Genomic DNA, 56,875 nt, shown 5'->3' with positions numbered 1-56,875 from the left:
CCTGTGCCGACCCCACCAGGCCGCCGGGATGACGGGCCGAATCGAGGTCGTCGACGACTGACGACGCGAGAAAGCCGACCGGTGTGCTCACGCCGGTCGCCAGCAGGATAAATAACCCTCCATAATTCGGGTCTTTGTATGAGGGATTCCACAGATGTTGGAACACGGATCCGAGTTTATATGTTCGATCCGGAAACGTCGACGTGGAGGGGTACAATGTCCACTATCGAAGCGTTCGGGTCGATCGGCGGACCGCGGAGACGACGCGGAGACGTGCCCGTCTCACGAGGAGACGGTCGGTTCCGATCCGGGGTGATGGGATGAGCCACGCCGAGGGCGAAACGGTCGTTAGTAGCCTCAAATCGAGCGGGAAGCGGTACTACGCGTGGCTCGCGTTTATCGGGCTCGGGTTCCTGATCGGCGGGTACGGCGTCCTGGTCACCCTCATCGAGGGGACGAGCGTACTGGGGATCACGGGCCAGGTACCGTGGGGGATCCTCATCTCCACGTACGTGTTCTTCGCGCTGTTGAGCACGGGTATCTGCATCGGGATCACCTCGCTGTCGAGCGTCTTCGGCATGGAGAGATATGAACCGCTCGTCAAGCGTGGTGTCCTGCTGTCGCTGATCACGCTCGCGGCGGGCGGCGCGGTGATCATGGCCGGACTCGGCCAGCCCGTCCGCGCGATCCCGGCGATGGTGCTCTCGCCGAACCCGTCCGCGCCGATGTGGTGGATGATCGTCCTGTACTCGGTGTACGGCGGCGCGCTGGTCGCGGAGTTCGTCCTCATCGACCGCGTCGACGACCCGCCGAGGAGGCTCTCGCGGACGGTGGCGGTCGTGGCGCTGATCGCGCCGATCCTCGCGGGAGCAACGTTGGGCGCGATCTTCGGAACCGCCGAGGCACGCCCCTACTACGGCGGGCTGTTCGCGTCGGTCTTCCTGCTGGTGACCGCGGTGGCGTCGGGCGTCGCCCTGATCACCGCCGTCACCGTCATCGAACGGAAGCTCTCGTCGGCGACCGAAGCGGTCGTGAGCGAGGAGTTGATCACCCGAACGCTCGGGAAGTACCTCGGCGTCGCCACGGCCGCGGTGTTCCTGGTGACGGGGCTCCGACACGCGTACGGGCTGACCGCGACCAACGAGGCGCTCGCGACGGCACACCAACAGATGCTGTTCGGGGGTACCGGGCTGTGGGCCGTCGGCATCGGCATGGGCGTCGGTCTGCTCGTCCCGATGGTGCTCATGGCCGTCCCGAGAACCCGGACCGTCGGCGGCGTCCTCGCGGCGTCGGTGCTGGTACTCGTCGGGATGTTCGTCAGCCGGCTCGAGTTCGTGCTCGGCGGACAGGTCGTCGCGCTGACGAACGACCCCTCGAACCAGTTCCCGATCGCGAGTTACGCCCCCTCCGCGGCGGAACTCGCCATCGTCGTCATGGGGTTCGCCCTGTTCGCCGGACTGTACACCGCCGGCCGAGCCCTGTTCGATCTCGACGAACTCCCCCACCACGAGGAGGACACGATGAGTCACACGACCCACGTACCCGACGGAGGTGAGACCGATGAGTAGCGAATCCGAGTCGCTCGACGCCGAGCTCGAAACGACGACCCTCGACGGCGAGGGGGTCGACCTGAGCATGGTCATCGACCTTCAGCGATGTACCGGCTGTGGGGCCTGTAACATCGGCTGTGCACAGGAGAACAACCTCCAGGAGGGAATGGCGTACTCCAGCCGGATCATCGAGACGAACGGCGAGTTCCCGAACGTCAGCTACGAGTACACGCCGACGCTTTGCAACCAGTGTGATGACGCGCCGTGTGCGGAGGGCTGTCCGACGAGCGCGCTCCACAAGGGGAAGGGCGGCATCACGATGCACGACCACGAGACGTGCATCGGCTGTAAGTCCTGTATGATCAACTGCCCCTACGACGAGATCCACCTCAACGAGGAGGACCCACACCCGACGTGGGAAAGCGAGGAGGCGACCATCGAGAGCGGGACGGCGTCCGCCAGGGCGGTCAAGGACCGCGCCGGCGTCGACGACGACGTCGACGCACCGGCGTACTACAACCCGAACCGCGAGGTCAGCGAGACCGAACACCCGACGCGCTACAAGGGGATCGTCGAGAAGTGTAACTTCTGTGTTCACCGGCTGGAGCGGGACGAGCTCCCGCGATGCGTCGAGGAGTGTCCCTGTGAGGCGCGGATCTTCGGCGACCGCAACGACCCCGACAGCACGGTCAACGAAGTCCTCGCGAAGTACAACCCGGACGTGCTGAAGGCGGACGAGGGAACGGAGCCGAGCGTGAACTACGTGCGCGACTACAACGGCGGCAGCTACGAGCGAGGAACCGGCGAACCCGGACTGGGGGACTGAAACAATGAGCCAACACGATACCACGGACGACGACGACACCGACCTCTGGATCGGGCGCAGAGACGTGATGAAAGCGGGGGCGGTCGGCGCGGTCGCGGCCGGCCTTGGGAGTAGCCTGACCAGCCTCACGCCGCTGGCGCAGGCGGAGGACGGACGGACCGATCTGGTCGAGCACACCGGCGACTGGAGGCCGAGCACCTGCGCGGGCTGTACCTCGTGGTGTGCGGCACAGGTCCTCGTCGACGACGAGACCGACCGCGTGCTCCGGACCCGGGGCCACGAGGACTCGCGGATCCACGGGACGAACGACTGCCCGCGACAGGACCTCGGGATCCAGCAGCTGTACGATCCCGACCGGATCACCCAGCCGATGCGCCGGACCAACCCCGAGAAGGGTCGGGACGTCGACCCCGAGTTCGAGCCGATCTCGTGGGAGGAGGCCATCGGCGAGATCGCCGACCGGATCATGGAGCTCCGTGAGAACGGGGAGCCGGAGACGTTCATGGTGACGCGCGGGCGATACACCTACCTCCGGCCGATCCTCTACAGCTACCTGCCGCAGATCATCGGCTCGCCGAACAACATCTCCCACAGCGCGATCTGTGCGGAAGCCGAGAAGTTCGGCCCGATGTACACCGAGGGTGAGTGGAGCTACCGGCAGTACGACGTCCAGCAGTCGCGCTACGTCCTCGCGTGGGGAGCCGACCCCATCTCGGCGAACCGGCAGGTGTCCCACTACTCCAACGAGTTCGGTGACTTACTCGACCGTGCGACCGTCGCGGTCGTCGAGCCGCGGCTCTCCTCGACGGCGACGAAGTCCGACGAGTGGCTCCCGGTCGAGCCGGGACACGACGGGGCGCTCGCCTCGGCGATGGCGCACGTCATCCTCCGGGACGGCCTCTGGAACCGCGAGTTCGTCGGCGAGTTCGAGGACGGCGAGAACCGGTTCGTGCCGGGCGAGCGGGTCGACCCGGAGACGTTCGAGGAGTCCGAGAACAGCCGGGGCGTGATCGAGTGGTGGAACGAGGAGCTGTACGACAAGGAGCCGGAGTGGGCCGCCGACGAGGCGGGCGTTCCGGCCGAGCAGATCGAACGCGTTGCGACCGGCTTCGCGGAGGCGGGGCCGAACGCGATCTCGTGGCTCGGCGGCGGTCCCTGTATGCAGGTTCGGGGCAGCTACACGGCGATGGCGATCCACGCGCTCAACGGGCTCGTCGGGTCGGTCGGGAACCGCGGCGGGACGCTCTACGCGCCGAGCACCGGCGTCGAGGATCTGCCCGCGCCCGACGAGTACGTCGACGAGGTCGCCGAGGCCGGACTGGACCACGAGAAGATCGACCAGCGCGGTCGACTGGAGTTCCCGGCGCTCAAGGACGGCGAGTCCGGCGGCGGCGTCGTCACCAACAACGCCGCCGACGGGATCCTCGACGAGGACCCCAACGAGATCGAGGTCCTGATCTCGTACTGGAATAACTTCGCGTTCTCGAACCCCGAGAGCCAGCGCTGGGAGGAGGCGCTCGCGGAGATCCCGTTCCACGCGACGATCGAGACCCACGCCAGCGAGACGGCGTGGTTCGCCGACGTCGTCCTCCCGGCGACCCACCACCAGTTCGAACGGTGGGGCCAGCTCCGGTCCACCGGCGCGGGCTACAGGACGATCAACCTCCACACGCCCGTGATGGCCGACGATCCCGACGATCCGGAGGACGTGCTCGAGAACGGCCGGCTGTGGGACGTCAAGACCGACGAGACGGAGATCCCGTACCTGTTGGCCGAAGCGCTCGCCGACAGGGGCTTCGAGAACCTACTGGCGTTCTTCGAGACCGAGTACCCGGATCCCGAATCGGGGCGGAGCCTCCGCGAGGAGATCCCCGGCGACGACTTCGAGAGCCGTGAACTGCGCGCACAGGCGTTCTCGCGGAACGCGCTCAAGCTCCGAACACGGCCGATCTGGGACCCCGACTACCGAGAGAACGAGTTCGACTGGCCCGGCGGCGAGGAGTTCGACGACTGGGTCGAGTTCCGCGAGCGCGGCATCTGGCACACCGACGAGTGGGAGTACAGACACCGCTGGCCCTCGGAGGGTGGCGAGTTCGACACCGACACCGGCGTCTTCGAGTTCGACGGCGAGACCCTGCGGAACGCGCTCGAAGGCCACGCGGAACGCCACGACACGGACGTCGACACGGTCCTCGACGTGTGTAACTATCAGGGTCGCGTCGACGATCCCGACGCGCCCGACGCGTTCGTCCCGCACTACGAGGAGCCGTACGACATGGGTGACGAGGACGACTACCCGTTCAACTTCGTCGATTACAAGGACCGCCTCAACCGTGAGGGCCGGTCCGCGAACACCCCGTGGGCACAGGAGTTCAACGACGTCAATCCCGGCGATGAGCCGGGGAAGGACCTCGCGAAGATCAACCCCCGGGACGCGGACCGACTGGGGATCGAGGACGGCGACGAGATCAGCATCCGGTCGCCGGTCGGCGAGATCGAGTCGACGGCGAAACTCTGGGAGGGCGTCCGCCCCGGAACCGTCGCGAAGACGTGGGGACAGGGCCACTGGGCGTACGGCCGGGTCGCGTCCGACGAGTTCGGCGACGAGGCCCGCGGTGGATCGAACAACGTCGTCATCGGCGCGGAGTACGACCGGCTCAGCGGGAGTTCGGTGTTCTACGGCGACGTACGGGTCGACATCGAGACGCGATGACTGGCCGAACCGCTCCGTTCGGATCCGGCTCCTCGTCGGGTCCACTTCCGGGGCGGTGCCCCCGACCGCGGTACCCGAGAACTGACCGATACTCATGACACTATCACACACGATGTCCGACACGCTCGACGACCGGATCGCCGCGGAGCGGCAGCGAGCGGAGACGTACCGGCTCCTCGCGGCGCTGTTCCAGCCGCCCGACGCCGGGGGGATGGACGGGTTGGAGGCGACGACCGACGCCGACGTCTCGATCGCGGTCGGACGGCTGCGCGAGGCCGTCCCGGATCGGGACTCGCTGAAACTGGACCACGCTGGGCTGTTCGTCGGACCGTTCGACCTGCTGGCCCCGCCCTACGAGTCGGTCTACGTCGACGACGAGACGCGGGTGATGACCGAGGCGACCGAGCGGGTGCGGACGGAGTACCGCGAGGCCGGCGTCGATATCGACCTCGACGAGCCGGCCGACCACGTCGCGGCGGAGTTGGAGTTCACCTACCTGCTCGTCGCCACCGAGGTCGAGGCGCTCGATGCGGGCGCGTTCGAGGCCGCGGAGCGGTGTCTCGAACGACAGTACGAGTTCCTCTCGGCGCACCTCGGCCGGTGGATCTCGGAGCTCGCCGAGAACATGCGCGAACACGCCGACACGGCGTTCTACTCGGCGCTCGCGGACGAGGCCCGGTCGTTCGTTGAAGCGGACGGACGGCGGCTCGCGGAGCGGCTCGAACGGCTCGATTCGACCGACGACGACTTGGTGGCGGTGCTCGAAGGTGGTGAGAACCGATGACCGTTGACGCCGACCGGGTCCGCGAACGGCTCCGTGCGGTCGAGGACCCCGTCCTCGGCAGTGATATCGCCGATCTCGGGCTGATAGACGACGTCCGTATCGAGGACGGGGTCGCGACCGTCGCCGTCGCGTTCAACGCCCCGTACTCGGGCGACGAGAAGGCGATGGGCGACCGTATCCGCGAGGAGGTCGAGGCGCTCGGGCTCGACCCGGAGATCACCGTGAGCCTCTCGTGGGAGGACTCGGACAGCCCGCTTCCGGACGTTCGGAACGTCGTCCCGATCGCCTCGGGGAAGGGCGGGGTCGGGAAGACGACGGTCGCGACGAACCTCGCGACCGCGCTCGCGGAGGCCGGCGCGCGCGTCGGCCTGCTCGACGCCGACGTCTACGGCCCGAACGTCCCCGGGATGATCGGGATCGAGGCCCGACCGGGATTGACCGAGGACGGGAGGATCGTCCCGCCGGAGGCCGACGGGATGAAGCTGATGAGCATGGCGTTCCTCTCGGAGGACGACACGGACCCCGCACTGTTGCGCGGCCCGATGATCGACAAGCTGCTCTCGGAGCTCATCGAGGAGACGGAGTGGGGCGAACTCGACTACCTCCTCGTCGACCTGCCGCCGGGGACCGGCGACGAGCAGCTCACGCTTCTCCAGAACGTGCCAGTGACGGGCGCGGTGGTCGTGACGACGCCGGAGGACATCGCCTTGGAGGACGTTCGCAAGGGGATCCGGATGTTCCTCGACCGCGGGACGCCGGTGCTCGGGATCGTCGAGAACATGAGTTCGTTCCGGTGTCCGAGCTGTGGCGACGAACACGAGTTGTACGGAAGCGGCGGTGGCGCGGCGATCGCCGAGGAGTACGACGTGCCGCTGCTCGCCGAGGTCCCGATGGACCCGGACATCCGGTCGGGCGGCGACGCCGACGAGCCGGTGACGGCGCTCCGGGCGACGGACGCCGCCGATCGCTTCTTCGATCTCCGGGATGCGGTCGTCGACAGGATCGGTGCCGTCAACCGCGCCGAGAAGGGACGACTCGACCCGGACGATCCGGACTCGCCGCTCGTTCCCCCGGCCGATCCGGCTCACGGCGAGGGAATGCCCGATGGCGGACGGAACGCGCCCGGGAGCGGATCCGATGGAGCCGGCGGCGGCGGAGGCGGCGGAACCGGCGGAGGCGGCGCGGGCGGCCACTGACCCCGCGACCGGTCGTCACCCGCTCCAGTCGATCACCTCTATCTCCGTTCCGGTGACGGAGTCCGGGAGGTCGCCGATGCGCTCGGTCGCCTCGTCGACGAGGTCGTCGGCGACGCGGTACCGATCGGCGGCCGACCCGTCGGTTCCGGCATCGGAATCGAATCCGCCGTCCGCCGCGTTCCGGATCCGCTTCCACGCGCCGGGCTCCGTGTTACAGAGGAGATAGTAGGTGTGAGCATCGGCGATCGCAATGAGAGCGTCCGCAACCGTCGTGATCCGGTCGGACTCCCGATCCGGACCTTCCGTCGCGTCCGTTGATCCGCCGTCCGGGCGGTCCTCGTCGGTGACGAAGGGAACGAGGTCCGCGTTCGCGCTCGTGAACGCCGTAGCTAGCGCCATCTCCGCCTCGTCCGCGTCGAACTCGCCGCGGTCGAGACGCTCGACGATCCGCGTGGTCCCGTCGACGAGCACGGCCCCGAAGACGAGGCGTGACTCGCGGATCAACGACGTGACTGCGTCCGGGACGTGTTCGGTCGAGTCGTCAGTCATCACGTCATCCGGATCTCGGCGACGGGGTAATGGTGTTTCGCCGTCCCACGACTCGTGATCTCCGTGTCCGGCCGACGATGTGAGCCCACTCACGATGACGGGACCCGGTGGCCGGGACGTGCTACCCGGTCACCGTCCCGTTGGCCGCGCGGTCGTCGTCGGGTTCGACGATGACCGTCTCCTGTCCGGGTTCGACCGGGATCCGTTCGATCACCTCGCCATCCGCGTCGGTGACGAGCACGTAGTAGATCGCGTCCGCCGGCTCGCCGTCATCGCCCGCCGTCTCGTCGTCGCCCTCGTCTATCGGGTCCAGATCGTCCTCGGTGACCGTGCCGCGGATGAACGACCGGACCGCCTCGTCGTCACGGATCTCGACCGCGTTGCCCGTGTCGGCGTTGACGAACACGTTGCGCGTCACGTCCGTGTAGTCGGTCGGCGTGACCTTGAGATGCCACCAGAGGCCCCCGTCGATCGTGACCGGGACGGGCTCGGTGATCACGAAGTTCTGTCCCCAGTTGGTCCGCGAGTCCGCGGACCGGGCGATCCCCATCGCCCGCTCCGGCCCGGTCAGCGTGTCGTCGCCGGTGCCGAAGTAGGTGTACGCGCCCGTCTCCGCGTCGGCGAACCACACCTCGTCGAGCCCGCGGGTGTCCTCCCCGTACGGTTCCATCGCCGTCACGTACGACATCCGCTCGCCCTCGAGGTCGATGACGAACGGCTGGGCGTTGTCGGCGTCGGACGGGAGCCGCGCCGTCTCGACTTGCCCCTCGTGTGCGCCGACCACCGGCAGCTGGTTGATGATCCCGTTCCGGTAGCCGAGCGACCCCGTCTCGGCACGGGTGAGCGTCATGGGGTAGAGCCGCTGGCCGTCCAACACGTCGTGGTTGGCCGCCTCCTCCGGAGTGAGGTGTTCGATCGTCCCGTCGGGCGAGACGAGCGCCCCGCCGTCCCACGTCGGCGTCGTGTGCGGCAACGGCGTCAGGTGCCACTCGTGGCCCGTCTTCGGGTAGTACATGTACGGCCGCCCGTCGTGGCTGAACTCGACCGCGTCGTCGTCGTACTTCGAGAAGTAGTCGGTCGCTTTGAGGTTCCAGTCCGCGGAGCGGTGGAACAGCATCCCCTCACCGTAGGTGAAATCCTCCTCGTAGGTCCGGATCTGACGGTCGTCCATCCGCGTCATGTCCGTGACGAGCACGCCGCGCTGGTTCTCGATCAGCTGGTTGCGGAACCCGTCCGGCTGTATCGCGTACGACCACGCGAGCGAGCCGTCCTCGGTCCGCGCGATGTCGCTGGTCCCGAGCCGGTGTTGCCGGTACGAGACCGACCCCCGCGTGGTGACGTCGGCGACCTGTCGCGGGACGACCCGCGGGTTCTCGGGGTTCGCCTGCGGGAAGTCGTCGAGCTCCGTGGCGTCCGCCATCGTCGACTGGGCCATGGTCCGCTGTTCGAGCGCGCCGGCCGGCACGCCGACGAGGAACGCGAGGAGGGTGAGCACGGCCAGCGCACCGACGAACAGCCGGAGCTTCCGCCCGGTCGAGCCGTCCAGTTCGAGCAGGACGTCGACGGCGCTGTCGGCGTCGCTCAACCCCTCGATCCGGCTTCGACCGCGGTCGCGCGACCCGTCACCGCGCCCACCGAGCAGGCTCGGCGGCAGGAGCCAGAGCACGACCACGACGATCGCCATCCCCCCGCCGAACACCGCCGCACCGGGCGAGTAGAGGACGCTATACACGAGACCGTGCCAGAGCGGTCGGGTGAGGTACCCGACCACGAACACGACGCCGAGGACCGATCCACGTGTAAGAAAGTGTGTCACGAGCGACCCGCCGGGGTCGCCGTATCGTTCGTCGTCGTCGCTTCCGGAGGGCTTCCCGTTCGCCATTGTCGGCGGTTGCCTCCCGGCCCTAATAAGCCCGCGGTACCCGGCGACTCCGAGCGCCTACGCCCCGTCGCCGCCGAACAGCCACTGGAAGCCGCCGGCGATCCCGGCCGCGGTCAGCCCGTTTCGAGCGAGGCCGGGCGCGGCGTCCCACGTGACCGGCTCGCCGGTCAGGATGCCCCCGACGAGAAGAGCGGCGGCAGTCGCAACGAACGCGAGCGCGGGCACCCCGACGAACGCCGGGAGTCCGCGGTCGACGTTCGGCTCCGGCTCGTCGACATCGGGAACTGCGTCGGGGTCGGCCGTGAGCGGGAGCGATGGCATGCGTGGAGGGTGAGCGGAGGGGAAGGCGGTTCAGTGGAGACGGGGCAACCGGGAGCAATTCCGGAGGCGACCGGGAGCGATTCCGAAGGCGACCGGGAGCGATTCCGAAGGCGACCGGGAGCGATTCCGAAGGCGACCGGGAGCGATTCCGGAGGCGACCGGAAACGCTCTCGGGCACGGGGCGACACGGCGGTCGGCGAGCGCCGACCGGTCACTCGACGTAGTCGATGTCTTCCATCTCGGCTGGGGTCGCGTCGGCGTCGTCGCCCTGCCGACCGTAGATCTGCGGGGACTCGACGCCGGTGACGACGATCATCGTGCGCATCTCGCCGTCGAGCTCCTCGTCGACGGAGGTCCCCCAGATGATCCGCGCATCGGGGTCGATCCGGTCGTAGATCTCCTCGACGACGCCCTCCGCCTCCTCGATGCTCATGTCCTGTCCGCCGGTGACGTTGACCAACGCGGAATTCGCGCCGGAGATGTCGACGTCGAGCAACGGCGAGCGGAGCGCGCTCTTCACCGAGTCCTGCGCCTTCGACTCCGAGTCGGACTCGCCGAGCCCGATCATCGCGACGCCACCCTTCTCCATCACGGTGCGGACGTCGGCGAAGTCAAGGTTGACGAGGCCGGGCTTGGTGATCAGCTCCGTGATCCCCTTCACCGAGCGCATCAACACCTCGTCGGACACCTTGAACGCCTGCCGAACGGGCAGTTTGCCGACTGCGTCGAGCAGCCGGTCGTTGGGGACGACGATGACGGTATCGCTCACGTCACGGAGTCGTTCCAGGCCGGCCTCGGCGTTCGTCCGGCGCACCTCGCCTTCCGCGGTGAACGGAGTGGTGACGATGGCGATGGTGAGCGCGCCCGACTCGCGAGCGGCCTTCGCGACGACCGGCGCGGAGCCGGTCCCCGTCCCGCCCCCGAGCCCTGCGGTGACGAACACCATGTCGGAGCCGTCAATGGCGTCCTGGATCTCCTCTTGGGACTCGATAGCCGCCTCCTCGCCGACCTGCGGGAGCGAGCCCGCGCCGCGGCCCTGGGTCTTCTGTTGGCCCATCAGGATCTTCGTGTCCGCCTCGATGTTGACGAGGTGCTGGACGTCCGTGTTGGCAGCGACGAGCTTCGCGCCCTTGATCCCCTCCTCGGTCATCCGGTTGACCGTGTTGCCGCCCGCGCCGCCACAGCCGACGACGGTGATGTTCGTCTGGAGGTCCTGCAGAACGTCCTGTAGCTCGTCGTCGGTCATCGTTCCGGTCTGTGGGGGCGCGCCCGCGTGCCCGTCCCCGGCGGGGTCGCCGGGCTCCCCGGTCCCGTCGTCCGGGGCGTCCTCGGCCTCGTCGATGGCGTCCTCAACGATAGAGTCCATTATATGGTCCAGTTGCGACCCGGACGTATTTATTTTTGCCCGATCGTCTGACGCGAGTCGGACGCGTCTCTGCGGTCGGGCACGGATCGGGCGGTGAGCCCGTCGATTCGCGGCGCGGGCGTCTCAGGCCGGATCGATCGGGAACCGCTCTTCGGTCTCGCGTGAGACCTCCGCCGGACGGACCGTCTCCCCGTTGATCTCGACCGCCTCCCCGTCCGCGAGTGTGCCGAACGCCGGCCCCTCGGGGACGCCCCGGATAGCCGCCCGCTCCGGGTCGAACGCGGTCTCCCGGGCGACCACCGCGTCCGGGTCGTCGCCGGGAGTCCGCTCGATCGTCACCTCGTCGTAGGCGGTCTCGAGCACGCTAGCGAGGTCGGCAACGAGGTCGTCGTACCCCGGAGCGGTGGCGGCGGCCGCGAACGCGACCCGACCGACCGCACGAGTGCCGGCCTGCTCGGTCTCGAACGCGACCGCGTTCGCCTCGACCACGGCCCGAGCCGCGTCGCCGACGGCGTCGTCTGCGTTGTCGTCGCCGTCCGCGTCGACTGCGTTGTCGTCGCCGTCCGCGTCGACTGCGTTGTCGTCGCCGTCCGCGTCCGCGCCGTTTATCCCCTGTGCCCGCGCGAGGAGTTCGGCCGGGAGATCCCGGACGACGACGGCGTCGCGAGGGCCGTCGTCACCGGATCCCCCCTCGAAACCGTCGGGCACGATGGTCCCGAATCGGAGCCCCTCGGCGACGGGTGCGACGCGCTCCTCGAGCGTCTCGACCAGCGCGAGCGGCCGGTCGCCGACGACCCGGATCCACGTCTCGCTTACGACCCGGTGGCCGAGCGCCTCGACCGTCTCGGCGAGCGCGGGGCGGTCGCCGTCGATGACGGCGTAGGCCGCGTTGCTCCGCTCGAAGGCCGCCGCGATCACGTCCCGGTTCGCCTCGGCCGCGCCCATCTCGCCGAGCCCCCAGTCCGCCGCGACGTGCCCGACCGTCCACTCGGAGTCGCGAACGATCCGGGTGAACCGCGGAGCGTAATGGCCGCCACCGAAGCCGACGACGTGGCGCGGGCGGCCGTCCCCGCCGACGAGGTTCGGCCCGGTTCCCCGCAGGTCGAGCACGGCCCGCGCGACCGCGCCCGCGGCCGCCGGGTCCGACCACTGCGGCTCGTCGGAGCCGACCTCGACGAACAGCGAGGGAACCGCCGTGTCGGTCGGCCCGTGGTGGGTGCACTCGATCCCCACGTCGTACCCGTCGGGCGCGTGGGTCGCCAGCGCGTCAACGACGCGACTCACCGGGCCGGGCGCGGCCCGCGAGAGGGTTCGCGGCTCTCCGCCGTACTCCGCCGGCCCGAAGTTACCGGTGACGTGGGCGGTCAGCAGCCGACCCGTCTCCCCGGAGTGCCGGGAGACGAAGACGAGGAACTCGGCGGTACCTCCGTTCTCGCTCTCCCCGAACGCGGCCGCCGGGTTCGACAGGTCGATGTGGAGGTCGTCGAACTCCCGCAGTTCGAACCCGTCGGTGCGGTAGTAGGTGCCGCCACCGTCGGCGTCCGAGCGGGTCGCGTCCTCGTGGCGCGTCCAGTCGCCGATCGCGAGGAGTCGCTCGCCGATGTGTTCTGAGGCGCTGTCGGCCCGACTGACGACGATGCCTATCACGCCTCCCGTTCCGAAGCGGGCGACCGAATACCCGTCGATTCGCGGCCGGATCGTGAGTGCGGGTTTATGAACAGGTGAGCGGGCGGAGATCGGTGTGGTCGGCGTGGCGTTCGCGTATAAGCCGTTGTCAGCGCGGTGACCGGCTCCTCCGACGCTCTTATCGGTCTGTTACACGCGTTGATCACACAAAATCAAGGAGGAAGCCCACGAGTTCAGTCGTTGGGAACTGACCCGGACTACGGTAAGCCGTTCTGCGCGTTCACTAGGTTCTCATCACCGTTTTCGACCGCTGCCCACCACGTTTTCAGTACAGCGATCGTGACGAGCTCAGGTGGTTGCTCGACCCCGATACAGGATCGGGTGTGTGCGTCGAGATCCCCCGGCGGGTGGAAATGCCGTACCGGCTTGCTGGTGGGTTCATTCGCCGCCTCGCGCCCGAACCTAAATTCCAGTCCGTCCTCCCGGTAGTGGTATTTGTAGTCTCCGTTCACCCACCACTGAACGTCGAAATACCCACCTCGCTTGTGGATTCCGGGGGCGACAGTGACCCGTGCTGCCCTGAGGTCCTCCCCTTCCCGGTGTTTGAAGGGCTGACCCTTCCGATACCGGAATCGGACTTTGATGACTCCCTTGTCGAGTTGGTGGCGCATCTGCTCCACGCTCTCATCGATCGCTTTGGAATCGATTCGAGAGCCGTTTCCCATCCCCATCACTGGAGTGATGACTGATTGCCAGCGGGAGGTGTTGTCCGACTACCGGTTCGTCCTTCCCCCGGTTCAGTCAGGGAGAGCGTCTGTTCTTTTGCTTCTTTGAGGCGGTATGCCGCTCTAAGGTGGCTGAGCTCTCGTTCAGCTGTCCGCCAGTGAGAGACGTCGTCGAGTTCGGCCTGAGTGAGTTTCGCATCCGAAATCAGGAGTTCCTCAGGATCGGTTGTGTCATATGTGGCTCTGTACTCCGCGAGTTCCTGTTTCACTCGCTGGATCTGATCGACAAGCGTTTCGCTCCCGGCGAGTTTCCGGATCTGTTTGAGGAGATGCCACTCCGGGTCTCGATCGTACAGCGTCCCGGAGTCCGTCTGATGACTTCTCACGATACCCTCTTCGGCAAGCTTGTCGAGCGTGGCTCTGGCTTTCGTTTCTGAGACGAGAGCCACGTCCGCGAGGTCGCCCGCCGACTTCGGAGTCGTCGTTTCGTTGCTCACCGTACGGATTCGCTCGTCCGCAGTGGTCTCGCTTTTCCACTCTGCGGCCGCGAAGTCATCGACGTCCTCGTAGGTATCCCCATCAACAGCGAACGGGTCAATATCAGCTACCGTGACCGGCTCGTCCGGTAGCTCTTCGTCCGTAGGAAACTCGGTGGGGCCGTCAGGAGATGACGACTCGTCGGGCATACACCACGCTACAGCTTGGGCACACATATATGTTCCTGCCCCATATATATGAGATAGTTGCTCACGTCGTTGCGGGCGCGGTGCGCTCGAACACGTCCGTTCTCGATCCCGGCCACGATCACGGGATCAACAGGTAGATGAACCCAACGTAGGCGACGACGAGGATCGCCCCGTCAGCGCGCGAGAGCCGCCTTCCGCGGTACATCAGGCCGACTAGGAGGAGGGTGAAGGCGATCAACGCGGGGAACTCGAACGCGCGGACCGAGGCGCTCACGTTGATGGGGGCGATGAGCGCTAGGATTCCGATCACGGCGAGCACGTTGTAGATGTTCGAGCCGACGACGTTGCCGACGCTGAAGCTCGCCTCGTCGCGGACGGCGGCCACGACGCTCGCGGCGAGTTCGGGCAACGACGTGCCGATGGCGAGCACGGTGAGCCCGATGAAGAGGTCGGTGAAGCCGGCGGCCGCGAGCAGCTCCCGCCCGCCCTCGATCAGCCACCGCGACCCGAGGACGAGGGCGACGATCCCCCCGATCACGGCGGCCACGTCCCGCGGCTCCGCGTCCGGCATCTCCTCGCGTTCCCCCGCGGAGATGCCGGCCTGCGTCCGCCGGATCCGGCGGAGCACGACGAACGTGAACCCCACGAGCGTGACGAGAAGGACGACCCCCTCGACCGGGCCGATCCGGCCGTCCCAGCCGAGCGCGACGAGCAGCACCGCCGCGAGCACCATGAACGGGACGTGGCGCTCTAACACGGTCTCGGACACCTCAAGCGGGCGGATCAGCGCGGCGACCCCCAACACCAACCCGACGTTGGCGATGTTGGAGCCGACGATCGCGCCGAGCCCGATGTCGGTCGAGACGGTGACCGCGCCGAGGACGGCGACGAACAGTTCCGGGGCGGTCGTCGCGAACGCGACGACGGTGACCCCGACGGTCGATGCCTTGAGCCCGACCGCGAGCGCGAGGTCCCGGGCACCCGAGACCAACAGCTCCGCGCCGGCGTACAGCAGGGCGACGCCGACGGCGAGAAGGACGATCTCGGTGAGGGGCGACCCGAGCGGCACGCTCGCCGATTTACGCCGTCGTGGCAAAAACGCCGCGGTGTCGATGCGTTGTCGGTCCGCTCGTGTCGGTCCGTTACGCCCCGCTGGCGCGGAACTCGCCGTGTTTCATGCCGATGAAGAACACGACCGCCGCGAAGGCGATCATCGAGGGAACGACCATCATCAGCGTCGTTTCGAGCGCCATCATGCCGCCGCCAACGAGCCCGCCGGTGCCGAGGGCGATGAGCAGGACCACCAGACCGGCCGCGAGTGGAAGGTTGAACTCCATATCTCCGATCGGACTCGGCAAAAAGTAAGCGTTCCGTCCGCGGCCCGTTCCGATCGACCGAGCCCCGTGTCCGCTCAGGCGTGAACGATGTCGTCATCCGCGTCACCGCTCCCCTCGTCCGGCAGCCGAAGCTCTCCCTCCAGCGAGACGACGGCGTCGCCGCCGATCTCGACGGGATCGGACTCCTCGCCGACCCGGATTCGGACGTGTCCCGGCCTGTCGAGGAAGTGACCCTGCTCGAACCGGAGTTCGTCGGGGAACTCGCCGTCGAACGCCTCGACGGCTCGGAGGTATCCCCCGACCGCGCCGCTCGCGGTCCCCGTCACCGGGTCCTCGTCGATCCCGACCGCGGGCGCGAACGCCCGGCCGTGAAGCGTCGACTCCGCTTCGAGCGTGTCGAACGTGAACGCGTACACGCCCGCAACGTCGAACTCCTCGGAGAGCGCCTCGACCGCGTCCGCGTCCGGCTCCGCACCGCCGAGGTGTTCGAGGAAGTTCACGGGAACGACGAGGAACGGGAGCCCGGTCGACGCGACAGCCACCGGGAGGTCCGCGCCCACGTCGCGCAGCGCGGCCGGGTCGATCCCGAGCGCGTCGCCGAGGCGCTCGGCGTCGAGGGCATCGGGGTCGACGACCTCGACCGTCGGCGGCTGCTGGCGCATCCACACGTCCCCCTCATCGGTCACCGTTACCGTCAGGTCGCCGACGTTCGTCCGGAGGATGTACTCGCCGGCGTCGACGGTCCCGTCCGCGAACAGGGTCGCGTACGCCGCGATCGTCGCGTGGCCGCAGAGGTCGACCTCCGTGGTCGGCGTGAAATAACGGATCCGGTGGTCGGCGTCCCCGTCGCCCGCGGGCGTCACGAACGCGGTCTCGGACGCGCCCAGTTCGGCCGCGATCCGTCCGGTTCGGTCGTCGCTCAACCCCGTCGCGTCGGGCACCACGCCGGCGACGTTGCCGGCGAGCGGATCGTCGGTGAACGCGTCGACGAGCAGCGTGCGTCGGGTCTCCATGCCGGCGTCTCGGCGGCCGCCCGCAAAAGGCTCCCGGGACGACGTGCGGGGGACGCCGACGGCACCGTTCTGGCCGTCCGCGCCGACGGCTCCGGCCGGTGCGCTCGGAACTCGGATCGTGAACCGATGTCAACGCTTTTCCTCCCCAGCGTAGATATGGACGTATGGGCCTCTTCGATCGGTTGCGCGGGAGCGATACGCCGCGCGTGGCGTTTCTCGGGATCGACGGGTTGCCGTTCGATCTCGTCGCCGACGACCCGGAGACCTTTCCGACGCTGTCGGCGATCGCCGAGGAGGGCGGTGCCGGCGCGATCGACAGCATCGTTCCCCCGGATTCGAGCGCCTGTTGGCCGGCGCTGACGAGCGGCGTCAACCCGGGAGAGACCGGAGTATACGGCTTTCAGGACCGCGAGATCGGGAGCTACGACACGTACGTCCCGATGGGTCGAGACGTCCAAGCTACCCGGGTGTGGGACCGGGTGACCGCGGCCGGCAAGAACGCGACTGTGCTCAACGTCCCGGTGACGTTTCCGCCGCAGCGGAACCTCCAGCGGATGGTGTCCGGCTACCTCTCCCCGGGCGTCGACGAGGCGGCACACCCCGAGGAGCTTCGGACCTACCTCGCGGAGAGCGACTACACGCTGTCGCTCAACGCGAATCTGGGACACAAGGCGGACAAAACCGAGTTCATCGAACACGCACGCGAGACGCTCGACGGGCGGGCGGCGCTGTTCGAGCGGTACGTCGAACGCGACGACTGGGACCTGTTCGTGGGCGCGTTCACGAGCCCGGACCGCGTCAACCACTTCCTGTGGGGCGATCACCTCGACGGCGGGCCGTACGCGGAGGAGTTCCTGGAGTTCTACGCCGCGCTGGACGCGCACATCGGGTCGATCCGGGAGGCGCTCCCCGACGACGTTCGACTCGTCGTCGGCTCGACACACGGGTTCACGCGGCTCGAACACGACGTGTACTGTAACGAGTGGCTCGACCGGGAGGGCTGGCTCTCGTACCGGAGCGAGGACCACGACTCGCTGTCGGACATCGCCGGCGACGCCCGCGCGTACTCGCTCGTTCCCGGTCGGTTCTACGTCAACCTCGAGGGGCGCGAGCCGGACGGAGCCGTCCCCGAGTCCGAGTACGAGGCGGTCCGGTCCGAGTTGACGGCGGCGTTGGAGTCGCTCGAAGGCCCGGAGGGCCGACCGGTAGTCGACCGCGTCGTGGAGCGCGAGACCGCCTTCCGGGGGGACCACGACGAGATCGCCCCCGACCTCGTCGCGGTTCCGAACGACGGCTTCGATCTGAAAGCCGGGTTCCGGCCGCGCGAGCGCGTCTTCGATCCGGACGGGCCGCGAACCGGCATGCACACCTTCGAGAACGCCGGCCTGTTCATCGACCATCCGGCCGCGACGGTCGAGGACGCGGACCTCCTCGACGTCGCCCCCACGCTGTTGACGCTGCTCGACGTGGAGTACAGCCGGACCGACTGTGACGGCGCGAGCCTGATTTGAATCATCGACCGCGCGCACGGGCGTTCCCGGGAGCCTTCAAGTGCCCGCACGCCTACCGGTCGGTATGGAACGGACGCCGGAAGGGACGCCCGTCGGCGTCGACGATCCGTACGCGGTCGCGGGCGTCTGTGACCACCTGACCGACGACGGGCGGTGCCGGTTCGCGCTGGACCGCGCCGGCGACGACCCGGAGTTCACGGCCGCGCGCCGCGCCGACGGCTACGCCTGCCACGTCGGCGCGGACGGGAACTGGCGCGCGTGTCCCCACTACCGCTCGACGACCGACGGTCGCGAGTGTGCCCGCTGCGGACTCGAGGAGGTTCGACTGGCCGGCGAGGACGCGCGACCGCTCGTGGAGGAACACCACCTCTCGTACGGGAACGCCGGGAGCGACACGGAGACGACGAGTCGCGGCAGTACGACGACCGGCGACGCCGAGGACGACACGATCCCCGACGCGGGGCCACACGAGATCACGGTGTCGCTGTGCCGGTGGTGTCACACGAAGGTACACCGCTCGTTCGCGCGGATCGACGACGACGCGAGCCCCGACCCCGAGGCGATCGCGACACGGGAGGGTCGGCGGACGAAGGAGCAGGCGGAATCGGCGTTCGAGACGGCGAGAGAGCGGTACGACGGGGGGTAAGGCCCGAACACGGGTCGAAACGTCGGACGAGAGACTGATGGTATCGGGATCGTGTTTATAAACTATCTGATCGGCAGCGACGATAATTTATAAAAGATTGATGCGGTGGCGCGCGAGAAACGCGCGAGGGAGTCGGCCGGCCGAAGCGAAGCGGAGGCCGGCCGACGAGGCTGGGGAGGCATGAGGTGCGGGTGCTGTTGCGGTCGGGTGGGGCTCAAAGGGGCAGCCGTGAGGCGGGCGCAGGTGATGTAAGGACCGCAGCGAGGGAGCTTGCGACCGAGTGAGGACCGCAGCGAACGTGCGCCCGCCTCACGGCTGGGGCTTTGGAGGTGTTCACCGTCGATCCACGGTCAGTCACTTATAAACAAACGGCTGGGGCTTTGGAGGTGTTCACCGTCGATCCACGGTCAGTCACTTATAAACAAACGGCTGGGGCTTTGGAGCTATCCGTCGTCGAGACGCAGTCACCGACTTATAAACAAACGACTAAATCCCAACCGGTCACCGCGAGAGCGCCCGAATCGATATATAAGCGGCCGTTCAGGTACGAGACGGAATCTGCGATCACAGCGCCGGCCAGTATCACGGTTGATAACCCAGATCGAGTTATTATATACTCAGGCGGGAGAGCACCGACTAATGGATCGAGACGGCGAGGCCGGCACGGTCGAACGAGAGCGGGAACGGTCCGCCGTGACCGACGAACTGGACGGAGACCCGGACGACGACGGGTCGCCGCGAACCGGGACGTTCCGGGAGGTCGCGGCGCGACTCGCCGACGGCGACGTGGGCGCTCGGTTTCCGGAGTCGGACGCCGACATCGGGGGAGCCGGGTCGATCGACGACGAGACGGCCGCGATCGCGGACGACCTGAACGCCTTCCTCGATGACGTTACCGATACCCTCTCCGCGGCCGAAGGGTTCGGCGACGAGGTCGCCGGCGCGTCGGAACACGTCCGGTCGAACGTGGACCAAGCGAAGGGGTACAGCGACGAGGTGTACGCCGGCGTCGACGCGATCGAGTCGGCCGCGACCGGCCAACGCGACGACATCGCGGACGCGACGCGGGAGCTACAGACCGTCTCGGCGGCCACCGAGGAGGTGGCGGCGTCCGCGGAGGAGGTCGCGACCACCGCCGGCAACGTCGCCGAACGGGCCGACGAGGGCAACGAGGCCGCAACGGCTGCGATCGAGGAACTCCGGGTCGTCGACGAGCGCACGCAGCGGGCGCTCGACCGGGTCGAGTCGCTGGAGGCGGAGGTGGCGGCGATCGAGGAGATCACCGACCTGATCCGCGACATCGCCGACGAGACGAACATCCTCGCGCTCAACGCCTCGATCGAGGCGGCCCGCGCCGGGGAGGCCGGTGCGGGCTTCGAGGTCGTCGCCGAGGAGGTGAAGAGCCTCGCGGAGGAGGCTCGTGAGGCCACCGCGGAGATCGAAGGATCCATCGGCTCGGTGCGCGAGGAGACGGACGCGACGGTCGACGAGATCGCCGACATGCGCGACCGCGTCGACGAGGGGATCGGTACCGCGGAGACCGCGCTCGAAGCGTTCACCGATCTCGCCGCCGACATCGAGGAGACGACGGACGGCATCGAGGAGATCAGCGACGCGACCGACGACCAGGCGGCCGCGATCGAGGAGACGGTCGACATGGTCGAGTCGGTGGGCGCGCTCGCGGAGGAGACGGCCGACGACGCCGCAGACGTGACGACGATCGCGCATACCCAGAAGACGTCGCTCGCGGAGGTCGCGGCGGGCGCGTCGACGCTCGGCGATCGGACGGGGACGCTCGACGACCGGCTCTCCGCGTACGACATCTCGGGTAGCGAGGTCGACGCGGACACCACCGTCGTCGAGTTCTGGCACGCGCTGAGCGGCCGTAAGGCGCGGCTGCTCGACGAGTTCGTCGACGAGTTCGAGGCGACAACGGATGGGGTCTCGATCCGGCCGTCCGCGAAGGGAAGCTATCGCGGCACGTTCGACGCCACGCTCGCCGCGGCGGAGCGCGGCGACCCGCCGGCGATCGCCCACCTCTACGAGATCGGGACGAAACGCGCGCTCGACAGCGGGGCGTTCGTTCCGGTCGAAGACCTCCTCACTCCCGACAACTTCGCCGGTTCTGACGACCTCCTCGACCCCGGAACCCTCCTCGACCCCGACGACCTTCTCGACCCCGTCGCGAACTACTACCGGACCGACGGTCGCCTCCACTCGGTCCCCTTTAACGCCTCGACCCCGGTCCTCTACTACGACCGGGCGGCGTTCGAGCGTGCGGGGCTGAACCCGGACGACCCCCCGACCACGTTCGCCGAGGTTCGTCACTGCGCCGAGCGGCTGGTCGAGGGAGGCGTGACCGAGTTCGGGATCACGTTCGCGACCTACTCGTGGTTCGTCGAGCAGTGGTTCGCCGAGGCGGGCCAGCCGCTCGTCGACGCAGAGAACGGACGCGCCGGCACGCCGACCGAGGCCTACTTCGACGGCGACGCCGGCCAGCGGATCTACGAGTGGATCGCCGGGCTGGACGCCGAGGGGCTGTACCACGACCCTGGGATCGAGGCCCGCGGGCAGGCTCGCGACGCGTTCCACGAGGGGCGCGCGGGAATGCTGATCGGGTCGACGTCGGCGATGGTCGACGTCCACGAGGGCGCGTCGTTCCCCGTCGGGACGGGCTACCTGCCGGTCGCCGACGAGCGACACGGCGTCGTCGTGGGCGGCGGCTCGCTGTGGGTCGCCAACGGCGTCTCGACCGCGGAACAGCGGGCGGCGGCAGCGTTTCTGAGCTGGCTCGCGGCACCTGAACGACAGGCCCGCTGGCACCGCGAGACGGGATACTTCCCGGTACACGAGGGTGCGGTCGACCGGCTTTCACGGAACGGGTGGTTCGACGAGAACCCCGGCTACCGGACGGCGATCGATCAGCTCACCGACGCGGAGGAGTCGGTCTCCACGACCGGAGCCCGGATCGGTCCGTTCGACACGATCCGGACGCTGGTCGCCGAGGCGTCGGTCGACGCCCGCGAGTACGGGGTCGACGACGCGTTAGAGCAGCTCACCGAGAGCGCCGAACTCCAGTTGCGGCAGTACGCCGACCGAGTGGGCGACGGCGACGCGGATCGATAGCAACGACGTGAACGCGACTCACCCGTCTGGCTTCGGCCGAACGAGGTTCGCCAGCGCGACGAGCGCGCCGAGGAACCAGCCGAGCGGAACGGATATCCCGACCCACATCAGGACGTAGCCGAGACCGGGGAGCCCCCACTGCTCGCCGAAGGTTTCGAGGTCGAACGCCCCCCGGAGGAGGTCGTTGATGCCGCCGACGTAGAGGAACGTGTCGAGGATCCAGCGCGCGAGGTCGTAGCTCGGCGGGAGGATCAGCTGTTCGAGCGTCGGCGTCACGAGCGCGGCGACGACCGGGGGCAGAAAGAGCGCGGTCATCGCGAACGGGTAGGCTAACAGCACGCTGACGAACCGGCCGCCGACCTTCGAGAACCCCGCGGCGAGGGCGGCGGCGACGATCGCGACGACACTCGCGGCACCGACCGCGATCACGTCCTCGGTCGCCAACTGGAGGTAGGTGACGGCGGTGAGCGACCCCCAGACGACGGTGGCGACGATAACTGCGCCAGCGATCCCGAAGCGGGTGACGGCGGAGTCGAGCTTCGCGGCGTAAAACCGGGTGGCGAAGCCGACGAGCAACAGCGGATACGCGATCGCGACCAGCGGGGCCCCGAGGACCGCCCAGAGGTAGTAGCCGATCGTCTGGGGCGTGGTCTCGGGCTGCCACTTGCCCAGCACCCGGCCCGGATCGAGCTGGCGGGGGAAGACGAGCTCCATCCAGGTCTCGTGGAGCCGGACGACGTCCAGTAAGAGCGCCTCCAACAGACCGATTTGTCCTCGACGTTCCATTTGGCACAGATCGCAGGCGGGGTGACGTGAACTTTGTGCCTTCCGACCGGCGGCTCGAACGCTCCCCGACCGGCGGCTCGAACGCTCCCCGACCGGCGACTCCAGCGTCGCCGTTCCGGCCGGTCGCTCCCGACCGAAACCGTCGTGAGGCCGCGCCCGGAACCCGAGGTATGACGAAGTGGTTCCACAGCGGGCGACGGCGCGACTGCTGTGCGCTGCTGTACGACGCCGGCGAACTGCGGGCTCAGTCGCTGAAAAGCCGGTTGGAGACGCATTACGACCAGCGGATCGATCCCCAGTCGTTCTACGCGACCCTCTCCGCGCTGGTGGAGGCCGGCTACCTGACCCGCAAAACGAAGGGTATCGCCGACGCGTACACCCTCACCGAGGCCGGTGAGAACGCTCTTCTGGAACACTACGAGTGGCTGTCGGCACGCGTCGACGACGGCCGTGAACGAAAAATAAAGGATTAACAACACAGCCGAGATAGGTTATTACATGACAGTCGTCAGCGTCTCGATGCCGGAAGCGCTACTGGATCGGATCGACGAGTTCTCGGAAGAACACGGCTACACGGGCCGCAGCGAGGTCGTTCGCGAGGCGTCACGCAACCTGCTCGGCGAGTTCGAGGACGCGAAGTTGGAGGACCGGCGGCTGATGGCCGTCGTCACGGTACTGTTCGACTACGAGACGACCAGCGTCGAGGAGCGGATGATCCGCCTGCGACACGAACACGAGGGGCTCGTCGCCTCGAACTTCCACAGCCACGTCGGCGGCCAGTACTGTATGGAGCTGTTCGTCCTCGAAGGGAGCCTGGAGGACATCTCGTCGTTCGTCGGGAAGGTCCGCGCGACGAAGGACACGCTCACCGTCGACTACAGCGTGACGCCCGTCGACGAGTTCGGCTCCGGGCCGCTGGGGGCCGCGAACGCCCACGAACACGGCGGGCACGGGTCCCACGACGCCGACACGGAGACCGCCGACGCCGACACGGAGACCGCCGACGCCGACACGAACGATTAACCCGTATCACCGCCGACCGCGCGACGAGTCGGCGATCACCCAGCAGAACGCGACGGAGAACCCGACCGCGTACCCCGCGAGATGGGCGAACACGTTGCTGCCGACCGGCACCACCACCAGCGAGCCGATCACGCCGGCGACGACGACGCTCGCGCCGGTGACGTACAACAGCTCTCGCGGCGCGGCGAGATCGAGTCCCGCGAGCCGGGGGCGACCGACCCGGGAGTACAGCAGGCCCCCGGCGGCGACGGCGACGACCGCGAACGGGAGACTTACCCACGGCGATGGCGGGAAGTACCCCGCACCGCTCGGGGAGAGGAAGACGACCGCGAGCGACCCGAAGACTACGACAAGCGACCAGCGCGCGTCGATGCCGGACGTGGTAGCCGTCGTCGACGACGCCGTCTCCGTCGACGACCCGGTCTCCGCCGCGAGCGCCGCGAACCAGACGACGACGAGATAGCCGAGGAACGCACCGTTCACGTCGGAGAATCCCGCCGCCGGTGCGTCGATCGTACCGCCGAAGGCTAGCAGGGTCGCCCACGCTGAGACGAGCGGAACCAGTAGCAGATACGCGACCGCCGCGAACGCCAGCCGCCGCCGCCAGCCGGCGACCACCGAGAGCGGGTACGCGACCGCGACCAATAGCCAGTAGTTCACGACGTTGTCGAGGAGGTGCGTCGCGTCGGTGTGGACGAAACTGGAGGCGAACGCCGTCCACAGCGTCCATCGGCTCTCGAACGGTCCCTCCGCGGCCAACGAGAGCGCCCACGCGTCGGTTCCGGGGAGGACCGCGACGACGACGAGCAGTGTCGGGAGCGGAAGTGCCACGAGCGCGAGTTCCCCCGGCGGACGCGACCGAACCGCCCGCGAGAGCGCACCGAACAGGCCGCGCACCGACGGCGGGGCGGGCTCGCCGGAGACGGAGTCCCGGTCAGCATCGTCGACGGTTCGCTCGTCGTCCGCGGAGCCGCGCATGGGTCGTGTTGGACCCGCCGATCCAAAGGCGTTCTCCGTGCCGGGGAGGCTGGCAAGCCGAGAAGAACGGACTACAGCTGGGAGGCCGCGACCGTCCCGAGCGCCGCCGAGAAGTCGTCGTCGGTGATCGCGACCTCGTCGGCGTGGTCGTTGGCGGACTCGCCGTGTTCGTCGGTGACCCGCTCGATCGCGGTCATCGCAGCCTCGCGGCAGACCGCGGCGATCTCCGCGCCGGAGTACCCCTCCGTCTCGTCGGCGAGACGGTCGAGATCGACGTCGTCAGCGACCGGTTTATCCCGCGTGTGGACCTCGAACACCTTCCGTCGCGCGTCGCGGTCGGGTTCCGGAACCTCGATGTGAGTCTCGAGTCGGCCCGGCCGCAGTAGGGCCGGATCGAGCGCCGCTCGCCGGTTCGTCGCCGAGAGCACCACCAGGTTCGGGTTGTCGCTCGCGCGGTCCAGCTCCGTGAGGAGCTGGGAGACGACCCGTTCGCCGACGCCGGAGTCGCCGCCGCCCGCGGCGTCGCGATCGGTCGCGACCGCGTCTATCTCGTCGAAGAAGACGATCACCGGGGCCGCCTGTCGCGCCCGGTCGAAGAGGTCACGCACCGCCTTCTCCGACTCGCCGACGTACCGGTCGAGCAGTTCGGGACCGGCCACCTGAATGAAGTTGACGCCGCTCTCGCCGGCGATGGCGCGCGCGAGCAGCGTCTTCCCGGTTCCGGGCGGCCCGTGAAGCAGGACGCCGGTCGGCGGGTCCGCGTTGGCGGCGTCGAACAGCGGGCCGTACGTCAGCGGCCACGTCACCGCCCGCTCCAGTTTCTCCTTCGCCTCCGGTAACCCCCCCACGTCCGAGAAGTCAGTCGTCGGCTGCTCGGCGACGTACTCGCGCATCGCGCTGGGCTCGACGGCGGCGTGGGCCGCCTCGAAGTCCGCCTTGGCGACCGTCACCGTCGCGAGCGCCGCCGCGTCGTCCTCGCGGGCCCGCCGGAGCGCAGTCATCGCCGCCTCCTGTGTGAGTCCCTCGATGTCCGCGCCGACGAACCCGTGGGTCCGGCTCGCGATCCGGTCGAGGTCGACGTCGTCCGCGAGCGGCATCCGCCGGGTGTGGACGTCGAGGATCTGGCGGCGACCGACCTCGCCGGGGACGCCGATCTCGATCTCGCGGTCGAAGCGGCCGCCGCGACGCAGCGCGGGGTCGAGGCTGTCGACGCGGTTCGTCGCGCCGATGACGATCACGTCGCCGCGGGCGTCGAGCCCGTCCATCAGCGAGAGCAACTGCCCGACGACGCGGTTCTCCACGTCGCCGCCGTCGTCGCGTTTCCCCGCGATCGAGTCGATCTCGTCGAAGAAGACGATCGCCGGCGACTCCTCGCTCGCGCGCTCGAACACGTCCCGCAGGCGCTCCTCGCTTTCGCCCTTGTACTTCGACATGATCTCCGGGCCGTCGACGGTGATGAACGTCGCGTCGACCTCGTTGGCGACGGCGCGCGCGATGAGCGTCTTCCCCGTCCCCGGCGGCCCGTACAACAGCACGCCCTTCGGCGGGTCGACGCCGAGCCTCGTGAACACCTCCGGCTCGGAGAGGGGCAACTCGATCGTCTCGCGAACCAGCTCCAGCTCCTCGTCGAGTCCGCCGATGTCCTCGTACGTCGCACCCGCGGTGCGCTCCGCCGGCTCTCCGTCGCCGGCGGCAACCCCGTCGGTTCCGTGTGTGCCGGATCGACTAGTCCGGCCAGCGCCGGCCGCTCCCGTATTCGATCCCGCTCCCGACTCCCGGGCGTCGCGCGTCGGCGTCGGCCGGGAGCCGCCGCTCCGGCTGCTGTCGGTCGAACCGTCGCTTCGGGAGTCGGACCCCTCGTCGACGCCCTCGTAGACGACCTCGACGGTCGTCGACGACGACACGCGAACCGTGCCGGAGGGCTCGGTTCGGTCGACGACGAACCGGAGCCCGCCCAGCCGCTCGACGTGGACCGCCTCGCCGGGCGTGACGGGTCTATCGCGGAGGTCGCGGGCGAGCGCGCGTTCGACGACCTCCCGACTCACGTCGACGTCGGCGAGCGCGGCCGGCGCGGCGAGGACGATCCGGCGGGCGTCGGCGACCTCGATCGGGCTGACCGCGACGGTGTCGCCGACCTTCACGCCGGCGTTCGCGCGGGTGTCGGCGTCGATGAGGACGGTGCCGTCGCGCGCGTCCGCGCCGCCGGGCCACACCTTCGCGACGGCGGCGCGTTCGCCCTCGATCCGGACGGTGTCGCCGCTGAGGAGGCCGAGTCGCTTGCGAGCGGTTTCGGGGAGCCTGGCGATACCGCGGCCGGCATCGCGTTTCTCGGCGGCACGCACCGTGAGCGTGACGCCTACGGTATCGTTCATACGCCTCTTCCGGCCCGCCCATCCTTTATCCTTGCCCGTCCGACCGGAACCCCCTTACCCCGTGGGGCCACGAATGACGCCATGCAACCGACAGGCGATCTCCGCGGCGACGCCGTCCACGTCGGCGGCGACGCCCGTCAGCGCTTCTTCGACTCACGCGGGTACGGCCGCCCCCTCGAAGGGAACTCGATCGCTCTCTCACGGGTCGAGGCCGCCCACCTCCTGTTCCGTGGCGACCTCTCGGGCGTGGCGCTTTCCGACGCCGAATCCGACGACCCGACCCCCGTCGGCTTCGAACGGTTCTTCGTCGACAGCGCCGCCGCAGTCGACCGGTTCGCGGTACGGTATCTCGTGTACTCGGACCTACGCGACCGCGGCTTCTACCTCTCGCCGGCCCGCGACCCGTGGCCCGGCGGGGACGCCGACGTATCGGACGCCGTCGATCTGGTCGCCTACGAGCGCGGGTCGACGCCGGACACCGGGAACGTCCACTACGCGATCCGGGTGGTCGGCGAGCGGGAGCCGGTGCCGGCCAGCGGGCTGGCCGGTCGGACCCTCGCGGTCGTCGACGAGGAGAGCGACATCACGTACTTCGGCGTCGAGCACCCCGAAATAGAGGGGGGTACCGACTACGAGCCGCCGGAAACGCTGCGGGGCGTGCTCCTCTCCGACCGGGTCGTCGTCTGGGGTGCGCCCCCCGCGCTGTACGAACACGGCTTCTACGGCCAACCGCTGACCGGGCGCGCGGCCGCCGTCGAGAACGCCCTCCAGCTGTCCCTGCTCGAAGCCGCGTCGCTGGCGGCGGACGGGGTGCTCCACCTCGACGAGGTCGTCGCGGCGGGAGACGGAGCGGCCGGGGTCGGCGGCGGCGCGAGCAACGGCGCGGGCGGCGCGAACAACGGCTCGGGCGGCGCGAACAACGTGGACGACGGCGAGGACGACACGAGCGAGAACGACCTCGCCGCGGTCGTCGCTCGCGGCCGGACCGTCGAGGGCGACCGGTTCGACCGGCGGCTGGCGACCTACCGGGACCTGCGCGGGCGCGACGCGGTTCCCAAGACGGGGTTCAAGTTCGGCGCGGACTTCCGGACGTACCTCGACGTGGAGACCGTGGCGGACCTCCCACACTCCGAGCACCTCGTCCGGGTCGTGGAGCCCGACCACGCGTTCGCGCCGCGGGAGCTCTCGCTCGACGTCAGGCTCGCCGGCGGCGTTCGCAAGGAGCTACTGTTCGCGCTGACGGGGGGCGGCGGTAGCGAAGCGGACGATGACGGGTCGGACGGCAACGCCGCCGACATCGAGTGGCTCTCGGTGGGGCGGTTGACGCCGTGACGATCACTTTCTGGATGCTCGTCGCGTTCGCGACGATCACCTGCCTGTTCATGGCGTGGTCGCTCGGGGCGAACAGCAACTCCCCACCGTTCGCGCCAGCCATAGGGGCCAACGTCATCTCGACGATGCGCGCGGCGTTCCTCGTCGGGATCCTCGCGGCGGCGGGCGCGTTAACGCAGGGCGGAGCGATCTCCGAGACGGTCGGCGCGGACCTGATAAACGGCGTCCAGATCACGCCGCTGGCGGCGACGACCGGGCTGCTCGTGGCGGCGTCGTTCATGGCGTTCGGCGTGTACAGCGGCTACCCGGTGCCCGCGGCGTTCGCGACGACCGGCGCGATGGTCGGCGTGGGGCTCTCGCTCGGCGGCGACCCGGCGTTCGACACCTACCGCCGGATCGGGACGTTCTGGCTGCTGGTTCCACCCGTCTCCGGTGGGGTCGCGTACCTCACCGCGACGCTGCTCCGACGCGACGATGTCCCCGACACGGTCGGGGTCCCGCTGCTCGCTGGCGTGGTCTCCGGGATCCTCGCGAACGTCCGGCTCGGCGTGATCCCGCATCCGACCCGGGCACAGGGGTCGATCGCCGAGTGGGTCTCACGAGCGGCCGGACGGCTCGTCGACCTGCCGGCCGCGGGCGGCGTCGATCCCGTGGTCGTCCTCGTGACGCTGGCGTTCGCGGCCGGCGGGTTCCGGGTGATCCGACGGCGAACCCAGCGCTCCGTCGAGGACGGGATCCGGACGTTCCTGCTCGTGCTCGGGAGCGTCGTGGCGTTCTCCAGCGGCGGCAGCCAGGTCGGGCTCGCGACCGGTCCTCTGGAGAACCTCTACGGAACCGAGCTCGGACTGCCCGCGATCGCGCTTCTGGGCGTCGGCGCGTCCGGGATCCTCGCGGGCGCGTGGATGGGTGCGCCGCGACTCCTCCAGGCGACCTCGCGGGAGTACGCCGAACTGGGACTGCGGCGGTCGATCGCGGCGCTCGTCCCCGGATTCGTCATCGCGCAGGCGGCGATCACCCTCGGGATCCCCATCTCGTTTAACAACATCATCATCTCCGGCGTCATCGGCGGGGGTCTCGCGGCGGGCTCGGCCGGCGTCTCCCGGCGGAAGATCGTCGTGACCGTCGGGTTCTGGCTGATCACGCTCGCGACCTCGATCGCGATCGGGTTCGGCCTCTACCGGGCGTTCTCGACTGCTCTGGGGATGTCGTGAGGTGGCTCCGGAACGGATGGGGCCACAGAGAGCGTCGACTCACCAGGCCGACTCGAGGATCGTCAGGAACGCGGGCGTCGACACCGTGAGGTCCGCGGGTGGATGCGGCGTTCCGCACCACGGTTCGTCCTTCCGATGCTCGGGCGGAACCGCCAGCGACGGCGTTGGCGGATCGTTCGAGCGCAGGAAGTCCTCGGCGGCCGTCCGTGCGACCGTCTCTAGCATCGATTCGGAAACGCCCTCGACGTTTCGAAGCCGTTCGGGGAGTCCGAGCGTCTCACGCAGCGAGGCGACCGCGGAGACGACCCCCTCGGCAGGCCCGCGTTCGTCGGTATCGACCGTCATCGCGTCCGCGAGCAGTTCCCGACGCCCGTCGGCGTCGTCGAACAACCGTTCGAGCGCGGGAGGTGTGACGACGGCGTGGGCGACCCCGAGTTGGACGCCCGCGTGAACTCGCAGCGAGTGACCCAGCGCGTGGAGGAGCGAGAACGTGGTCCCGGTCGGTCGCGTCGTCCCGTATTGGACGAGTGAAACCCCCCGAAGCATCGTCTCGAGGTCCCAGTGCTCCGGATCCTCGCTGAGGGTCGGGAGACCGTCGATGAGCAGCCGCAGCCCGCGGCTCGCCGTCGCGTCGGTGACTGGCGTCCGGTGGCTCGAATAGAGGGTTTCGACGCCCTTGTTGAACCCGTTCATCGCCGAGCCCGCGAGGATCTCCCGTGGAGTCGTTCCGACCAGTTCCGGATCGTAGAGTGCGAGGACGGGCATGAGCCGTGGGTCGCCGACGCCGCCACCGACGAGTTCCGTTCCCGAAGTAGTCCGCCGGGCGCTTACTCCCCCGAGCATCGAGAGGCTCCCTCCCGCGAGCGTCGTCGGAACCGCCACGCTCGGCAACGGCGCTTCGGGGACCGGGAGCGTTCCGGTCCGCTCGAACGACGTCCGAAGCTCCGCCGGTGACGACTCGCTGGCTGCGACGGCAGCCGTCACCCGGGTTACGTCGAGACTGCTCGCTCCGCCGAGACCGACGAGGACGTCAGCATCACGTTCCTCCGCGCGTTCGGCCGCCGAAAGGACCGTCTCCAGACGCTTTTCCGGTGTGGTTCGATCGACGACGCCGACGAGGCGGTCCGAGAGCCCCTCCCGCACCGGATCCAGTACGGCCGGACGGCTGCCGACCGTTTTGCCGGTGATCACGAGGGCTCGCTCGTAACCGTGGTTCGCGAGTTCCCTCCCGAGTTCCTCGACCGACCCGTGTCGGATCGTCGGTGCGCGATACTCGAACCGCGAGAGGGAGTGTTGCTCCATACGGATCCAAACACTCAGTGGTACATATGTGTGGTGACCTCCGACGAACGGAACGGTAGCGACCCCGGTCGACTCTCCGTACCGTCGTGGTTGCCATCAGTCGTCGTGGCGGACCACGGTGACCGTCACGTCCGCGCCCCCGACGACCGCGGTCGCGACGGTGCCGAGGAGTCGCCGGGCGATCGATCCCGCATCACCGCCGTGACCGCCCATCACGACGTGGTCGACGTCGTGGTCGTCGACGTACTCCAGGATCGCGTCGGCGGGATCGCCCGTCTCGATGGCCGTGTCAACGGTCCGACCCTCAGCCGCCGCCCGGTCTCGCGCTTGCTCCACCAGTCGCTCAGTGCGCTCGCGGGCGGCCGCGACCCGCTCATCGTCCGGCTCTAAGACGCCGCCCTCGATCATGCCGGCGTCGAGCGGCGTGACGACGTTCAACACCGTCACCCGACGGTCGAACGTCGCGAGCGCGTGCGTCAGGGCCTCGTTCGCCAGCGGCGAGCCGTCAAGCGGGACCAACACGTGGTCGGGAGCGGTCATACGCGAGGATGGGCACGGCCGCAGTATAAATCTCGGCGCACTCCAAGGGATGGCCGGGGACCGCAACCGACGGCGGGACGGAGTCAGCCGCCCGGAGCGACGAACCGGCCGTCATCACTCCCGGGACGGAGGGACTTCGTCGTCGCGGCCGTGCTCCTCGATGTTCTCCCAGACGACCGTCATCAACTCGCCCGTCTTCTCGACGAGGTCCGCGACCGCCGGGTCCGCGTCCGCGGGCGCACAGCCGAGATCTCGGATCGCCTTCGTCGCCGACACGTGATGGACGTGAACGCGGTCGTCGCCCGCCCGCTCGTAGACGACCGTCGTACAGGGAAGCATGCCGGCAAGCGTCGGGTCGATATCGATAGCGTCGTACGCGATCTCGGGGTGACAAACCACGATCAGCGCGGTTCGCTCGACGTCGTCGTGGCCGAGCATACCCTCGATCATCTCGTCGAGCCGCGTGACGCGGACCGTCTCGAAGTCCGCGAGCTCGTGTTCGATCTGGACGAAGGGAACTGCGTCGTCGAAGGGCATGTCGACCGTCGTGTGGAGCGCCTCGTCCGCGGTCGGCGCGAGGGAGTCGCCTGCGGTGTCGCTCATGGGTCAGGTCCCGGGGCGTCGAATAAATAGCTTCCCCGGCCACCAACGGCTGCCGGTATCTCGGACGTGACACCGCGTCTCTCGACCGGCCGGAACGGTTTATATGGTCGGACGACTCTCTCACGACGTGATCGAGCTTCCACGGACGATATACGACGATATCGTCCGCCACGCCTCCGAGGGCGGCAAGGAGGAGGTCTGCGGCGTGCTGGCGGGGGACCGCGGAACCGACGGGGATCCGAGCGTCGTCACCCGCCGATACGAGGCGGAGAACGTCGCCGAAACCCCCCGAACACGGTATCTGATCACCCCGGAGGAGCAACTCGAACTGATCGAACGGATCGAGGCGGACGGACTCGACGTGGTTGGGTTCTACCACTCCCACCCGACCGGCCCGGCTCGACCGAGCGAGACCGACGCCGCGCAGGCGGCGTGGCCCGACCACTCGTACGTGATCTGCGCGCTGGACGGCCACCCGTTCGTCGGTTCGTGGCGCTGGCGGGGCGACGGATCAGGGTTCGAACAGGAGACGGTCGCCCTCCGCAGCGGCCAGTAATCGGTAGGGCGTTCCTCGACCCGGGGACGAGGCGTCCGGGGATGAGGCGTCCCGGACTGGTATCCACTCCCGAACAAGCGAACGGTTTTTGCGTCGACCGACGGGAGGGAACGTATGGACGAGGACACCTCCGAGGGAGTCGCCCGAGAGGACCGCGGGTCGGCCGATGTCGACGGGCGGTCCCGCGACGACGGGCGGTCCCGCGACGACGGGATCCCCCGCACCGACGGCGGGACGGAGCGGGCCGACGAACCGACCGACGACGTCGCCTTGGACCCGTGGGGGTCGGCGTCGGTCGGCGACTACGCGGATCTGTTCGAGGAGTTCGGCATCGAGGCGTTCGACGACGTCGCCGACGACGTGCCGCACCCCCACTATCTGATGCGCCGCGGCGTCATCTTCGGGCACCGCGAGTACGACGCGGTCGCCGAGGCGATGGCGAACGACGAGCCGTTCGCGGCCCTCTCGGGCTTTATGCCCACCGGCGACCCCCACATCGGCCACAAGCTCGTCTTCGACGAGCTGATCTGGCATCAACGGCAGGGCGGCGACGTCTTCGGCCTCATCGCCGATCTGGAGGCCCACTCCGCGCGCGGGATGTCGTGGCCGGAGATCGACGAGCACGCCCGGAGCTACCTGCTTTCGCTGCTCGCGCTCGGCTTCGACGCCGAGGACGGCGAACTGTACCGCCAATCCGACAACCGCGAGGTCCAGGACCTCGGGTTCGAACTCGGGTCGAAGGCGAACTTCTCGGAGTTCGAGGCGATCTACGGCTTCGACGGCGAGACGAACGTTTCGCATATGCAGAGCGTGGTCACCCAGACGGCGGACATCCTCTACCCGCAACTCGTCGACGAGCCGAAGCCCACGGTGATCCCCGTGGGACCGGATCAGGACCCACACGTCCGGCTGACCCGCGACCTGGCGACCCGGGTGCGCTACTTCAAAGTGACCGAGGCGTTCGCGAGCTTCGAGCTCGACGACGACGAACGACAACTGGTGCGGGCCGCCTACGACGCGCTGGCGGGTGAACCGACCGACGCTAACACGGACGTCCGCTGTACGGACGCCGCCGAGTGGCTCGCGGAGTACGACGCACCGTCCGGCCTCGGGGACGCGAAAGCGACCGCCCTCGACAAGCTCGAAGCCGGCGGCAAGGAGCCGCTTCGTCCCCGCGTGCGCTTCTTCGACCGCAACGCCACCGACGAGGCGTTCGAGGCGCTCATCGAGGCGATCGACGGCGAAAAGCGCGTGTTCGAGGGCCACGTCGACGCGTTCGACCTCTCTCGGGAGGCGGCCGAGTCGGTGGCGCGCGGGGTCGAGATCGACCACGACGGGTACGGATTCCGGCAGCCCTCCTCGATCTACCACCGCTTCATGACCGGACTCACCGGCGGGAAGATGTCCTCGTCGATCCCGGCGAGCCACATCTCGCTGCTCGATGACCCCGAGGACGGTTACGACAAGGTCCGGTCGGCGACCACGGGCGGCCGGGACACGGCGGAAAAGCAGCGCGAACTCGGCGGCGAGGCCGACGACTGTCCCGTCTACGAGCTGTACGCCTACCTGCTCGCGGCCGACGACGACGAGCTGACGAAGGAGGTGTACTCCGAGTGCGTGAACGGCGAACGCCTCTGTGGCGGCTGTAAGGAGCAGGCCGCCGAGCTAATGAGGGAGTTCCTCGAGGACCACCAGGAGAAGCGCGAAGAAGCCGAGGAACTCCTCGACGACCTCGACATCGATCTGGACTCCGACCGGCGCGGAACGGGCGGCGAGCACTGACCCCGACCGCGAACGGGACCGGTTGCTCGTCGATGCGCTCCCACTGTCGTCGGCGCGCCCCGGTGAGCGCCGCGACGCGGCGCTCACCGCCGGCGCGAGGGAGCCCGGAACGGCGCTTGTAAGCGCCGTTCCGGCGAGGCTGGGGAGGCGTGAGGTGCGGTGCGGTTGCGGGGCGGGGTGGGACTCAAAGGGGCAGCCGCGAGGTGGTCGCAGGCGATGTAAGCACCGCAACGAGGGAGCGATAGCGACCGAGTGAGGAGCGTGGTTCGAAAGAGCGAAGCTCTTTCGTCATCACGAAAATCTCCGATTTTCGAACGACAGCGAGCGTGCGACCACCTCGCGGCTGGGGCTTTGGAGGCGTTCGCCGTCGATCCGCCAGCAACAACTTATAAGCGAGCGGCTGGGGCGTTGGAGGTGTTTCCCGCCGATCCGTAGTCAACCATTTATAAGTGAACGGCTGGGGCGTTGGAGGTGTCTACCGTCGATCACGTATAAACAAACGCCTGCGGCTTCGGAGATGGCCCCCACCGATCCGTGATGGAGTATCTATCCTCCGAACAGCCGGTCGAGGAGGACGCGCTGGATGAACCCGGACTGCTGTGTATCCGGCGGCTGTACCATCACGGCTGTACAGTCGACGCTGTCGACGAGGCGGTCGCCCGGCCGGCCGAACACCGCGCCGCGCAGCCCGCGACGCTCCGTGGTCGTGACGAGGAGGTCGGCGGACTCGGCGAACCGCGAGAGCCCCTCGATCCGGTCGTCGGTCTCCAGGATCCGCGAGTCCGTCGTGACCGTGAGTACCCGGCGGAGCTCGTCGTGGTACTCCTGGACGACCTGCCGACGCTCGTCGGAGACGCCCTCGGGCACGGTCTGGAGCAGCGACAGCGTCGCGCCGGTCTCCTCGGCGATGGCGTCGGCGACGAGCAGCTTCACCGGATCGTAGGTCCCGCTGTTCGTCGCGACCGCGATCTCGTCGGCCCCGTCGAAGCCGCGGTCCTCGACGAGCAACACGCCACACGGCGCGTTCTTCAACACGTGCTCGTTGAGCCCCTCGCCGTACAGCTCGTGGAGCTCCTCGACACGCCGTTCGAGCACGACGAAGTCCTCCTCCTCGAAGGAGGCGTACTCGACGATTGCGGGACCGACCTCCTCGGTCCGTATCTCTCGGAAGTCGACGCTCGACAGACCGCGAGCGGTCTCCGCGTCGTCCGGAACCTGCGCGACGCCGCCGTCGGGACGGGAGTCGTCGACGGGGAGCGTGCTCGCGTTCAGCGCCCACTCGGGCGCGTCGACGCGCGTCGACGTGGTGTCGCCGGCGGTGAACGCCCGGTGTGGCACCTCCGTGAACGTGCCGACGGTCACGTCACCCTGACGCAGGGCGGAGAGATCCATGCCGATACGGAGCATGTCGACGCTGGTCTCGTCGGCCGTCTCGTCGGTGACCGCGACCAGCGTGTCGTAGCGCTGCTGTTCCCCGAACAGTTCCTTGGTGCGCTCGATGGCGGCCTCGCTGACGTTCTGGCGGACACCCGTCCGAGCCGCGCCCTCGCGATCCGTCCGCGGCCGGACGTAGAGATAGAAGTACACGACGGAGACCGCGGTGATGAGCGCCGCGCCCGCGAACGGGACGAGCCCGACCTGCGTGAGCACGAGGAGGCCGCTCGCCATCCCGAAGATCTGCATCCACGGGTACAGCGGCGAGGTGAAAACGGGGTCGTAGTCGTCGACCGCGCCCTCGCGGAACCCGATCAACGCGAGGTTCACGAGGATGAAGACGAGGATCTGGAACGCGCTCCCGAACTTCGCCACCTGATCGATCGGGAGGAAGACGACCATCAGAACGATGATCCCGCCGGACAGCGAGATGGAGAGAACGGGGGTGTTGAACCGGTCGCTGACCGTCTCGAAGGCGGGCGGCGCGAGCCCGTCACGGGCCATCGCGAACGGGAACCGGGACGCCGACAGCAACCCGGCGTTCGCGGTCGACGCGAGCGCCAACAGTGCGGCCGCGACGACGGCACCCGTCCCGATCGGCCCGAGCACCTGTGCGGCGGCGAGTCCCATTATCGGCCCCTCACCGTCGGGCTGGAGTTCTCCCGCCTCGATGGCGGCCGGGATATCGACGATCCCGATCGCGACGTAGACGACCGCGACGTACAGGGCGGTGGTGAGCACGAGCGATCCGATCATCGCTCGCGGAATCGTCTTGCCGGGGTCCTTCACCTCCTCGGCGACCGCCGCGATCTTGATCACGCCCGCATACGAGATGAACACGAGCGCGGTCGCGGCGAGCAGCCCCCCGCTCCCGAAGTTAAACGCTCCCGCGGTCTGTTCGGGAGCGATATTGGGGACGCCGCCGACGATGAAGTAGCCGAGCACGACGACCATCACGCCGACGATCACGAACTGGAGGCTCCCGGCGCTCTTCGTACTCACGACGTTTATAACGGTGAAGAACACCGCCAGCGTCACGGCAAAGGGGATGATGTACTCGGCGATCCCCGGTGCGACGAACACGAGATACGGGACGCCGCCGACGAGCGCCAACGCGCCCTTGAACGAGAGCATGAACCAGTTACCGACGCCGGCGATGGTGCCTAAAAGGGGCCCCATCCCGCGCTCGACGTAGACGTACGAGCCGCCGTCCTCCGGCATCGCCGTCGCCATCTCGGAAGCGCTGAACGCCGCGGGGAGGATCAGTACGCCGGCCAGAAGGAAAGCCAAAACGACCGCCGGTCCGTCGACGGTGACGAACGCCACGCCGGGAAGAATGAACACGCCCGATCCGACCATCGCACCGATGGCGATCGCCATCGTCGAGAACAGCCCTAGATCACGTTTGAGTCCTGTTGGCACGTAGGGTCACGTCGAAACTTTCGACGAACGTCCATACCGGATATGGAGGCCTCAAAGATGTGCCTTACTAGTTAGACACGAGCCAGTGCTGCTCCCCCGAGACGATCGATCGGTCAGTCGTGGGGGTGGACCCGTTTTATCGCGGTTTCGACGTCGTCCTCGTCGCCGAGGATCGTCACCCGGTCGCCGGCCTCTAGAACGGTGTCGCCGTGGGGAACGAACGTCTCGTCGTCACGGCCGATGACGGCGATCAACACGCCCTGAGGGATCCGGGAGCCCATCTGCTGGACGGTCTTCCCCGCGAACGTCTCCGCGGTGATCGTCACCTCCTGTGCGTCGTGACCGTCGCCGAGCTGGTTCATCCAGTGGGTGAGCGTCGGCCGCTCGATCTCGTTGTCGATCGACCACGCCATCGCCGAGGAGACGTCGATGGCGCGCACGTCGAGCGCGTCGAACGCGGGAACGTTGTCGGGGTCGTTCACCCGACCGATCACCGTCTCGACGTCGAACTTGTTGCGTGCGAGCTGACAGACGAGCAGGTTCGTGTCGTCGTTCGCGGTCGCCGCGACGACCATCTTCGCGTTCTCGGCCCCGTGGTCCTCCAAAATACCGGTGTCGGTCCCGTCGCCGACGCTCGCGCGGAGCCCGTCGGACTGGAGCGACTCGACCGCTCCCGGATCCCGATCGAGGATCACGACGTTCTCGCCCCGTTTCTCCAGTCGTGTGGCGAGGGTCCGGCCGACCCGGCCCCCGCCGATGATGATGGTTTTCATCGGTTGGACGTCGAAGAACTCCGCTATCTGCCGTGCGAGCCCCGCCTGAAGGATCACCGTGACGAAGATGACGAGGAACACCGCCCCGACCAGCGTCTGCGCCTCTGCGGTCGCTCCGGTCTGTTGGAGGTCGATGGCGAACAGCGTCGCGACCGACGCCGGAATGATCCCTCGTGGTCCCACGAAGCTCAGAAAGTACCGCTCGTTCCGAGTGAACACGGACTCGCGCGCCGAGAGAAACATCACGAGCGGCCGGATCACGAGCGTCACGGCGATGACGACGCCGATCCCGCCGACCCCGAGGCTCACCAGCGCGCCGAAGTCGATGAGCGCCGCCAGCGAAATGAACACGAACGAGAGCGCCACGAGGGTGAGGTCGCGTCCGAACTTCACGACCTCTTCGCGGTGCGGAAGGTCGACGTTCCCCAACGCGACCCCCGCGGCCGCCGCCGCGGCGACCCCCGTCTCCGGCGCGATCGACTCCGCGAGCCCGTACGAGACGAACGCGCCGCCGAGCGTCACGAGCCGCACCGTGCGTTCCGCGTCGGCCCCCGGTGCGTCCAGCCGGACGAGCACGACGTACACGACGGTTGCGACGACCATGCCGACGCCGATACCGGCCACGAGCCGCGAGAGGAACCCGGTCAGCACGGTTCCCGTATCGCCCACCCCGACGACGAGCGTCTCGAACACGACGATCGCGAGGATCGCCGCGGTGACATCGTTGATTATCCCCTCGGCTTCCAGCGTCGAGGCGACGTGTTCGCGCACGTCGATGACCTGAAGGATCGGCGTTATCACGGTCGGACCGGTCGCGATCAACAGCGCCCCGATCAGGAACGCGAGTCCCCAGTCGTCGGTGAGGAAGAACTGTACGGCGAGCGCCGTTCCGAAGAACATGATCGCCGCGCCAATCGTCACCACTCGGAGGATGGATTTCGGCGCGTCGACCAGCCGCTCGCGCCTGAGATCGAAGCCGCCGTCGAAGACGATGATCGCCACTGAGAGCCCGACGACCGTCCCGAGCCCGTCCCCGAACGTGTCGAGGCTGATGAACCCGAGCCCTTCGGGACCGAGCAACACCCCGACGAGGATCAAAAAGAGGACGCTTGGAACCCTGAGTCGTGAGGAGACGACTTGGAGCGCAATCCCGATCCCGAGAATGGCTGCGATGATCGGTAGTGTCTCACTCACTATATTCAGTCCCACACGACGAACGCTTATAAACGATCGTCAATACCCGTTAGGCTCGCCCGTGAGTCCCCCGCCGATCGGCCGTCAGGCGAGGGAACTAAGCCCGTGTCCGTTCCACGTCCAGCCATGTCGCTGCTGGGACGCTACCTCGACTGGTTCCGCGAACAGGACTCGCCCGTACAGATCGGCTCGACGGTCGTGCTGTTCGCGATCCTGTTCGTGTTCGGCGTGTACACGGCAGGTATCGGCCCGGGACTGTTGATCCTTATCGTGATGATCGACCACTGGTATCGCGGGTAGCCGCTCCAGTCTCTTACTCGTCGCCGTCGACACCCCGCTCCGCGATCCGCCGAGCCGCCTCGCTTAAATCGCCGGTGTACGGCGTTGTTTCGTCGTCTGCGGCGTTCTCGCTCGTTTCGGATACGCTCCCGACTCCGCCCTCTGCCCCGCTTTTGACGGCTCGTTTGCCCTCCTCGACGCTCCCCTCGACCGCCTCGGGGCCCGCGTCCGGCGGATACTCGCGTTCGGCCGGCGGCACGAACGCCGTCTCGACCTCCCGAACCGTCTCGCGGACGGCCGGCTCGTCGAGCCGGTCCGCGTACGCCTCACGGATCAGGTCCGGCACCGCATACGTGTAGTGGCCCCGCCCGGCATGCCGGATGAGGCCCGACTTCCGGATGGGTCGGTGGCGGCTGTAGGCGTGTTCGTCGTCGCCGTCTCCGCCGGCGTCGATATGGGCTGCGACCGGGTCGCTGACGCCCTCGCGACGGTAGTGTCGGAGCATTCCACGTGAGAGGTCGGAGAGCGCCTCGATCCGCCCGCGAAGCTCCTCGATGACCGCCTCGCGAGTCCCCAGTTCGACCGCGTCGTCGAACCGGAGCGCTCCCTCGGCGACATCCGCGCGCGTCACGGGGTCGACGTCGGAGGGTTCGACGTCGGCGGGTTCGACGTCGGCGGGTTCGACGTCGGAGGCTTCGACATCGGAGGGTCCGGCGTTCCGCGAGTCGACCTCCCCGTCGTCGCCGGATCTCCCGGCCGCGTCGCCGTCGTCCGTAGCCTCGTCGCTCGATACGTCGGTTCCGTCACCGCTCTCTCCGCCTCCGTCACCCCCATCGCCGGGGTCATCGGTTTCGGCGGGGTCCGGGGACTCGCCCTCGGTTTTCGCGACCGCAACGTCGTAGTCGTCGATCCCGGCCTGTTCGCGGCGGTTCGCCGACGCGACCGACCGTCCGCCCCCACCGCGATAGGGAGCCTCGGCCTTGCCGAGCATCGCCTGTGCGAACTGGTCGGCCATGTCGCTCAGGTCCCGGGCGTCCTCCAACTCGCGTTCGAGCTGGCGGATCCGCTGGTCCTTCTTTTCCAGCTCCTGTCGGAGGTCGGCGAGCTCCGACTCGTGACGCTCTTGCTCGTCGGAGATCGACTGAAGCTCTCCGACGAGGTCGCTGGAGACCGACTTGAGCTCCGGGCGCTCGAAGTCGTCGAGCCCCGGCGTCGCGCCCGCGTCGAAGGTCCGTTTGCGATGGAACTGGATCCGACGGATCGACTCGTCCCAGTCGGTCATTAAAAAGGCCTCGCCGTCGCCTAGGTCTTCGACCGCGCTCGCGTACTTCGAGCCGAGGATGCGCCCGACGACCTTCGTGTCGTTGTCCCACGTGAGCCGGTGCCAGCAGAGCCAGTCACACTGCGTGATGAAGTCCTTTTTGACGTCGGCCGGGCGCTGGCTGATCCCGACGATCCCGAGGCCGTGTTTCCGCCCGCGTTTGCCGACCTTTATCAGCATCTTACCCGTCTCGTTCATCCCGCCGCCCTCGGGGATGTACTCGTGACACTCCTCGATGACGAGCAGGAACGGCTTTTTCAACCGTTTCTCCTTCGCGAACAGCTGTTTGACGACTTCGAGCAGGAGCTCGTTGGCCGTCTCCTCCTCCAGATAGCCGGAGACGTCGAGAATGATCGGCACGTTCTGTTCCAAGGCGAGCGTCGCGATCTTCTCGGCGTGCTCGGGCGAGACGACGATGTCGCACTCGTCGTCCGCGCCAGCGTGGAGGATCTCGTACTCCTCTTTTAAACCATAATATTCGCCGTCTACGTCGACGATGAGAAGTCCAAACGCGGAATCGAGCAGCTTCTCGGCAACGACAGAGGCAGTGTTACTTTTTCCGGACCCGGACTTACCCGTTATAAATCCTCGACCGGTGAGAAGTTCTACTACCGGGAGCGAAACGTCGTCTTCGTACTCCTGATCGACCCCGACGGATATCTGTTGTTCTTCGTCAGTCATTTTGTTTCGTATTTGGCGGTTCGACCGTGTTATGACACGAACGACACAGGGTCACGAGGTTTTCCAACGAGTTCGCGTTTTCGGGAGATTCGAACGTCCGTATCGGCGTTTCGTGATGGACATCAAGTCCGAGGTCCGTTCGTTTTCGGTGTTCCGATTGGGATATCCCACACCGTTGGCATTCGAGGTCATCCCGCTGAAGCGCTTTTCGTCTCTGTCGCGCCCAATTATCACCGTAATACTCATCCACACCACCTTTCCAGCGGTGGTGTAGCGCTCCGGACTGTGACCCAACTGACCGCGTCTCTATCCCGTGGCGGTTCAACCAGTTGTGAACGGTAGAGGGGGCACATCCGAGTTGTTCCCCTATCGCATACGTGCTCATACCGTCCGTGAGATACATCGATTCGAGTTTCGATCGGTTTTGAAGTTCGGTCGGTGTCTCCGGGTTATACGACCGGGTTGCGATGTCATGACGGTGTATCCACTCCTCCACCGCCTGCCGACTACAGTCGAGTCGTTCACCGACTTCCCTCGTCGTGAGATCCTCTTCAGTATATAATGACCGGAGTAGCTCCGCTTCCCGCCACGGTGTTTCCCCGCTCATCGTCGACGGCTCACTCGTTCGTGAATACGCATGCCGTACACACAGAGATGATCTCATACTATACTATATATACTTCACGAGCAGAGCAACCCGGCTCCGCCGTCGCGTCGCCGCCGATCCCTTCGCTGACGTCCGCGACGTGGATCGTCTCCTGCTCGTTCATACCCGTGACAGGTAGCGCCCGCGTGATAAACCATCGGCTCGACGAGGGGACGAACGCTCGACCGGTCGTCTCAACGAGAGCGGCTTATAAAAGTCGTTGCCGACAGGAATCTACCTAACAGTCGCTGTCGACGGGAGTCAGTTCGACCCCGAGCGTTCGGTCTCGGTTTCCCGGTCAGTAGTCGGGTCGGCGTCTGCTGCCCGAGCCTCCTCGTCTGACGCCTCCTCTGCGTCTTTTCGAGCCCGGTCCGCGGCGAGTTCACGGTCGATGTCGTCCTCGACGTAGTTCATGGCCTCGACGGTGACGACGTTGCCGCCGCCGGGGTCGACGACCATCACCTCCTCGCCCTCCTCGATGGTTCCCTCGATGGAGCGCGCCGAGTAATACGGGTTGAAGCCGCCGTCTTGGAGTTTTACCTGTCCGCCGCTCGTAGTCACGCGCTCCGTGACCGTCCCCATCTGTCCTTTCAGGCTGTCGCTGTCGCTGGTCTGTTGTTGGCCCTTACCGCCGTACAGATCGAACTCGTTGTAGCCGTAGAAGGCGGCCGCGCCGAAGACGAGCGTGAACACGGCCATCAGCAGGGTGAGGAGCGTCCCCGCCACGCCGAGCGTCGCCAACACCACCCCGGCGAGGCCGGCCCCGATGAGCGCGATCCCGACGACGATGAAGTTCGCACCCGGCGCGATCGCCTCGGCCATCGAGATCAGAATCCCCGCCGTCAACAACAGCAAGGGGAGGGTCTCGGGACCGAACAGGTCGGCCTGTAGGAGCACGTCCATGGACGTACCTACGGACGGGAGGTGAATAAGTTGTGGCACGACGGTCGACGGGGGCGACGGCCGGATCGGGACCGGACGCGGACCTGTTAAAACCCGAACAACAGCACGCCGACCGTGAGCGCGACGCCGACGACGACGAACGCGGCGTGTTCGAGCTCGATGGACCCGGGCTCGATGGGCTCCGTCTCGGGCGTCGCGGTGTCCTCCGTCACTCCGTCGGGACCGACATCGTCGACGTCGAAGCGCCACTCGCTTTCGCCGTCGTCGGCCTCGGCGGTGGGCACGTCGCCCGGATCCTCGCCTGTGCCCTCCGGTGTGTCGTCCGCGTCGTCACCCGCACGGGAATCCCGGACCTCGTTCGCCCGGCTTCGGACATCGTCGTCGCTGTCGCGGCTCATACGACACGGTACGAACGTTCTTAATAAAGGGCTGGTGGGTGGAGACCGAAGTCGAGCGGACTACCGCCGCCGACCGGGAGTGACGACGTCGCCGTCGTAGACGATGCCGCGCTCGCCGTCGATAGTGAGCGTCGTCCCGTCGGCGACATCGTCGGGCAGTGCCGCACCCGACACCATCGGGACTCCCAGCTCGCGGGCGACGACCGCGGGGTAGCCGGTCATGTCGGGACGGGCGTCGATGATCCCGCCGATCCGGTCCACGTCGCCGTCGAACTCGTCGTCGAACCCCTCGGCGAGCGCGAGGATCGCGCCGTCCGGGACGCCCGAGAGGTCGCCGTCAGCGGCCCGGTGGACCGGCCCCGCGACCCGCCCGGCGGCGACGGCCTTGCCGGTGACGACCGTCTCCGCCGCGACGTGGACCTTCAGGGTGTTCGTCGTGTTCGTTCCTTCCAGCTCGGTCAGCATGCCGGAGAGGACCACGAGGGTGTCGCCGGAGGCGGCCGCGCCGGTGTCGATGGCGGCGTCGACCGCGTTGTCGAGGACCGATTCCATGTCGTCGGCGTACTCGGTCGTGACCGGCTGGACCCCCCACGAGAGGGCGAGCTGGCGGCGAACGCGGTCGTTCGGGGTGGTCGCGACGACCGGCACGCCCGGACGGAACATCGCGGTCTTGCGCGCGGTGAAGCCGGACTCGGAGACCGCGACGACCGTCGACGCACCGATATCACGGGCGAGGTATCGCGCCGACCGCGCGAGCGCCTCGGTCCGGGACCCCTCGGCGGCGGCCGGGACGCGCTGTTCGCGGGTCTCGGCGTACTCCTCGCTGTTCTCGACCTCGCGGACGATCCGGTCCATCGTCTCGACGACGCGCGTCGGATGGTCGCCGATGGCCGTCTCGCCGGAGAGCATGACAGCGTCGGTTCCGTCGAGGACCGCGTTGGCGACGTCGGAGGCCTCCGCGCGGGTCGGTCGCCGCGAGTGGACCATCGAGTCGAGCATCTCCGTCGCCGTGATCACCGGGACGCCCGCGTTGACGCAGGTCCGGATGATCCGCTTTTGGATCATCGGCACGTCCTCCAGCGGGCACTCGACGCCGAGGTCGCCGCGAGCGACCATCACGCCGTCCGCGGCGTCGACGATCCCCTCCAGGTTGTCGACTGCTCCCACGCGCTCGATCTTCGCGATCACGGGGATGTCGTCGCCGCCGTACTCCTCCAGCAGGTCGGCGATCCGGTAGACGTCGTCGCCGTCGCGGACGAACGAGGCGGCGACGAAGTCGGCGTCGGCGCGGGCCGCCAGCCGGAGTTCGTCCTCGTCTTTGGGCGTGACGAGGTCGACGTCGATGTCGACGCCGGGGAGGTTGACCCCCTTTCGGGAGCCGAGTTTTCCACCGGAGACGACCGTCGCGACGACCGCGTCGCCGTCGATTCGCTCGACTCGACACTCGATCCGGCCGTCGTCGAGGAGGACGAGGTCGCCGGGGCTCGCGGCCGCAATGGAGTGTGTCAGCCCGACACGCTCGGGGGTTGCCTCGTCGCCCGGGAGGAACGTCACCTCGGTGTCGGTCACGAGCGAGATCGGGTCGTCGATCTCGGCGGTCCGGACCTCGGGGCCTTTCAGGTCGACCATCACCGCGAGGGGGTCCTCGACCGCGTCGTCGACGTCGCGGACGCGCTCGATGACCGTCTCGCGGTGGGCGGTCGTGCCGTGGCTGGCGTTCAATCGCGCGACCGACATTCCGGCGGTCGCGAGATCGCGGATCGTGTCCCGGTCGTCCGACGCGGGACCGAGGGTACAGACGATCTTTGCGTTGCGCATACTCCCGATTCAGCGGAGGCCCGGAAAAAGCCATACGGTCGAGTTGGACACGATCGAAAACGATGAATTGGTGATACGTGTGGCGTACGGGCCGAACTGAGGCCGACTCCGGGACGAGCACGCTCGTCGGAACGTGACGTGTCACTCCCGGCCAACAGATGTCAATCGGAACGAAATACCTAAAACGCTACTACTACTACACCGATGTCACAATGGACACCTCCGCCGCGAGCCGATCCGGGGACACGCTCGCGTTCGCCGCGCTCGACAGCCAGGTCAGACTCGCCATCCTCGATTCGCTGTACGAGCGAACCGTCGAACCGGGGCCGCTCGCGAGCAACGTGGCATACTCGACGATCAAATCCGACGTGGGCGTCGAGGACAGCGGCCGGTTCAGCTATCACCTGCATCGGCTGGTCGATCGGTTCGTCAGGAAGACCGACGACGGTTACCGTCTCTCCGAGCCCGGGCGCGAGGTGGTCCGACTGCGGAGACGGGGCGTTCTCAGGGAGGACGTGAGCGTCGAGGCCCAACGGATCGATACCGAATGCTACCGGTGCGGGGCGGGCGTCGAAGTGTCCTACGAGCGCGGGTACCTGACCACCCGCTGCCCGGACTGTTCGGGGTTGATCGACCACGAACTGGTTCCGAAGGGAACGCTCACCGCGCTCGCGTATCCGCCATCGGGCATCGACGGAGTCGGGATCGAGACGGCGTTCGAGCGGGCCCACGTTCTGGTCGACCAACACGTTCGGGCGATGGCGGCCGGGGTCTGCCCGGACTGTGGTCGGGACGTGACGATGACGCTCGAGTCGGCGGATCGACCCGAGCGGGCGGGCGACGAGCCGGGGGGGTCCGACCGGTTCACACACGACGGGTTGGTGAAACTCTCGTGTGACCACTGTGGGCAGCGTCGGATCACACACCCCCTTCACGCGACCGCGGATCGGGACCCCGTGGCCGGCTACTTCGCGGACCGCGGCCTCGCCCCGGGCTGGGACCGGTTCGCGGCAGTAATGGCGTGGGAGACGACGATACGTCCGGACTGTGTCGTTTTCGAGTCGCCGGACGGCGGCCGCTGGACCGTCGACGACGACCTCGCCGTGATCCGCGAGTGACCGACGACGACGTTTACCCCGCCGAGAGCACAGGGAAGGGTATGAGTGGACGCGATGCCGCGGCGTTTTACACCCGATACGCCCGCCTCTACGACCGGCTCGCGACCGACGCGCCGTTCGTCACCGGGCTCCGCGAGCGCGTCGTTGAGGCGCTCGATCCCGACCGCGGCGACGTCGTCGTCGAGATGGGATGCGGGACCGGCGCGAACCTCCCGTACCTCCGGGAGCGCGTCGGGCGTGGCGGGACCGTGATCGGTCTCGACGTCTCGGGCGGCGTCCTCGGGCGCGCACGGGAGCGCATCGAGCGAGCCGGCTGGGGGAACGTCCACGTCGCTCGCGCGGACGCGACCCGACCCCCGCTCCGTGCGCCGACCGACGCTCTCGACGGCAGCGGCCGCAACGTAAGCGACATCGACGGCCGCAACGTAAGCGACATCGACGGCCGCAACGTAAGCGACGTTGACGCGGTTCTCGCGACGTTCCTCACCGGAATGCTCGCGGATCCCGAAGGGGCCGTCGACGAGTGGTGCCGGCTCGTTGCGGACGGGGACCCGTCGGACCGAGGGGAGGCTGCTGCCGTGAGTGGTGGCCGATCGGGAGGCGGCCGGATCTGCGTCGCCGGCCTCGCACGAAGCACGGAGCCGATCGGCCGTCTCCTGAATCCTGCGTTCGCGGCCGCCGTACGGCTCGCGGCGCCTCCCGGCGGGGGCGACGGACTGCCCCGTGCGAGACGCGAACGGTCCGGAGCGGAATCGGCGGTTGCGCGGCTCGACCAGCGGGCAGTCGCCGCACACGGTCGGGTACACGAGCGGTGTCGGGACGCGAGCACGACGCGACTGCTCGGCGGATTCGCTCGGATCACGGCGGGATCCGTCGACGGGAGCTGACTCCACCGCCTGACGGCGGGACCCTTATGAATCGCCCCCTCCACCACCGAACGTATGCGTCGTCGCTCCCTGCTCGCGGCCGTGGCCGCCACGCTTCCGCCGGTCGTGACGGCCGGGTGTAGCGACGACCCGGGCGGGGAGTTCGCCGATCCGCCGGCGCGGGTCGCCGAGAGCGAACTCGTTCGGGAGCACGTCGGATCCGACGAGGAGACGGTAGCCGTCGAAGGGACGATCGAGCGCACGCGGGACGTGGAGATCTCCTACCTCGAGGTCAGAGTCGAGTTCCACGGCGACGAGGAGACGCTTCTAGACAGCACGGTCGAACAGGTCGAAGGGGTCGACGAGGGCGACAGTTGGCCGTTTCGGGTGACGTTCCCGCACGTCGGGGAGCCCGCGGCCGACGTCGTCGCCCACGACGCGGAGGTCGTTCAAAACCTCTGACATGAGCCGAGACCACGGTCGTCGCCCGAGATCGGTCACATCCCGATCGACGACACCCCTCCGGGGAGGGGGAGAGTGACGGGAGCACCGGACGACCGGCACCCCGGTGGCGATGTCGGTGACGACGCGCTTTCGGACCCGTCCGGCACCGAGCCGTCGGTCGAGACCCGCGAGGACACGACGGACACGTCGGTCCAGTCCTCGAAGGTCGCGGAGGAGACGATGGCCCAGCAGGGAACCATCACGTTCGTCGGCGAGATCCTCAAGAAGGCGTTCGGCTTCCTCGTCGTCGCGATGATAACCCGGCTCGTCAGCCCCGGCGTGTACGGGCTGTTCGTGCTCGCGACCGCCGTGTTACACCTCACACAGGTGTTCGCCAGCGCGGGGCTCCACAGAGCCATCGACTACTTCGTTCCGCAGTATCTCGACCGGGGAGAGCCGGGAAAAGCCCGGGGTGTTACCCTCCAAGTGTTCGCGCTCCTGTTGTGTACGTCGGTGGCGACGAGCGTCGCGATGTACCTCAGTGCCGACGTGTTCGCGTCCGTGTTCGACGAGCCGGGGCTCGCGACCGCGCTCCGCATGCTCGCCGTCGCGCTCCCGCTTCTCGCCGTGTTCAACGGACTCATGGCGTCGTACGGAGGAATAAAGCAACTCCGATACCGCGTGTACGTCCGCGATCTCGTTCGGCCCACCGTCCGGCTCGTCGCGACCCTCGCGCTGCTGCTCGCCGGGTTCGGACTGCTCGGCGTCGTCGGCGGGTACGTGGTCGGGCTCGCGGTCGCCATCAGCCTTGGCATCGTCCTCCTCGTCCGCCAGGACGCTCTCAGGGGAGGAACCGTCTCGTTCACTCCGACTCGGGACGTGCTCCGATACGGCGTCCCGCTCGCGCTCGCCGGCGTCATCTACGTCGTGATGGGGCAGGTCGACTACTTCGTCGTCGGCTACTTCCGCACCTCGGAGGACGTCGGGATCTACCGGATCGGTTACATGCTGGCGGCGAACCTGCTCGTCTTCTTCTCGTCGCTCGCGCCGGTGTTCAAGCCGCTGATCGCGGAGGCGCGAACCGACCGGGCGACGGTCTCCGAGCGGTACCGGACGGCGACGCGGTGGGCGCTCGGGCTGTCGCTCCCCTTCGCGGCGATACTCGCATTGGGTGCGGAGACGTATCTCGCCTTGGTGTTCACCCCGCAGTACACCGTCGCCAGCGGGGTCGTGCTCGCCTTAGTCGCCGGCTACCTCGTGAGCGTCACCGCCGGCGGTCCCGACGGGGCACTGTTACAGGGACTCGGCTACTCCCGACTCGTGTTCGTGAACACGGGGCTGTTACTCGTCGCGAACGTCGCGTTCAGCGTCACGCTCGTTCCCCGGTACGGGATCCTCGGCGCGGGGGTCGGCACCGCGCTCGCGTTGACGCTGTCGGGGATCGCCGCGCTGGCGGAGGTGTACTACTTCAAGGGTATCCATCCGTTCACGACCGAGCTTGGAGCCGTCGTCCTCGCGTGGCTCCCGGCGGTCGCGGCCGGATGGGTCGTGGTCGCGGTCGTCCCGGAGCCGATCGTCGTCGCTCTCGCGTTGCCCGTCGTCGTTCTCGTGACGTACGCCCTCGCCGGACGCGCGTTGGGTGTGTTGACGCCGCGTGACGTCGAGATCGCAGAGACCGTCCTGCCGAACCGCGTCGCGAGCCGCGTCCGTAGCCACGTCGAGACGGGCGCGAGCGACGACTGAGCAGGTAGACGACCGAGTTCGGTGCGTTGGAGAGGGGACGACCGAGTCGCTGGCTCAAATCGAGAGCGCGACCGCGGCCGACAACGCAAGGACGCCCGTCGAGAGGAGGAGGGCGTTCGCTCTTGGGTTCTTCGCGGGCGTCAGATCGAGCGTGAAGTGCGCCCCTGAGAGGGGGTGAAACGGTCGTATCCCCATCGGGGTTATGACGTCGCCGAGGAGATGTGACCAGAGCGTGACGGTCGCCACGCTCCCGATGAAGAGGGGCGTCCACGCGGGCGGGGACGCCATCACGATGCCAGCGAGGAGCGCCGTGAGGCCGCCCGCGAGGACGCCCATACCCACGGTGAACGCGAGCGTGTGAGTGGGGCCCCGATGCGGGATCGGTAAGGACTGATCGACGTCGGGGAGCGTCGCGAACGCGGCCGCGAGAACGCCAGCCGCGAGGGCCAGTTCGAACTGGCCAGCACCGAGGGCGAACGCCGCGAACGGCGCGTACGCGAGCAGCCCGAGTCCGACGTGTCCCCGCCAGTACATGTTCGATATGGGTTCATAAGGAATAAAAAGTCATCGTCGAGGCTGAGCACGTCACGCGGCCGCCCCGGACGCGGTCGATCAGTCGTCGGCGGGGGCCGGCGCGCCGCCGGTCGACAGCTGGACATCGCCGGCGTCGACCTCCAACTCGTCGAGCGCGGTCTGTGCCGCGCGCTTCCCGGAGACGAGCATCGCGCCGAACGTCGGTCCCATCCGGGGGAGACCGTAGGCGGTCGCGACCGCCATCCCGGAGGCGATCAGCCCGTCGTGGACGACGCCCGTGTGCTCGACGACGGCGTCCTCGCTCTCGCCGACCCACATCGAGTCGTGGCCGGGCGAGTCGTGGCCGGGCGCGCCGTACTCATTCTCGCCGGTCTGGTCCATCCCCGTGTTGTGCTCGTTCGCGTGCTCGATCCCGGGCGCCGAGAGGACGCCGCGCTCGTCGAGCTTGTTGATCGCGACCGCGTCGTGGCCGGTCGCGTCGATCACCAACTCGGACTCCACCGCGATCGGATCGACGCAGGTGATCTCACGCGGGAGCGCGTGGACCGGCGTCCAGTTCATCACGATCCCGCCGACGCGATGGTCCTCGCGGACGACCAGATCGGTGAACTCGGTCATGTTCTGGACGCGCGCGCCGGCGTCACAGGCGGCCTTTATTAGTCCGGAGCATGCTTCGGGGCCGGCAGCGGTGTAGAGACCGTCCACGTCATCGACCGGCTCGTAGTCGACATCGAGGTCGTCGAGGATCTCCTGTGCGGGATCCCGGACCGTCACGGTGTTCATTAAGAATCCGCCGAGCCAGAACCCGCCGCCGAGGTAGTTGTTCTTCTCGACTATCATCACCTTCACGCCGCGCTCGGCGAGTTCCTTGGCCGCCATCAGCCCGGACGGGCCGCCGCCGAGGATGATGACCTCCGACTCGGTGAAATCGAGGAACCCGTCGGTCCACTCGTTGCCGATCGCTCTCGTTACGTCCGTTTCGCTCACGTCGCTGAAGCCGTCAAATCCGTCCATACAACCTAGTAGTATTATCGAGTAGTCAAAGGTGTTGCGGTCGATGCGCGACCGTGCTTGTGAGGCGGGGAATCGGCTGTGAACACCGTTCATGTGTTTGCCTCCGCCCGAGAGGGCACCACGCGGGTCGTTGCTTCTGTGGTGCCTCCGACTCGCAGCCTTTTTATCCACGCTGGCGGTAGTGGAGTTCACTATGGCTGAGGACAAGGCACGAAGCACCGGTAGCGCGGGCCGATTCGGCGCACGCTATGGCCGCGTCGCCCGGAAGCGGGTCAAGGACATCGAAGCGGAGATGCAAAACGCGACCGTCGACGGCGACGACGTCAAGCGCGTCGGAACCGGCATCTGGGTGAACGAGGAGACCGGCGAGACGTTCACCGGTGGGGCGTACCGACCCGAAACCCCCGGCGGACGGACCGTCCGCCGGTCCATCCGCGCCGCGCTCGCCGACGAGGAATAATGAGTTACAAGTGCTCCCGCTGTAAGCGCGACGTCTCCCTCGACGAGTACGGCGGCGTGCGCTGTCCCTACTGTGGCCACCGCGTCCTCCTGAAGGAGCGCGGCGGCGGGATCCAGGAAGTCAACGTCGAGTAGTCCCTCGACGGACCCCCATACACACCCGTGACCGGCCGCACCGCCGCCAACGATGACGACCCGTCGTCGATGTCGGCCGATGGCCGCGACCACGAGACCGTTCTCGCGTTCAGCTACCGCACGGAGCGGCGCGCCCGTCTCGTCGCCGCCGCGCTCTTTCCCGAAGTGGGCGAACTCGACGAGTCGCGCTCGGCAGCGACCGTCTCCCGCGAGGACGACACGGTCCGCGTCCGAGTCGTCGCCGACGACCTCGCCGCGCTCCGGGCGGGGATCACCAGTTGGTCACGGCTGGTCGCGGTCGCCGAGCGTGTGACTGCGGACCGGACCGCCGATAGCCGCTAACGGAGCGTGCGGCCGCTGTCGGCCCGGAGCGGCCGATATCGACGCCGATCTGGGCTCGGCGGAGAAATCGGGGGTTTTTCCCTCCGGGCCGCGTCGGTTCACCCATGCAAGGGAACATGCCGCCCGAGGCACAGGAGAAGATAGAGGAACTTCAGGAGCTTCAGGAGACCGCACAGCAGGTCGCCGAGCAGAGAGAGCAGGCGCAGACCGCGCTCAACGAGTCAAAGACGGCCCTCGACGCGCTGGAGGACGTCGACGAGGACGCCGGCATGTACCGAGAGATCGGCGAGATCCTCGTCGAGACCGACTACGAATCCGCCTACGACGATCTCGAGAACAAGGTCGACTCCCTCGAAGTCCGTGCCGAGCAGCTCGAGAAACAGGAGGAGCGCGTTCAAGAGCAGTTCGACGAGCTTCAAGAGGAGCTCCAGCAGATGCTACAGGGCGGCGCGGGCGGCGGCCCGATGGGCCCCGGCGGTCCGGGCGCGGGCGGCGCGTAAGCGATCATGGGCGAGGAGCCTGACGACGCCGACCCGAGCGACGAGGAGGTCGTTCGGGCCGCCGCGGACGCCGCGGAGGGAGTCGTGTTCAAGCACTACGATCAGTCGTCGGTGACCGACCTCGATGTCACGGTCACCTTCGAGGAGGGCGTCCTCGACGTGGACGTCTACCTGAACGCCCCGGACGACCCCGATCCGGAGGTCGTCGCCGAGGCGGCCACCGAGGCCGCGGGCGACGCGGTCGACGAGCTGTTCGGGGAGTAGGCGACACGACCCGCCGATCGCCCCGCTGGGGCGGCGCTCTCGAACGACCAGCGACGGCGATCGCGGGGTTCACGAGCGACCAGCGACGGCGGCGTAAAACGGGGAGTTCAGGCAGACTCACAGATGGCGACGAAGTTCTCGAACACTTCCTCGCCGCGCTCGGTGTGGGCGACCTCCGGATGCCACTGGACGCCGTAGAGGGCCTCCTCGACGTTCGACATCGCCTCGATGCCACAGACGTCGGAGGTGGCGGTGTGGGAGAACCCCGCAGGCAGCTCCTTCACTTCGTCGGCGTGGGAGGCCCACACCCGGGTTTCGGGTGCGAGCGACCCGACGAGGGGGTCCTCGTCGTCGACGATCTCGACGTCGACGTCGGCGTAGCCGCCGTACTCTCCGCCGCCGACGCGACCGCCGCACTCGTCCGCGATCACCTGCATCCCGAGACAGATCCCGAACACCGGGACGTCGAGGTCGAGGTACTCCCGTGCGCGACCGATCCGGTCCATGTCGGGGCCGCCCGAGAGCACGACGCCGTCCGCCTCGACGTCGGCGGGCGGGGTGTCGGCGTCGACGATCTCGGTGTCGACGCCCATGTCCCGGAGCGCACGCCGTTCGAGGTGCGTGAACTGGCCGTGAAGGTCCAAAACGACGATCCGTGTCATGTCCTCGATTCGCGGGTCCGGCACAAAAACGGCTCGGAATCACCGCAGGGTCGTGACTGTTCTCTCCAATCGAAGCCGAGGGTGATCCACAGGGGTGGATCAGTTCACTCGTCGAGCGGGTCCGCCTTTGTGAACTCCCGGAGGAGCACGGTCGCGTACGAGCCGCTGGGGAGCGCGAACGCGAACCGCGGGTCGCCGTCAGCCAGCTCCACGTCGAGGTCGGTCCGAAGCAGGATCGCCCGGCGCGTTCCGGTCGAGTCGAACTCGCCCGGCAGATCGAAATCGGCCGGCTCGATCCCCGCCTCGGCGAGCACGTCCCGCTCGATCTCGCCCGGCTCGCCGTCGGCGAGCGTCGTTTCCGTCCCGACCAGCGGCGCGGTGACGAAGGCCCGACCGCGCGCACAGTGGCGCTCCATGATGGACACCTGCTCGTCGGACACGCGCTGGAGGCGGTCGACGTCGGGCGCGTACAGCGGGTCGGGCGCGTCGCCGTCGGCGAAACACGCCACGTCGCCGGCGACCGGGCGGTCGAACGGGAGCCCGCGGCGCAGTCGCTCGCTCGTGATTCGGTTGAAAAGGACCGACTGGGCTGCGTTGACGAACAGCCGCTGAAGGTTCGAGGGAACCGCCTCCAGCGCGGCGCGCCACGCCTCGTCGTCCGGCGGCGTCGACGGCTCCACGCCCGCCTCCGCCAGCCGGGAGAGCATCGAGCGCTCGAACCCGAGCTTCCGTGGGACCGCATCGAGGCAGGCGTCCCAGTCGCCGTCGCCCGTACCATCGGCGACGACGCCGGAACCGCCGCCGGGTTCGTCCTCGGATCGGTCGTTCACAGCGGTTCCGAACGCGGCGTCGACGCGGTTGCGACCCGTCCGGGTGTCGTCCGGCTCCGCGGGCGACGGGTTGCCCGCGTACAGCCGGACGGCCTCCCGGAAGTCGCCGCGAACGACCGCGAGTCCGACGCGGTGGGTGACGGGCCGAACGCTGCCGAACCGCTGCTGGCCGAAGTAGTTCGGGACCCCGACGGTCTCGGCACCGTCGACCGGCTCGGCGTCGTCCGGATCGACGTGGTCCGCGTCCCCGCCCGCGAACGCGGCGAGGTCGGCGACCACGTCGCCGACGCGGTCCTCGGCGTCCGCGACTGCGTCGGCGACCCGGATCTCGAAGGCGTTGCCGGCGAGGTCGCCGAAGGAGAGTCCGCGACCCGCCCGCCCGAGGGGTTCGATATCGACGCCGCGGATCTCGGGGAGGTCGTCGGGGTCGACGTTCCGGAGCGTGAACAGCTGGGTCGTCACCGCGCGTTTGTCCTTCGTGCCGGCCCACGAGACGCGCTCGCGGCTCATCTCCAGCGCGTCGGAGATCCGCTTCGCGAAGTCGTTCGTGTCCCAGTTTCGGAGCGTGGCGCGAACGACCAGCTCCGGGTACGGGCCGCGGTCCGCGCCGAGCGGCTCCGGCTCGAACGCCTCCAGCTCCGTGACGCGGAAGTCGTCGGGGCGCTCGCGGAGATACCCGCCGATCCCGTCCGCGTCGCTGACGTAGTATTCCATCCCGACTGCGCGCTCGACCGGGTGAGAGGATCTGAGCCCGTCGCGAGGGGCCGCGTCGTCGTCTGCCATTCAGTAGAGGGGCAACTCCCCGGTGACGCGGTCGATCGTCTTCTCGCGGGCTGGACCGACCGCGAGGGCCGTGACAGTGCCCGGTTCCAACTCGGTGTGACCGGCGTCGCGGATGACGGCGTACGGGATCCCCTCCGTCTCGGCCTTGTCGGCAAGTTCGAAGAGCTGGCTCTCGGAGTCCGCGCCGAGTACGACCTTCTTTTGTCCGGATCCCTTCCACTTCTTGCGCGCCCGGCGACCCGTGTCCTCGTACGCCGACAGCGACGCGTGCGCGACCTGCGCGGCCAGTTTCCCCTCGCCCATGCCGAGGTCGCGGCGGGCGACGATAGCCTGCTTCATACCGAGTCAATCGCCGCCGCGGGTATATCTCTGTTCTCTCCACCCGACTTCGTCGAAACCCAAGAGAGGATACTTTCGCGCACCGACTGCTCAGCACGAACACAGGATGGCGATAGCAAGAGTAAGTTGCTCATATCGATGGCGACGAGATCGTATTTAAAAGTCCCTGTTGAAATCCTCAATGAGTGATAGGTTTCGGGCGTCGTGCGAGATACAGAGGGTATATCTCCCAAACCCGTAATAAATAGTTCTCGGTAATCTCATCGAAATTCGTAATTACGCCCAGTCGTGGCCGTCGAGGCCTTCGTAGTGTTTCAGACGACTGTCGATCTCCCATGCCTCCCAGCCACATTCGTGATAAAGGACGTCGGCGAGTTTGTCGAAGTTGCTCTTGTTGAGTTCGATTCCGCGCTTTCCGCGGTAGGTGATGTAGGGTTCGCTCCGTAGATCGGCGTAGACTTCACGAGCGGTCGGGTAGTCGCCGTCGATTGCTGAGAGATTCAGGAGATCTTCCTGCGAGATCGGCGTACCCCACTTGTGTTTCGCTATCATCGTCGCCAAGAGGGCGCATTTCACCGACGGCTTCTCCATGATAAGGAAATGAACCCACTTCACATAAATTCTGTTAATGACGGTTAACAGTAGTGGAAACACCTATAAACACAGGCGCATTGTATCTCTGTATGAGCAGCATGGAGCGCGCGGCCGACCGCGGGGAGAAAAAGGAACTCCGGAAGGAACACCCCAGCGGGTGGCTTTACCTCACGCAGCACGACGCCATCCCGATCCTCGTAGACGCGTTGCTCGATCTCCCGCCGAACCGCGAGTTCAACAAAACCGAACTCGCTGAGCACGCTGGCGTCACCCGCCAGACTGTGGGCAACTACACCGACCTTCTCATCGAGGTCGAACTCATCGAGGAAGTCCCGAACACGTCCCCTTGCCGGTACCGGGTTGCGGATAGCGACGTTGTCCGTGAGCTCTTCGAGCTGAACAGCGCACTCAACAACGTCGGTGAGTAGGCAGGGGTAGTTCACCTCGTGCTGCATTCGTGCCCTGCATTCAGCACGCACCTCTTATCACCTCCAGAGGATTTAAACAAAGCTGAAACATCTGGTATCACATCATTTACTTATAAACCGCCGCCAGCAACACCGCTCTCTCGCTTATAAACGCCACCCTCTCAGTATATTCGATCTACTCCCCCTACCGATTGAGAAACACACCACAATGAACGGTCGTTTTCAGACGCTCGACACCTGAAAAGTAGATCTGAGGGAGGCTCCCTACCGGAGACGATCGCACTCGACTGACGGTTCGGTACGCCGATGGGGTCTTACTACACCTACCTCGTCCCCGATCCGGACTCCGACACGCCCCACGTGATATGGTCCCACGTGCGCTCGTACAGATAGTACGTCCCGGTTTTCAGCAGGTTCGTGACGATCCCGATGTTCACCGCATCCCCGACGTCGCCGACGATGAGCCACGCGACGACGACCGTGATCGTCACCATGAACAGTCGATAACAGAGCGTCAGTACCTCACAAAGCCGGTTAGTTAGAACGTCTGCTTGCTGTGAATGTGACCAAACACCAGCAGCAAGCAGACAGTGAACTCCACGAAGACCA

At 67.7% G+C, this 56,875-nt stretch carries 56 protein-coding genes (1 of these 56 cut by a window edge); 26 read left to right on the top strand and 30 right to left on the bottom strand.

Annotation, left to right across the window (positions count from 1 at the left end):
* From J2751_RS15540 to J2751_RS11005, 6 genes are all read left to right on the top strand, one after another.
* Nucleotides 1–61, top strand: partial view of a halocyanin domain-containing protein gene (locus tag J2751_RS15540; RefSeq protein ID WP_245202737.1) — the 3' portion only. It extends 1,166 nt beyond the left edge of the window; only the last 61 of its 1,227 coding nucleotides appear in the window; its start codon lies beyond the left edge, outside the window; the stop codon is at nt 59–61.
* A gap of 259 nt (nt 62–320) precedes the next feature.
* Nucleotides 321–1,568, top strand: a complete 1,248-nt coding sequence (nrfD, locus tag J2751_RS11025) for an NrfD/PsrC family molybdoenzyme membrane anchor subunit (protein ID WP_209486003.1) — start codon at nt 321–323, stop codon at nt 1,566–1,568.
* Nucleotides 1,561–2,376, top strand: a complete 816-nt coding sequence (locus J2751_RS11020) for a 4Fe-4S dicluster domain-containing protein (protein ID WP_209486001.1) — start codon at nt 1,561–1,563, stop codon at nt 2,374–2,376. Before nrfD ends, J2751_RS11020 begins: the two co-directional genes overlap by 8 nt.
* Nucleotides 2,377–2,380: 4 nt before the next feature.
* Nucleotides 2,381–5,089: a molybdopterin-dependent oxidoreductase gene (locus J2751_RS11015; RefSeq protein ID WP_209485999.1), complete on the top strand. Its 2,709-nt coding sequence runs from the start codon at nt 2,381–2,383 to the stop codon at nt 5,087–5,089.
* Nucleotides 5,090–5,183: 94 nt separating this feature from the next.
* Nucleotides 5,184–5,873, top strand: a complete 690-nt coding sequence (locus J2751_RS11010; protein WP_209485997.1) for a TorD/DmsD family molecular chaperone — start codon at nt 5,184–5,186, stop codon at nt 5,871–5,873.
* A complete protein-coding gene (locus tag J2751_RS11005; protein ID WP_209485996.1) occupies nt 5,870–7,069 on the top strand; it encodes an Mrp/NBP35 family ATP-binding protein in 1,200 nt (399 codons plus the stop codon). The genes J2751_RS11010 and J2751_RS11005 overlap by 4 nt, the downstream gene beginning before the upstream one ends.
* A gap of 15 nt (nt 7,070–7,084) precedes the next feature.
* Here the strand turns inward: J2751_RS11005 and J2751_RS11000 are convergent, their stop codons facing one another.
* The 10 genes from J2751_RS11000 to J2751_RS10955 all read right to left on the bottom strand — a co-directional run bounded on the left by J2751_RS11000 (nt 7,085) and on the right by J2751_RS10955 (nt 16,574).
* Nucleotides 7,085–7,618, bottom strand: coding sequence for a hypothetical protein (locus J2751_RS11000; protein WP_209485994.1), 534 nt, complete (start codon nt 7,616–7,618; stop codon nt 7,085–7,087).
* Nucleotides 7,619–7,739: 121 nt separating this feature from the next.
* The gene (locus J2751_RS10995; RefSeq protein ID WP_209485993.1) at nt 7,740–9,500 is read right to left on the bottom strand and encodes a hypothetical protein; all 1,761 of its coding nucleotides are present in this window, start codon (nt 9,498–9,500) and stop codon (nt 7,740–7,742) included.
* Nucleotides 9,501–9,557: 57 nt separating this feature from the next.
* Nucleotides 9,558–9,821, bottom strand: a complete 264-nt coding sequence (locus J2751_RS10990) for a hypothetical protein (RefSeq protein WP_209485992.1) — start codon at nt 9,819–9,821, stop codon at nt 9,558–9,560.
* Between the two features lie 211 nt (nt 9,822–10,032).
* Entirely contained in the window at nt 10,033–11,187 is a 1,155-nt protein-coding gene (ftsZ, locus tag J2751_RS10985) for a cell division protein FtsZ (protein ID WP_209485991.1), read from the bottom strand.
* Between the two features lie 123 nt (nt 11,188–11,310).
* Nucleotides 11,311–12,834, bottom strand: a complete 1,524-nt coding sequence (locus tag J2751_RS10980) for a D-aminoacyl-tRNA deacylase (RefSeq protein ID WP_209485990.1) — start codon at nt 12,832–12,834, stop codon at nt 11,311–11,313.
* Nucleotides 12,835–13,070: 236 nt separating this feature from the next.
* Nucleotides 13,071–13,544, bottom strand: coding sequence for a hypothetical protein (locus J2751_RS10975; protein ID WP_245202736.1), 474 nt, complete (start codon nt 13,542–13,544; stop codon nt 13,071–13,073).
* Nucleotides 13,544–14,224 (bottom strand): DUF7342 family protein, encoded by a 681-nt coding sequence (locus tag J2751_RS10970; RefSeq protein ID WP_209485989.1) that lies wholly within the window; start codon nt 14,222–14,224, stop codon nt 13,544–13,546. The genes J2751_RS10975 and J2751_RS10970 overlap by 1 nt, the downstream gene beginning before the upstream one ends.
* Nucleotides 14,225–14,342: 118 nt before the next feature.
* Complete coding sequence (locus tag J2751_RS10965) at nt 14,343–15,293, bottom strand: calcium/sodium antiporter (RefSeq protein WP_209485988.1); 951 nt, start codon at nt 15,291–15,293, stop codon at nt 14,343–14,345.
* Between the two features lie 73 nt (nt 15,294–15,366).
* A complete protein-coding gene (locus J2751_RS10960) occupies nt 15,367–15,561 on the bottom strand; it encodes a DUF7333 family protein (RefSeq protein ID WP_209485986.1) in 195 nt (64 codons plus the stop codon).
* Between the two features lie 74 nt (nt 15,562–15,635).
* Complete coding sequence (locus J2751_RS10955) at nt 15,636–16,574, bottom strand: PhzF family phenazine biosynthesis protein (protein ID WP_209485984.1); 939 nt, start codon at nt 16,572–16,574, stop codon at nt 15,636–15,638.
* 164 nt (nt 16,575–16,738) lie between these two features.
* Here J2751_RS10955 and J2751_RS10950 point away from each other — a divergent pair, with 164 nt between their 5' ends.
* The 3 genes from J2751_RS10950 (at nt 16,739) to J2751_RS10940 (ending at nt 21,857) form a co-directional block, all read left to right on the top strand.
* On the top strand, nt 16,739–18,085 hold the full coding sequence (locus J2751_RS10950) for an alkaline phosphatase family protein (protein ID WP_209485983.1): 1,347 nt from the start codon (nt 16,739–16,741) through the stop codon (nt 18,083–18,085).
* A gap of 64 nt (nt 18,086–18,149) precedes the next feature.
* Nucleotides 18,150–18,731, top strand: a complete 582-nt coding sequence (locus J2751_RS10945) for a DUF7097 family protein (RefSeq protein WP_209485982.1) — start codon at nt 18,150–18,152, stop codon at nt 18,729–18,731.
* A gap of 639 nt (nt 18,732–19,370) precedes the next feature.
* Complete coding sequence (locus tag J2751_RS10940; protein WP_209485981.1) at nt 19,371–21,857, top strand: extracellular solute-binding protein; 2,487 nt, start codon at nt 19,371–19,373, stop codon at nt 21,855–21,857.
* A gap of 18 nt (nt 21,858–21,875) precedes the next feature.
* On the opposite strand, the gene J2751_RS10935 is transcribed toward J2751_RS10940, so the two are convergent.
* Nucleotides 21,876–22,616 (bottom strand): hypothetical protein, encoded by a 741-nt coding sequence (locus J2751_RS10935; RefSeq protein ID WP_209486040.1) that lies wholly within the window; start codon nt 22,614–22,616, stop codon nt 21,876–21,878.
* 197 nt (nt 22,617–22,813) lie between these two features.
* Between J2751_RS10935 and J2751_RS10930 the strand changes: the two genes are divergently transcribed.
* Both J2751_RS10930 and J2751_RS10925 read left to right on the top strand, forming a co-directional pair.
* Complete coding sequence (locus J2751_RS10930) at nt 22,814–23,116, top strand: PadR family transcriptional regulator (RefSeq protein ID WP_209485980.1); 303 nt, start codon at nt 22,814–22,816, stop codon at nt 23,114–23,116.
* A 25-nt stretch (nt 23,117–23,141) separates the two neighbouring features.
* Nucleotides 23,142–23,666, top strand: coding sequence for a CopG family ribbon-helix-helix protein (locus tag J2751_RS10925; RefSeq protein ID WP_209485979.1), 525 nt, complete (start codon nt 23,142–23,144; stop codon nt 23,664–23,666).
* A 6-nt stretch (nt 23,667–23,672) separates the two neighbouring features.
* Here J2751_RS10925 and J2751_RS10920 read toward each other — a convergent pair whose 3' ends face one another.
* Nucleotides 23,673–24,644: a hypothetical protein gene (locus J2751_RS10920; RefSeq protein WP_245202734.1), complete on the bottom strand. Its 972-nt coding sequence runs from the start codon at nt 24,642–24,644 to the stop codon at nt 23,673–23,675.
* 71 nt (nt 24,645–24,715) lie between these two features.
* Nucleotides 24,716–27,016, bottom strand: a complete 2,301-nt coding sequence (locus J2751_RS10915) for an AAA family ATPase (RefSeq protein ID WP_209485978.1) — start codon at nt 27,014–27,016, stop codon at nt 24,716–24,718.
* Between the two features lie 81 nt (nt 27,017–27,097).
* Between J2751_RS10915 and J2751_RS10910 the strand changes: the two genes are divergently transcribed.
* Both J2751_RS10910 and J2751_RS10905 read left to right on the top strand, forming a co-directional pair.
* Nucleotides 27,098–28,348: a tRNA-intron lyase gene (locus tag J2751_RS10910; protein ID WP_209485977.1), complete on the top strand. Its 1,251-nt coding sequence runs from the start codon at nt 27,098–27,100 to the stop codon at nt 28,346–28,348.
* A gap of 14 nt (nt 28,349–28,362) precedes the next feature.
* Entirely contained in the window at nt 28,363–29,559 is a 1,197-nt protein-coding gene (locus tag J2751_RS10905) for an inorganic phosphate transporter (protein ID WP_209486036.1), read from the top strand.
* Nucleotides 29,560–29,598: 39 nt separating this feature from the next.
* On the opposite strand, the gene J2751_RS10900 is transcribed toward J2751_RS10905, so the two are convergent.
* The 3 genes from J2751_RS10900 to J2751_RS10890 all read right to left on the bottom strand — a co-directional run bounded on the left by J2751_RS10900 (nt 29,599) and on the right by J2751_RS10890 (nt 32,004).
* Nucleotides 29,599–30,861, bottom strand: coding sequence for an iron-containing alcohol dehydrogenase family protein (locus tag J2751_RS10900; protein WP_209485975.1), 1,263 nt, complete (start codon nt 30,859–30,861; stop codon nt 29,599–29,601).
* Nucleotides 30,862–30,957: 96 nt separating this feature from the next.
* On the bottom strand, nt 30,958–31,401 hold the full coding sequence (locus tag J2751_RS10895; RefSeq protein ID WP_209485973.1) for a universal stress protein: 444 nt from the start codon (nt 31,399–31,401) through the stop codon (nt 30,958–30,960).
* 114 nt (nt 31,402–31,515) lie between these two features.
* Nucleotides 31,516–32,004, bottom strand: a complete 489-nt coding sequence (locus J2751_RS10890) for a DUF302 domain-containing protein (protein WP_209485971.1) — start codon at nt 32,002–32,004, stop codon at nt 31,516–31,518.
* A 127-nt stretch (nt 32,005–32,131) separates the two neighbouring features.
* Between J2751_RS10890 and J2751_RS10885 the strand changes: the two genes are divergently transcribed.
* Both J2751_RS10885 and J2751_RS10880 read left to right on the top strand, forming a co-directional pair.
* Nucleotides 32,132–32,560, top strand: coding sequence for a desampylase (locus J2751_RS10885; RefSeq protein ID WP_209485969.1), 429 nt, complete (start codon nt 32,132–32,134; stop codon nt 32,558–32,560).
* Nucleotides 32,561–32,674: 114 nt separating this feature from the next.
* A complete protein-coding gene (locus J2751_RS10880) occupies nt 32,675–34,342 on the top strand; it encodes a tryptophan--tRNA ligase (RefSeq protein ID WP_245202733.1) in 1,668 nt (555 codons plus the stop codon).
* A gap of 546 nt (nt 34,343–34,888) precedes the next feature.
* On the opposite strand, the gene J2751_RS10875 is transcribed toward J2751_RS10880, so the two are convergent.
* Nucleotides 34,889–37,198: an APC family permease gene (locus J2751_RS10875; RefSeq protein WP_321168710.1), complete on the bottom strand. Its 2,310-nt coding sequence runs from the start codon at nt 37,196–37,198 to the stop codon at nt 34,889–34,891.
* A 113-nt stretch (nt 37,199–37,311) separates the two neighbouring features.
* Nucleotides 37,312–39,165, bottom strand: coding sequence for a cation:proton antiporter domain-containing protein (locus J2751_RS10870; protein WP_321168708.1), 1,854 nt, complete (start codon nt 39,163–39,165; stop codon nt 37,312–37,314).
* Between the two features lie 126 nt (nt 39,166–39,291).
* Here J2751_RS10870 and J2751_RS10865 point away from each other — a divergent pair, with 126 nt between their 5' ends.
* Nucleotides 39,292–39,465 carry a hypothetical protein gene (locus J2751_RS10865; protein WP_209485967.1) on the top strand — a complete coding sequence of 58 codons (174 nt, stop codon included), beginning with the start codon at nt 39,292–39,294 and terminating at the stop codon, nt 39,463–39,465.
* A gap of 13 nt (nt 39,466–39,478) precedes the next feature.
* Here J2751_RS10865 and J2751_RS10860 read toward each other — a convergent pair whose 3' ends face one another.
* From J2751_RS10860 to pyk, 5 genes are all read right to left on the bottom strand, one after another.
* Complete coding sequence (locus J2751_RS10860) at nt 39,479–41,446, bottom strand: helicase HerA domain-containing protein (protein ID WP_209485965.1); 1,968 nt, start codon at nt 41,444–41,446, stop codon at nt 39,479–39,481.
* A complete protein-coding gene (locus J2751_RS15870) occupies nt 41,439–41,849 on the bottom strand; it encodes an HNH endonuclease (protein ID WP_394357386.1) in 411 nt (136 codons plus the stop codon). The genes J2751_RS10860 and J2751_RS15870 overlap by 8 nt, the downstream gene beginning before the upstream one ends.
* Before the next feature lie 504 nt (nt 41,850–42,353).
* Complete coding sequence (locus J2751_RS10850; protein ID WP_209485959.1) at nt 42,354–42,995, bottom strand: NfeD family protein; 642 nt, start codon at nt 42,993–42,995, stop codon at nt 42,354–42,356.
* Between the two features lie 86 nt (nt 42,996–43,081).
* Nucleotides 43,082–43,393, bottom strand: coding sequence for a DUF7312 domain-containing protein (locus J2751_RS10845; RefSeq protein ID WP_209485958.1), 312 nt, complete (start codon nt 43,391–43,393; stop codon nt 43,082–43,084).
* A gap of 60 nt (nt 43,394–43,453) precedes the next feature.
* Nucleotides 43,454–45,211: a pyruvate kinase gene (pyk, locus tag J2751_RS10840; protein WP_209485955.1), complete on the bottom strand. Its 1,758-nt coding sequence runs from the start codon at nt 45,209–45,211 to the stop codon at nt 43,454–43,456.
* Nucleotides 45,212–45,369: 158 nt separating this feature from the next.
* Here pyk and J2751_RS10835 point away from each other — a divergent pair, with 158 nt between their 5' ends.
* From J2751_RS10835 to J2751_RS10820, 4 genes are all read left to right on the top strand, one after another.
* Nucleotides 45,370–46,329 (top strand): DUF7351 domain-containing protein, encoded by a 960-nt coding sequence (locus tag J2751_RS10835; RefSeq protein ID WP_209485953.1) that lies wholly within the window; start codon nt 45,370–45,372, stop codon nt 46,327–46,329.
* Between the two features lie 41 nt (nt 46,330–46,370).
* Nucleotides 46,371–47,216, top strand: a complete 846-nt coding sequence (locus tag J2751_RS10830) for a class I SAM-dependent methyltransferase (RefSeq protein WP_209485951.1) — start codon at nt 46,371–46,373, stop codon at nt 47,214–47,216.
* 54 nt (nt 47,217–47,270) lie between these two features.
* Nucleotides 47,271–47,657 carry an FxLYD domain-containing protein gene (locus J2751_RS10825; RefSeq protein WP_209485949.1) on the top strand — a complete coding sequence of 129 codons (387 nt, stop codon included), beginning with the start codon at nt 47,271–47,273 and terminating at the stop codon, nt 47,655–47,657.
* Nucleotides 47,658–47,879: 222 nt separating this feature from the next.
* Complete coding sequence (locus J2751_RS10820) at nt 47,880–49,382, top strand: flippase (RefSeq protein WP_209486028.1); 1,503 nt, start codon at nt 47,880–47,882, stop codon at nt 49,380–49,382.
* 54 nt (nt 49,383–49,436) lie between these two features.
* Here the strand turns inward: J2751_RS10820 and J2751_RS10815 are convergent, their stop codons facing one another.
* Nucleotides 49,437–49,916: a metal-dependent hydrolase gene (locus J2751_RS10815; protein WP_209485948.1), complete on the bottom strand. Its 480-nt coding sequence runs from the start codon at nt 49,914–49,916 to the stop codon at nt 49,437–49,439.
* 78 nt (nt 49,917–49,994) lie between these two features.
* Complete coding sequence (locus J2751_RS10810; protein ID WP_209485946.1) at nt 49,995–50,930, bottom strand: sulfide-dependent adenosine diphosphate thiazole synthase; 936 nt, start codon at nt 50,928–50,930, stop codon at nt 49,995–49,997.
* A gap of 193 nt (nt 50,931–51,123) precedes the next feature.
* On the opposite strand from J2751_RS10810, the gene J2751_RS10805 reads away from it, so the two are divergent.
* From J2751_RS10805 to J2751_RS10785, 5 genes are all read left to right on the top strand, one after another.
* Nucleotides 51,124–51,390, top strand: a complete 267-nt coding sequence (locus J2751_RS10805) for an eL43 family ribosomal protein (protein WP_149783657.1) — start codon at nt 51,124–51,126, stop codon at nt 51,388–51,390.
* Nucleotides 51,390–51,524: a DNA-directed RNA polymerase subunit P gene (locus J2751_RS10800; protein ID WP_209485945.1), complete on the top strand. Its 135-nt coding sequence runs from the start codon at nt 51,390–51,392 to the stop codon at nt 51,522–51,524. The genes J2751_RS10805 and J2751_RS10800 overlap by 1 nt, the downstream gene beginning before the upstream one ends.
* Nucleotides 51,525–51,593: 69 nt before the next feature.
* Entirely contained in the window at nt 51,594–51,866 is a 273-nt protein-coding gene (locus J2751_RS10795; RefSeq protein WP_209486026.1) for a KEOPS complex subunit Pcc1, read from the top strand.
* A 116-nt stretch (nt 51,867–51,982) separates the two neighbouring features.
* A complete protein-coding gene (locus tag J2751_RS10790; RefSeq protein WP_209486024.1) occupies nt 51,983–52,366 on the top strand; it encodes a prefoldin subunit beta in 384 nt (127 codons plus the stop codon).
* A 6-nt stretch (nt 52,367–52,372) separates the two neighbouring features.
* Nucleotides 52,373–52,630, top strand: a complete 258-nt coding sequence (locus J2751_RS10785) for a DUF3194 domain-containing protein (RefSeq protein WP_209485944.1) — start codon at nt 52,373–52,375, stop codon at nt 52,628–52,630.
* A 107-nt stretch (nt 52,631–52,737) separates the two neighbouring features.
* Here J2751_RS10785 and J2751_RS10780 read toward each other — a convergent pair whose 3' ends face one another.
* The 4 genes from J2751_RS10780 to J2751_RS10765 form a co-directional block, all read right to left on the bottom strand.
* A complete protein-coding gene (locus J2751_RS10780; protein WP_209485943.1) occupies nt 52,738–53,292 on the bottom strand; it encodes a GMP synthase subunit A in 555 nt (184 codons plus the stop codon).
* Nucleotides 53,293–53,396: 104 nt separating this feature from the next.
* Nucleotides 53,397–54,905 (bottom strand): tRNA pseudouridine(13) synthase TruD, encoded by a 1,509-nt coding sequence (gene truD / locus J2751_RS10775; RefSeq protein ID WP_209485942.1) that lies wholly within the window; start codon nt 54,903–54,905, stop codon nt 53,397–53,399.
* Nucleotides 54,906–55,244, bottom strand: a complete 339-nt coding sequence (gene pth2, locus J2751_RS10770) for a peptidyl-tRNA hydrolase Pth2 (protein WP_209485940.1) — start codon at nt 55,242–55,244, stop codon at nt 54,906–54,908.
* A 276-nt stretch (nt 55,245–55,520) separates the two neighbouring features.
* Nucleotides 55,521–55,835, bottom strand: a complete 315-nt coding sequence (locus J2751_RS10765) for a hypothetical protein (protein ID WP_209485938.1) — start codon at nt 55,833–55,835, stop codon at nt 55,521–55,523.
* Between the two features lie 92 nt (nt 55,836–55,927).
* Between J2751_RS10765 and J2751_RS10760 the strand changes: the two genes are divergently transcribed.
* Nucleotides 55,928–56,266, top strand: coding sequence for a hypothetical protein (locus tag J2751_RS10760; RefSeq protein ID WP_209485935.1), 339 nt, complete (start codon nt 55,928–55,930; stop codon nt 56,264–56,266).
* A 323-nt stretch (nt 56,267–56,589) separates the two neighbouring features.
* On the opposite strand, the gene J2751_RS15535 is transcribed toward J2751_RS10760, so the two are convergent.
* Nucleotides 56,590–56,784 carry a DUF2061 domain-containing protein gene (locus J2751_RS15535; protein WP_345777155.1) on the bottom strand — a complete coding sequence of 65 codons (195 nt, stop codon included), beginning with the start codon at nt 56,782–56,784 and terminating at the stop codon, nt 56,590–56,592.
* Nucleotides 56,785–56,875: the final 91 nt, after the last annotated feature.

This window comes from Halorubrum alkaliphilum (genome assembly GCF_017873815.1).
In the GTDB taxonomy this organism is placed as follows: Archaea; Halobacteriota; Halobacteria; order Halobacteriales; family Haloferacaceae; genus Halorubrum; species Halorubrum alkaliphilum.
This window is presented reverse-complemented; position numbering and strand designations above follow the sequence as displayed.

Coding starts and splice junctions, on each gene's coding strand:
- nrfD (WP_209486003.1), top strand. CDS start 321: ATGAGCCACGCCGAGGGCGAAACGGTCGTTAGTAGCCTCAAATCGAGC.
- J2751_RS11020 (WP_209486001.1), top strand. CDS start 1,561: ATGAGTAGCGAATCCGAGTCGCTCGACGCCGAGCTCGAAACGACGACC.
- J2751_RS11015 (WP_209485999.1), top strand. CDS start 2,381: ATGAGCCAACACGATACCACGGACGACGACGACACCGACCTCTGGATC.
- J2751_RS11010 (WP_209485997.1), top strand. CDS start 5,184: ATGACACTATCACACACGATGTCCGACACGCTCGACGACCGGATCGCC.
- J2751_RS11005 (WP_209485996.1), top strand. CDS start 5,870: ATGACCGTTGACGCCGACCGGGTCCGCGAACGGCTCCGTGCGGTCGAG.
- J2751_RS11000 (WP_209485994.1), bottom strand. CDS start 7,618: ATGACTGACGACTCGACCGAACACGTCCCGGACGCAGTCACGTCGTTG.
- J2751_RS10995 (WP_209485993.1), bottom strand. CDS start 9,500: ATGGCGAACGGGAAGCCCTCCGGAAGCGACGACGACGAACGATACGGC.
- J2751_RS10990 (WP_209485992.1), bottom strand. CDS start 9,821: ATGCCATCGCTCCCGCTCACGGCCGACCCCGACGCAGTTCCCGATGTC.
- ftsZ (WP_209485991.1), bottom strand. CDS start 11,187: ATGGACTCTATCGTTGAGGACGCCATCGACGAGGCCGAGGACGCCCCG.
- J2751_RS10975 (WP_245202736.1), bottom strand. CDS start 13,544: ATGGGGATGGGAAACGGCTCTCGAATCGATTCCAAAGCGATCGATGAG.
- J2751_RS10970 (WP_209485989.1), bottom strand. CDS start 14,224: ATGCCCGACGAGTCGTCATCTCCTGACGGCCCCACCGAGTTTCCTACG.
- J2751_RS10960 (WP_209485986.1), bottom strand. CDS start 15,561: ATGGAGTTCAACCTTCCACTCGCGGCCGGTCTGGTGGTCCTGCTCATC.
- J2751_RS10955 (WP_209485984.1), bottom strand. CDS start 16,574: ATGGAGACCCGACGCACGCTGCTCGTCGACGCGTTCACCGACGATCCG.
- J2751_RS10950 (WP_209485983.1), top strand. CDS start 16,739: ATGGGCCTCTTCGATCGGTTGCGCGGGAGCGATACGCCGCGCGTGGCG.
- J2751_RS10945 (WP_209485982.1), top strand. CDS start 18,150: ATGGAACGGACGCCGGAAGGGACGCCCGTCGGCGTCGACGATCCGTAC.
- J2751_RS10940 (WP_209485981.1), top strand. CDS start 19,371: ATGGATCGAGACGGCGAGGCCGGCACGGTCGAACGAGAGCGGGAACGG.
- J2751_RS10930 (WP_209485980.1), top strand. CDS start 22,814: ATGACGAAGTGGTTCCACAGCGGGCGACGGCGCGACTGCTGTGCGCTG.
- J2751_RS10925 (WP_209485979.1), top strand. CDS start 23,142: ATGACAGTCGTCAGCGTCTCGATGCCGGAAGCGCTACTGGATCGGATC.
- J2751_RS10920 (WP_245202734.1), bottom strand. CDS start 24,644: ATGCGCGGCTCCGCGGACGACGAGCGAACCGTCGACGATGCTGACCGG.
- J2751_RS10915 (WP_209485978.1), bottom strand. CDS start 27,016: ATGAACGATACCGTAGGCGTCACGCTCACGGTGCGTGCCGCCGAGAAA.
- J2751_RS10910 (WP_209485977.1), top strand. CDS start 27,098: ATGCAACCGACAGGCGATCTCCGCGGCGACGCCGTCCACGTCGGCGGC.
- J2751_RS10905 (WP_209486036.1), top strand. CDS start 28,363: ATGCTCGTCGCGTTCGCGACGATCACCTGCCTGTTCATGGCGTGGTCG.
- J2751_RS10900 (WP_209485975.1), bottom strand. CDS start 30,861: ATGGAGCAACACTCCCTCTCGCGGTTCGAGTATCGCGCACCGACGATC.
- J2751_RS10895 (WP_209485973.1), bottom strand. CDS start 31,401: ATGACCGCTCCCGACCACGTGTTGGTCCCGCTTGACGGCTCGCCGCTG.
- J2751_RS10890 (WP_209485971.1), bottom strand. CDS start 32,004: ATGAGCGACACCGCAGGCGACTCCCTCGCGCCGACCGCGGACGAGGCG.
- J2751_RS10880 (WP_245202733.1), top strand. CDS start 32,675: ATGGACGAGGACACCTCCGAGGGAGTCGCCCGAGAGGACCGCGGGTCG.
- J2751_RS10865 (WP_209485967.1), top strand. CDS start 39,292: ATGTCGCTGCTGGGACGCTACCTCGACTGGTTCCGCGAACAGGACTCG.
- J2751_RS10860 (WP_209485965.1), bottom strand. CDS start 41,446: ATGACTGACGAAGAACAACAGATATCCGTCGGGGTCGATCAGGAGTAC.
- J2751_RS15870 (WP_394357386.1), bottom strand. CDS start 41,849: ATGTATCTCACGGACGGTATGAGCACGTATGCGATAGGGGAACAACTC.
- J2751_RS10850 (WP_209485959.1), bottom strand. CDS start 42,995: ATGGACGTGCTCCTACAGGCCGACCTGTTCGGTCCCGAGACCCTCCCC.
- J2751_RS10845 (WP_209485958.1), bottom strand. CDS start 43,393: ATGAGCCGCGACAGCGACGACGATGTCCGAAGCCGGGCGAACGAGGTC.
- pyk (WP_209485955.1), bottom strand. CDS start 45,211: ATGCGCAACGCAAAGATCGTCTGTACCCTCGGTCCCGCGTCGGACGAC.
- J2751_RS10835 (WP_209485953.1), top strand. CDS start 45,370: ATGTCAATCGGAACGAAATACCTAAAACGCTACTACTACTACACCGAT.
- J2751_RS10830 (WP_209485951.1), top strand. CDS start 46,371: ATGAGTGGACGCGATGCCGCGGCGTTTTACACCCGATACGCCCGCCTC.
- J2751_RS10825 (WP_209485949.1), top strand. CDS start 47,271: ATGCGTCGTCGCTCCCTGCTCGCGGCCGTGGCCGCCACGCTTCCGCCG.
- J2751_RS10820 (WP_209486028.1), top strand. CDS start 47,880: ATGGCCCAGCAGGGAACCATCACGTTCGTCGGCGAGATCCTCAAGAAG.
- J2751_RS10815 (WP_209485948.1), bottom strand. CDS start 49,916: ATGTACTGGCGGGGACACGTCGGACTCGGGCTGCTCGCGTACGCGCCG.
- J2751_RS10810 (WP_209485946.1), bottom strand. CDS start 50,930: ATGGACGGATTTGACGGCTTCAGCGACGTGAGCGAAACGGACGTAACG.
- J2751_RS10805 (WP_149783657.1), top strand. CDS start 51,124: ATGGCTGAGGACAAGGCACGAAGCACCGGTAGCGCGGGCCGATTCGGC.
- J2751_RS10800 (WP_209485945.1), top strand. CDS start 51,390: ATGAGTTACAAGTGCTCCCGCTGTAAGCGCGACGTCTCCCTCGACGAG.
- J2751_RS10795 (WP_209486026.1), top strand. CDS start 51,594: ATGTCGGCCGATGGCCGCGACCACGAGACCGTTCTCGCGTTCAGCTAC.
- J2751_RS10790 (WP_209486024.1), top strand. CDS start 51,983: ATGCCGCCCGAGGCACAGGAGAAGATAGAGGAACTTCAGGAGCTTCAG.
- J2751_RS10785 (WP_209485944.1), top strand. CDS start 52,373: ATGGGCGAGGAGCCTGACGACGCCGACCCGAGCGACGAGGAGGTCGTT.
- J2751_RS10780 (WP_209485943.1), bottom strand. CDS start 53,292: ATGACACGGATCGTCGTTTTGGACCTTCACGGCCAGTTCACGCACCTC.
- truD (WP_209485942.1), bottom strand. CDS start 54,905: ATGGCAGACGACGACGCGGCCCCTCGCGACGGGCTCAGATCCTCTCAC.
- pth2 (WP_209485940.1), bottom strand. CDS start 55,244: ATGAAGCAGGCTATCGTCGCCCGCCGCGACCTCGGCATGGGCGAGGGG.
- J2751_RS10765 (WP_209485938.1), bottom strand. CDS start 55,835: ATGGAGAAGCCGTCGGTGAAATGCGCCCTCTTGGCGACGATGATAGCG.
- J2751_RS10760 (WP_209485935.1), top strand. CDS start 55,928: ATGAGCAGCATGGAGCGCGCGGCCGACCGCGGGGAGAAAAAGGAACTC.